Origin of the sequence: Parahaemophilus parainfluenzae, assembly GCF_001053575.1 — a bacterium.
Lineage (GTDB): Bacteria > Pseudomonadota > Gammaproteobacteria > Enterobacterales > Pasteurellaceae > Haemophilus_D > Haemophilus_D parainfluenzae_S.
Genome location: NZ_JVSL01000012.1, coordinates 1 through 45,904, shown reverse-complemented (window position 1 = coordinate 45,904; position 45,904 = coordinate 1). Strand labels below are relative to the sequence as shown.

59 protein-coding genes, 1 tRNA gene, 1 pseudogene and 1 CRISPR repeat array are annotated in these 45,904 nt (G+C 38.2%); of the genes and pseudogenes, 39 read left to right on the top strand and 22 right to left on the bottom strand.

Annotation, left to right across the window (positions count from 1 at the left end):
- A CRISPR array of direct repeats spans positions 1–828; the repeat unit is 36 nt; unit sequence GTTGTAGCTCCCTTTTTCATTTCGCAGTGCTATAAT.
- Positions 829–889: 61 nt separating this feature from the next.
- The 4 genes from cas2 to AC979_RS01740 form a co-directional block, all read right to left on the bottom strand.
- Complete coding sequence (cas2, locus tag AC979_RS01755; protein WP_049372628.1) at positions 890–1,216, bottom strand: CRISPR-associated endonuclease Cas2; 327 nt, start codon at positions 1,214–1,216, stop codon at positions 890–892.
- Positions 1,209–2,126 (bottom strand): type II CRISPR-associated endonuclease Cas1, encoded by a 918-nt coding sequence (gene cas1, locus AC979_RS01750; protein WP_049372627.1) that lies wholly within the window; start codon positions 2,124–2,126, stop codon positions 1,209–1,211. The genes cas2 and cas1 overlap by 8 nt, the downstream gene beginning before the upstream one ends.
- Positions 2,127–2,182: 56 nt before the next feature.
- Positions 2,183–5,332 (bottom strand): type II CRISPR RNA-guided endonuclease Cas9, encoded by a 3,150-nt coding sequence (cas9, locus tag AC979_RS01745; RefSeq protein ID WP_049372626.1) that lies wholly within the window; start codon positions 5,330–5,332, stop codon positions 2,183–2,185.
- Between the two features lie 328 nt (positions 5,333–5,660).
- Positions 5,661–6,266: a DedA family protein gene (locus AC979_RS01740; RefSeq protein WP_049372625.1), complete on the bottom strand. Its 606-nt coding sequence runs from the start codon at positions 6,264–6,266 to the stop codon at positions 5,661–5,663.
- A 226-nt stretch (positions 6,267–6,492) separates the two neighbouring features.
- On the opposite strand from AC979_RS01740, the gene rplY reads away from it, so the two are divergent.
- Positions 6,493–6,780 carry a 50S ribosomal protein L25 gene (gene rplY / locus AC979_RS01735; RefSeq protein ID WP_005698823.1) on the top strand — a complete coding sequence of 96 codons (288 nt, stop codon included), beginning with the start codon at positions 6,493–6,495 and terminating at the stop codon, positions 6,778–6,780.
- A gap of 148 nt (positions 6,781–6,928) precedes the next feature.
- Here the strand turns inward: rplY and AC979_RS01730 are convergent, their stop codons facing one another.
- The 11 genes from AC979_RS01730 to AC979_RS01680 form a co-directional block, all read right to left on the bottom strand.
- Positions 6,929–7,960, bottom strand: coding sequence for a tyrosine-type recombinase/integrase (locus tag AC979_RS01730; protein WP_049372624.1), 1,032 nt, complete (start codon positions 7,958–7,960; stop codon positions 6,929–6,931).
- Between the two features lie 13 nt (positions 7,961–7,973).
- Positions 7,974–8,216, bottom strand: coding sequence for a hypothetical protein (locus AC979_RS01725; protein WP_049372623.1), 243 nt, complete (start codon positions 8,214–8,216; stop codon positions 7,974–7,976).
- A 111-nt stretch (positions 8,217–8,327) separates the two neighbouring features.
- Positions 8,328–8,609 (bottom strand): hypothetical protein, encoded by a 282-nt coding sequence (locus AC979_RS01720; protein WP_049372622.1) that lies wholly within the window; start codon positions 8,607–8,609, stop codon positions 8,328–8,330.
- 350 nt (positions 8,610–8,959) lie between these two features.
- Entirely contained in the window at positions 8,960–9,127 is a 168-nt protein-coding gene (locus AC979_RS10430; RefSeq protein ID WP_161797280.1) for a hypothetical protein, read from the bottom strand.
- A gap of 28 nt (positions 9,128–9,155) precedes the next feature.
- Positions 9,156–9,374, bottom strand: coding sequence for a flagellar FlbD family protein (locus AC979_RS01710; RefSeq protein ID WP_049372620.1), 219 nt, complete (start codon positions 9,372–9,374; stop codon positions 9,156–9,158).
- Positions 9,375–9,383: 9 nt separating this feature from the next.
- Complete coding sequence (locus AC979_RS01705; protein WP_152670481.1) at positions 9,384–10,187, bottom strand: hypothetical protein; 804 nt, start codon at positions 10,185–10,187, stop codon at positions 9,384–9,386.
- Entirely contained in the window at positions 10,174–10,728 is a 555-nt protein-coding gene (locus tag AC979_RS01700) for a hypothetical protein (protein ID WP_049372618.1), read from the bottom strand. The genes AC979_RS01705 and AC979_RS01700 overlap by 14 nt, the downstream gene beginning before the upstream one ends.
- The gene (locus AC979_RS01695) at positions 10,715–10,927 is read right to left on the bottom strand and encodes an ANR family transcriptional regulator (RefSeq protein ID WP_049372617.1); all 213 of its coding nucleotides are present in this window, start codon (positions 10,925–10,927) and stop codon (positions 10,715–10,717) included. Before AC979_RS01695 ends, AC979_RS01700 begins: the two co-directional genes overlap by 14 nt.
- 2 nt (positions 10,928–10,929) lie before the next feature.
- Positions 10,930–11,184, bottom strand: a complete 255-nt coding sequence (locus AC979_RS01690; protein WP_049371101.1) for a hypothetical protein — start codon at positions 11,182–11,184, stop codon at positions 10,930–10,932.
- 95 nt (positions 11,185–11,279) lie between these two features.
- Entirely contained in the window at positions 11,280–11,912 is a 633-nt protein-coding gene (locus AC979_RS01685) for a P22AR C-terminal domain-containing protein (RefSeq protein WP_049371099.1), read from the bottom strand.
- Between the two features lie 279 nt (positions 11,913–12,191).
- Positions 12,192–12,689: a hypothetical protein gene (locus AC979_RS01680; RefSeq protein ID WP_049372616.1), complete on the bottom strand. Its 498-nt coding sequence runs from the start codon at positions 12,687–12,689 to the stop codon at positions 12,192–12,194.
- 652 nt (positions 12,690–13,341) lie between these two features.
- On the opposite strand from AC979_RS01680, the gene AC979_RS01670 reads away from it, so the two are divergent.
- Complete coding sequence (locus tag AC979_RS01670) at positions 13,342–13,548, top strand: hypothetical protein (protein WP_049372614.1); 207 nt, start codon at positions 13,342–13,344, stop codon at positions 13,546–13,548.
- On the opposite strand, the gene AC979_RS10475 is transcribed toward AC979_RS01670, so the two are convergent.
- From AC979_RS10475 to AC979_RS01640, 7 genes are all read right to left on the bottom strand, one after another.
- Positions 13,526–13,684 (bottom strand): hypothetical protein, encoded by a 159-nt coding sequence (locus AC979_RS10475; RefSeq protein WP_193387045.1) that lies wholly within the window; start codon positions 13,682–13,684, stop codon positions 13,526–13,528. The two genes, AC979_RS01670 and AC979_RS10475, sit on opposite strands and share 23 nt — an antisense overlap.
- Before the next feature lie 128 nt (positions 13,685–13,812).
- Positions 13,813–13,890 (bottom strand) — tRNA-Met (locus AC979_RS01660).
- 173 nt (positions 13,891–14,063) lie between these two features.
- Positions 14,064–14,195, bottom strand: coding sequence for a hypothetical protein (locus tag AC979_RS10605; protein WP_275042245.1), 132 nt, complete (start codon positions 14,193–14,195; stop codon positions 14,064–14,066).
- Between the two features lie 177 nt (positions 14,196–14,372).
- Positions 14,373–14,606: a hypothetical protein gene (locus AC979_RS01655; protein WP_049372612.1), complete on the bottom strand. Its 234-nt coding sequence runs from the start codon at positions 14,604–14,606 to the stop codon at positions 14,373–14,375.
- Between the two features lie 321 nt (positions 14,607–14,927).
- Positions 14,928–15,746, bottom strand: a complete 819-nt coding sequence (locus AC979_RS01650) for a DNA adenine methylase (RefSeq protein WP_049372611.1) — start codon at positions 15,744–15,746, stop codon at positions 14,928–14,930.
- Positions 15,747–15,808: 62 nt separating this feature from the next.
- The gene (locus AC979_RS01645; RefSeq protein ID WP_049372610.1) at positions 15,809–17,401 is read right to left on the bottom strand and encodes an ATP-dependent nuclease; all 1,593 of its coding nucleotides are present in this window, start codon (positions 17,399–17,401) and stop codon (positions 15,809–15,811) included.
- 66 nt (positions 17,402–17,467) lie between these two features.
- On the bottom strand, positions 17,468–18,169 hold the full coding sequence (locus AC979_RS01640) for a LexA family transcriptional regulator (protein WP_049372609.1): 702 nt from the start codon (positions 18,167–18,169) through the stop codon (positions 17,468–17,470).
- Positions 18,170–18,291: 122 nt separating this feature from the next.
- Here AC979_RS01640 and AC979_RS01635 point away from each other — a divergent pair, with 122 nt between their 5' ends.
- From AC979_RS01635 to AC979_RS01455, 37 genes and pseudogenes are all read left to right on the top strand, one after another.
- Entirely contained in the window at positions 18,292–18,507 is a 216-nt protein-coding gene (locus tag AC979_RS01635; protein WP_049372608.1) for a transcriptional regulator, read from the top strand.
- Positions 18,508–18,555: 48 nt separating this feature from the next.
- On the top strand, positions 18,556–18,999 hold the full coding sequence (locus AC979_RS01630) for a YmfL family putative regulatory protein (protein ID WP_049372607.1): 444 nt from the start codon (positions 18,556–18,558) through the stop codon (positions 18,997–18,999).
- A gap of 50 nt (positions 19,000–19,049) precedes the next feature.
- The gene (locus AC979_RS01625; protein WP_049371081.1) at positions 19,050–19,745 is read left to right on the top strand and encodes a phage antirepressor KilAC domain-containing protein; all 696 of its coding nucleotides are present in this window, start codon (positions 19,050–19,052) and stop codon (positions 19,743–19,745) included.
- Entirely contained in the window at positions 19,742–20,689 is a 948-nt protein-coding gene (locus tag AC979_RS10125; RefSeq protein ID WP_065420557.1) for a conserved phage C-terminal domain-containing protein, read from the top strand. Before AC979_RS01625 ends, AC979_RS10125 begins: the two co-directional genes overlap by 4 nt.
- A complete protein-coding gene (locus AC979_RS01615) occupies positions 20,686–21,315 on the top strand; it encodes a replication protein P (RefSeq protein ID WP_049372606.1) in 630 nt (209 codons plus the stop codon). The genes AC979_RS10125 and AC979_RS01615 overlap by 4 nt, the downstream gene beginning before the upstream one ends.
- Positions 21,315–22,307: a DUF968 domain-containing protein gene (locus AC979_RS01610; RefSeq protein WP_049372605.1), complete on the top strand. Its 993-nt coding sequence runs from the start codon at positions 21,315–21,317 to the stop codon at positions 22,305–22,307. Before AC979_RS01615 ends, AC979_RS01610 begins: the two co-directional genes overlap by 1 nt.
- 88 nt (positions 22,308–22,395) lie before the next feature.
- On the top strand, positions 22,396–22,752 hold the full coding sequence (locus tag AC979_RS01605) for a RusA family crossover junction endodeoxyribonuclease (RefSeq protein WP_049372604.1): 357 nt from the start codon (positions 22,396–22,398) through the stop codon (positions 22,750–22,752).
- Positions 22,746–23,120 carry an antiterminator Q family protein gene (locus AC979_RS01600; protein ID WP_049372603.1) on the top strand — a complete coding sequence of 125 codons (375 nt, stop codon included), beginning with the start codon at positions 22,746–22,748 and terminating at the stop codon, positions 23,118–23,120. Before AC979_RS01605 ends, AC979_RS01600 begins: the two co-directional genes overlap by 7 nt.
- Before the next feature lie 155 nt (positions 23,121–23,275).
- Positions 23,276–23,521 (top strand): HP1 family phage holin, encoded by a 246-nt coding sequence (locus tag AC979_RS01595; RefSeq protein ID WP_049372602.1) that lies wholly within the window; start codon positions 23,276–23,278, stop codon positions 23,519–23,521.
- Positions 23,499–24,080 (top strand): lysozyme, encoded by a 582-nt coding sequence (locus tag AC979_RS01590; protein WP_049372601.1) that lies wholly within the window; start codon positions 23,499–23,501, stop codon positions 24,078–24,080. Before AC979_RS01595 ends, AC979_RS01590 begins: the two co-directional genes overlap by 23 nt.
- A gap of 96 nt (positions 24,081–24,176) precedes the next feature.
- The gene (locus AC979_RS01585) at positions 24,177–24,554 is read left to right on the top strand and encodes a DUF2570 family protein (RefSeq protein WP_080971289.1); all 378 of its coding nucleotides are present in this window, start codon (positions 24,177–24,179) and stop codon (positions 24,552–24,554) included.
- Positions 24,529–24,741: an Rz1-like lysis system protein LysC gene (lysC, locus tag AC979_RS10225; RefSeq protein ID WP_239657827.1), complete on the top strand. Its 213-nt coding sequence runs from the start codon at positions 24,529–24,531 to the stop codon at positions 24,739–24,741. The genes AC979_RS01585 and lysC overlap by 26 nt, the downstream gene beginning before the upstream one ends.
- A gap of 42 nt (positions 24,742–24,783) precedes the next feature.
- Positions 24,784–25,134 (top strand): HNH endonuclease, encoded by a 351-nt coding sequence (locus AC979_RS10220; protein WP_080971287.1) that lies wholly within the window; start codon positions 24,784–24,786, stop codon positions 25,132–25,134.
- A gap of 127 nt (positions 25,135–25,261) precedes the next feature.
- On the top strand, positions 25,262–25,747 hold the full coding sequence (locus AC979_RS01570; protein WP_049372598.1) for a phage terminase small subunit P27 family: 486 nt from the start codon (positions 25,262–25,264) through the stop codon (positions 25,745–25,747).
- The gene (locus AC979_RS01565) at positions 25,744–27,450 is read left to right on the top strand and encodes a terminase large subunit (RefSeq protein ID WP_049372597.1); all 1,707 of its coding nucleotides are present in this window, start codon (positions 25,744–25,746) and stop codon (positions 27,448–27,450) included. The genes AC979_RS01570 and AC979_RS01565 overlap by 4 nt, the downstream gene beginning before the upstream one ends.
- Positions 27,447–27,599, top strand: a complete 153-nt coding sequence (locus AC979_RS10470) for a hypothetical protein (protein WP_049372596.1) — start codon at positions 27,447–27,449, stop codon at positions 27,597–27,599. The genes AC979_RS01565 and AC979_RS10470 overlap by 4 nt, the downstream gene beginning before the upstream one ends.
- The gene (locus AC979_RS01555; RefSeq protein WP_049372595.1) at positions 27,596–28,810 is read left to right on the top strand and encodes a phage portal protein; all 1,215 of its coding nucleotides are present in this window, start codon (positions 27,596–27,598) and stop codon (positions 28,808–28,810) included. Before AC979_RS10470 ends, AC979_RS01555 begins: the two co-directional genes overlap by 4 nt.
- The gene (locus AC979_RS01550; RefSeq protein ID WP_049372594.1) at positions 28,803–29,405 is read left to right on the top strand and encodes an HK97 family phage prohead protease; all 603 of its coding nucleotides are present in this window, start codon (positions 28,803–28,805) and stop codon (positions 29,403–29,405) included. The genes AC979_RS01555 and AC979_RS01550 overlap by 8 nt, the downstream gene beginning before the upstream one ends.
- A gap of 66 nt (positions 29,406–29,471) precedes the next feature.
- A complete protein-coding gene (locus tag AC979_RS01545) occupies positions 29,472–30,677 on the top strand; it encodes a phage major capsid protein (protein WP_049372593.1) in 1,206 nt (401 codons plus the stop codon).
- A 46-nt stretch (positions 30,678–30,723) separates the two neighbouring features.
- Positions 30,724–31,044 (top strand): head-tail connector protein, encoded by a 321-nt coding sequence (locus AC979_RS01540; protein WP_049372592.1) that lies wholly within the window; start codon positions 30,724–30,726, stop codon positions 31,042–31,044.
- 9 nt (positions 31,045–31,053) lie between these two features.
- Entirely contained in the window at positions 31,054–31,377 is a 324-nt protein-coding gene (locus AC979_RS01535) for a phage head closure protein (RefSeq protein ID WP_049372591.1), read from the top strand.
- Positions 31,370–31,852: an HK97-gp10 family putative phage morphogenesis protein gene (locus tag AC979_RS01530; RefSeq protein WP_049372590.1), complete on the top strand. Its 483-nt coding sequence runs from the start codon at positions 31,370–31,372 to the stop codon at positions 31,850–31,852. Before AC979_RS01535 ends, AC979_RS01530 begins: the two co-directional genes overlap by 8 nt.
- The gene (locus AC979_RS01525; RefSeq protein ID WP_049372589.1) at positions 31,849–32,193 is read left to right on the top strand and encodes a DUF3168 domain-containing protein; all 345 of its coding nucleotides are present in this window, start codon (positions 31,849–31,851) and stop codon (positions 32,191–32,193) included. The genes AC979_RS01530 and AC979_RS01525 overlap by 4 nt, the downstream gene beginning before the upstream one ends.
- Before the next feature lie 3 nt (positions 32,194–32,196).
- The gene (locus AC979_RS01520) at positions 32,197–32,850 is read left to right on the top strand and encodes a hypothetical protein (RefSeq protein WP_049372588.1); all 654 of its coding nucleotides are present in this window, start codon (positions 32,197–32,199) and stop codon (positions 32,848–32,850) included.
- Positions 32,851–32,963: 113 nt separating this feature from the next.
- A complete protein-coding gene (locus AC979_RS01515; RefSeq protein WP_049372587.1) occupies positions 32,964–33,371 on the top strand; it encodes a hypothetical protein in 408 nt (135 codons plus the stop codon).
- A 14-nt stretch (positions 33,372–33,385) separates the two neighbouring features.
- Positions 33,386–33,646 (top strand): phage tail assembly protein T, encoded by a 261-nt coding sequence (locus tag AC979_RS01510; protein WP_422652240.1) that lies wholly within the window; start codon positions 33,386–33,388, stop codon positions 33,644–33,646.
- Between the two features lie 92 nt (positions 33,647–33,738).
- Positions 33,739–34,002 carry a hypothetical protein gene (locus AC979_RS01505; RefSeq protein WP_049372585.1) on the top strand — a complete coding sequence of 88 codons (264 nt, stop codon included), beginning with the start codon at positions 33,739–33,741 and terminating at the stop codon, positions 34,000–34,002.
- A gap of 57 nt (positions 34,003–34,059) precedes the next feature.
- A complete protein-coding gene (locus AC979_RS01500) occupies positions 34,060–37,461 on the top strand; it encodes a tape measure protein (RefSeq protein ID WP_049372584.1) in 3,402 nt (1,133 codons plus the stop codon).
- A gap of 9 nt (positions 37,462–37,470) precedes the next feature.
- Complete coding sequence (locus AC979_RS01495; RefSeq protein ID WP_049372583.1) at positions 37,471–37,806, top strand: phage tail protein; 336 nt, start codon at positions 37,471–37,473, stop codon at positions 37,804–37,806.
- On the top strand, positions 37,807–38,544 hold the full coding sequence (locus AC979_RS01490) for a phage minor tail protein L (protein ID WP_049372582.1): 738 nt from the start codon (positions 37,807–37,809) through the stop codon (positions 38,542–38,544). It begins immediately after the preceding gene.
- A gap of 2 nt (positions 38,545–38,546) precedes the next feature.
- Entirely contained in the window at positions 38,547–39,317 is a 771-nt protein-coding gene (locus tag AC979_RS01485; protein WP_049372581.1) for a C40 family peptidase, read from the top strand.
- Positions 39,318–39,334: 17 nt separating this feature from the next.
- On the top strand, positions 39,335–39,835 hold the full coding sequence (locus AC979_RS01480; protein WP_049372580.1) for a tail assembly protein: 501 nt from the start codon (positions 39,335–39,337) through the stop codon (positions 39,833–39,835).
- Between the two features lie 66 nt (positions 39,836–39,901).
- Entirely contained in the window at positions 39,902–44,080 is a 4,179-nt protein-coding gene (locus AC979_RS01475) for a host specificity protein J (protein WP_080971286.1), read from the top strand.
- Between the two features lie 8 nt (positions 44,081–44,088).
- On the top strand, positions 44,089–44,415 hold the full coding sequence (locus AC979_RS01470) for a hypothetical protein (RefSeq protein WP_049372579.1): 327 nt from the start codon (positions 44,089–44,091) through the stop codon (positions 44,413–44,415).
- 63 nt (positions 44,416–44,478) lie between these two features.
- Positions 44,479–44,814, top strand: coding sequence for a hypothetical protein (locus AC979_RS10215; protein ID WP_049372578.1), 336 nt, complete (start codon positions 44,479–44,481; stop codon positions 44,812–44,814).
- 135 nt (positions 44,815–44,949) lie between these two features.
- Positions 44,950–45,438 (top strand): hypothetical protein, encoded by a 489-nt coding sequence (locus tag AC979_RS01460; protein ID WP_049372577.1) that lies wholly within the window; start codon positions 44,950–44,952, stop codon positions 45,436–45,438.
- A pseudogene (locus tag AC979_RS01455) lies at positions 45,438–45,904 on the top strand (hypothetical protein); the annotation flags it as partial. The gene AC979_RS01460 and the pseudogene AC979_RS01455, both read left to right, overlap by 1 nt.

The following is a 45,904-nucleotide window of genomic DNA, read 5'->3' as shown; positions in this document are numbered from 1 at the left end:
GTTGTAGCTCCCTTTTTCATTTCGCAGTGCTATAATTTCTAATACCCATTTTCCGTATCGGTGAGCGTTGTAGCTCCCTTTTTCATTTCGCAGTGCTATAATACGCCTAATTGTTGACGGTCGAAGATTTGAGTTGTAGCTCCCTTTTTCATTTCGCAGTGCTATAATTTAAAAGTATCAATGCTTGCATCTACTTCGGTTGTAGCTCCCTTTTTCATTTCGCAGTGCTATAATAACAAGGCTTGAGATTGTAAATTATGATAAGTTGTAGCTCCCTTTTTCATTTCGCAGTGCTATAATAAATGCTCGCCGGGATTTTCTGTTAAGTGAGTTGTAGCTCCCTTTTTCATTTCGCAGTGCTATAATTAGAATGTTCTCATTTTTTAGATAACTACCGTTGTAGCTCCCTTTTTCATTTCGCAGTGCTATAATATTGTGTCAGCACACTGCCTAGCACGTTAAGTTGTAGCTCCCTTTTTCATTTCGCAGTGCTATAATCATATCACGCTCAGCTATCACAGTGATTAGGTTGTAGCTCCCTTTTTCATTTCGCAGTGCTATAATATAAAAGCCGAATTTGTTTACTTTTAAAAAGTTGTAGCTCCCTTTTTCATTTCGCAGTGCTATAATCCAAATTGTTAAAGAGCAAGTCAATCTGGGGTTGTAGCTCCCTTTTTCATTTCGCAGTGCTATAATTCGCCAAAGTTTAAGAAGCTCAAACACTAAGTTGTAGCTCCCTTTTTCATTTCGCAGTGCTATAATAGCTAAAACCTGATTTTATAATAGAGTTAGGTTGTAGCTCCCTTTTTCATTTCGCAGTGCTATAATAGGGACACCCAAAAGCCCCGTGCCGTAAGGTTTAGGGGCTTTTGTTTTGTCTAAAAAATGGCTAAAAAAGCAATAACTGATTTGAATTGACCTTTTTTTCTTGCGGTTTTTTCTCTCCCACTAAAATTTCCATACTCGCAAATTGTTTTTCTGTAATAGATAAACATCGAATTGATCCCTCTTCAGGTAAGTGTGCGACGAGTCTTTTATGATGTTTTTCTAACGCATCTCGCCCTTTAATAATTCGAGTGTAAATAGAAAGTTGCAACATTTGATAACCATCTTTAAGTAAAAATTGACGAAATTGGTTTGCAGCCCGCATTTTTGCTTTAGTGGTAACCGGTAAATCGAATAAAACGATCATACGCATAAATACCTCCTCACTCATATTGATATTCCTGCAATGTATCGATCTCTGGTAACTGCAATAATGTGGCATTTTTTTGAATAAGTGCAATTTGTAAAGAGGTAATGGTTTTATCAATAGCAGTCAAAACACTCACTTTTTCCTGGTTAAAGCGCAGTTGATGATGCAAGATTTTGATTAATTGCTGTTTTGATATAGGAGTAAGATTTGTGGTGAGTAATCCTTTTTCGAGCAAGTTCCATACCAGCAAATCAACAAGAGGGCGAAAAGGTTCAATAAAATCATCCGCTAAATTAAAGGCATTAAGTTCGCTATGATGAAATAAGCCTAATTGAGGTAGCCAACCATAAAGCACAAGGCTTCTAGCCACTGCTGAACGAACAACGGTATAAGCATAGTTCAGATGTATATTAATCGCATTATCTTCTTCTTTTCGTCTGAAATGAGAACCGAATAATCCAGAGAAATAAATGACCGCACTTTGTGCCTCAAGATTATCTTTATCACCTGATTTCACTAAATTAGCGAGCTGAAGTAACCGCTCTGATTTTTCTTGATGCTGACAGAGTGATAAGACTTTTGCTTGATTACGAATTTTTTGTTGCACAATACGTTGCCAAAGTTGTTTTTTCAGTGGCAAGCTCGTTTCAAGTTGTAATTTAAGGGTTTTTAATTGTCGATAATATTGATTAAAAGGGAGCCATTGACCACAAGGTAAAAATTGTTCATCACAACTTAATAAAGTGATTCCGTATAAACCGAATGCAGAGAGTAAAGGAAGGGTAATCACCGTTTCTCGGCTTTCCACAACTACAATAGCAATATCTTCTAAAGGAACAGTAAATTCGTTTCCTTCTTGCTGAATAAGCATTTGCTGCTGATGCAAAGAGAGTTTTCCTCCTTTGCTAATGAGAAGACTTCTCCATGTCATAATGTATCCTTACAAAAAAATCCCCATACGTAATACGTATGAGGATTAAGTTGAGATTAACGAACAGCTTGGCGTTTACTTCGCTTACATAAGTTAATGTTTTTTCCAAGTTCATCAATGTGATATTTTTCAATAAATGATTGATTTTTAAAGCTGAATCTAAATGAATTCTTTTCTTTTTTACTAAATCCATCGGGAATTATTGCATTGTCTTGCAATTTTAATATCCATCTAGGTTCATCGTCAGGGCGAATGAAATATGCAAATAAATACTCCGATTTGTTGTTTGGATCAGGTATTTTAATTAAGTCATTTTTAAACAGGCTAAACTGAAATATGTAATTATCATCTAAAAATAAACCAGTAGATGTTTCTTTAGATAAAATCCCTTTTGCGACTTGCCAAGCATAGATATTTACAGCATGATATTTTTTCTCTTTTTTAAATACATCAACTCTAACAATATCTCCATTGTCAGCAATTGTTTTACCATTATTTAATTCAACATATTTATTTTGGGTTTTATACAGCCTGATAGATTTTACTTCTGTCCCACCTTTTTTAAAGAATTTTTCTTTTGAATAGTCTCCGTATTTTGAAAAATGTTCTTTTAATGATTGATAAAGTTCAGGTTCTTTTTCTTTATTAACCATTCTTTCTAAATCTGTTAATTTTAAATTACTTAATCGTTCTTTTTTTATACTTTTTCCTTCACTTAATTTTTTTGGAGAACGCAAAGTTTCCTCATGTGCTTTACCTGTCATTTTGCGTATTGGCATTCGAGATACAAAAAGAGGTTGGACAAATTCATGATTGGCTTGTGGACGATCCGGCAAACTATTTTCTAGATCCAGTTTAGGATTATCACTAAAAATTCGGATTTCAACTTCTTGTTTGAAAAATTGCCATGGTGTAGGGAAGTGTAATGGAATAATTTCACCTGTTTCACGATCTATTCGTTCACCAGTGAATACATCACCTTCTTCAAAACGAACAAAACGTGTGATTTTTTGCTGCATAGCGACGGTTGAGCAAGCGACCACAACGGCATCTAAAGCGTGATGGCGATCATTGTCTTCACGTGATTTTGCTAATCCCCAACGGCTACGAAGTAATGCAGTAATTTGTCCGTTGGAAGCAAATACTTTACGTTTTCCTTCGCCTGTTAAGAGCATATTATCTGCAATAAAGTTACATAAGAAACGAGCAACGTAGCGCGTATCATTTAAGTTACGTTCAATAAAGCCCTTTTCATCAAGCTTTTGGCTTAGGATGCGTTGTTTTTTCGCATAAGGGAATGCAGTTGTTTCAACTAATGCTTTGAAAGCTCTCCAGCGTTCGCTGTTATGTTTACCATCAAGCCATTCAAAAGGGGTTAAATTGCCTTTGTTTTGATTTTCATTAGCAAGCACCAGTACTTTATTGTTGAAGCTATCATCCCAAGTGCGGGAAAACGGTAGGGCGTGATCGACTTCTACATAGCCTTTTTCTAATAAACGGTGCAATTCGATAGGTTTGCCGGAATATAAACATTTTGCATTTTGTTGTTTATAAAGTCGCATTTTTAAAATGTCTTTGGCTTTAGGTTCACCTGCAAAATGAGGGAAGTACTCTTTAAATTCCTTGATTGCGTTTTCACGCTGTTTACGATTTTCTTCCTGACGTTTTTCTAGTTCACGACGATCTTTGTAAGATTTGCCAACTTCTCGTCCCGTTTCAATATGAATACGAGCTGGCGAACCATATAATCTCACTACGCCATTAATCACTTTACGAGCCTGCGTGAGTGTTCTTAAAACCACAGGATTACGGATTTCATCAGCTGGAATTTGTGGTAAGAAGTGATGGTTTTCTTCTGTTTTTTTACCATAATGATCGCCATAAATTTCACGACAAGCCTCGTCATAGCGTAGCCCTTGTTGCATTAATGGCAGAAGTTTATATAAAGCTTTAAGAGATAATTGGATAAATTTATCAAAACTAAGATTTTCCAATAAGGCATTTAATACAGGTTGAGAGAGTTTGCCCGCTAAGTAAGCACTGATATCTTCATCAGTTTTATATAATGAAAATGCCGTACCAATTTCATCTAATAATGTTGGATTTGCCTTTAATTCTGCCCATTCAGCTTTTAGGTTATTACCTTCTAATACCTTGCGAATTTGGTGATAGGCTTTCATTTCCATCAGAGTTGTTTTAGTTTCAATGGCTTTTTTATCTTCACCGGAATAACGGAGACCTTTAAAGATTGCATCATCAGATAAATTTAATATTGAACGCACTTGTGCATAAGTTAATTTGGCTTTTTCATAAGGTTGCTCGATTAACATTAAACGTTCATTATCACTTAAAGCACGCTCTAAGCCATTTTCTTGAATACGCAAATTATTTAATTTTGTTATCCAAACAAAGCGTTCTGCAGTATAGGTATTTTTAGCCGCCTTATATTCATCTTCAAAAGTACATTTACCGAGCATTTTTAAAATGTCTTCACCAGATAAGGTAGGCTTTTGCCACATTAAAAGTGCGGTTAAATTTTCTAATAATTTTTCTGAAGCGAATGGATTACCAAAGTGTTGTTGACGAGAGAAAAGAAGTTCCATTTCGGCGAGTAAGTCTAGTCGGCTAAATGTGTGAGTATAGGCGCCTTGCTGGTTACGGATATGACCTTCTTCGACCTCAAATTTTTTTACAGCAAGTTCCGCAGGCGTGCGATATGTAGCTTGTTGCAGTAATTCATGGTTACTGGCTACACCGCTTAATAACGCGCCTAGCTCTTTATTTTCGCTTTTACTTTCATTTTTACGCTGAGATAAATAACCACGGTGCTTAATTAAATGTAATAATACTGCAGCCCATTCTTGGCGTTCTAGTTTTCGATCTAGACCTTCTACACGTAGCTGCCAAACTTGATGAGGAAGACGTTCATCAGTGGATAATAGGATATTTTCTGATTTTAGAAGTCGTTTTGCTTTTTTCAGGCGAGTAACACGACGTTGAGTTAATCGACGAGCGGAGCGGGCTAAACGGCGAGAAAGTGCGAGGCTTTCACCTGTTTTGGGTACTTCTGCTCGTTCGAAAGTACGTACACCAACATCAATTAAACGTAGAGGATTCTCTTTTTTATCAATTTCAACTACAGCCCAGCCAACAGAGGCGATACCAAGGTCGAGGCCAAGGATATAATGTAAGTTTTTATTTTCCATAAGGTTGGTTCCTTTTTATTAGTTTTTTTGTTTAAATTTTAACAGATTTTTGTATAAAAAATATATTGACGATAAAAAAATAAATAGATAGAATTCACCTCGTTGTAATGGCACTGCGAAATGAAAAACGTTGTTACAATAAGAGAAAAGATTTCTCGCAAAGCTCTGTCCCTTGAAATGTAAGTTTCAAGGGACATCTTTTTTCTACTTATTTAGAAAATAAAGATGTGAGAGTAGGTTAACAAAAACAAAAAAACGCTTAATAAAATTATTAAGCGTTTTTTTATTGACGAAAATTTATAAAATTTTGACCGCACTTTATAGGAAATTATTTAGCTTGTTTCTTCGCTTTTTTCCATTTCCAAAATAGGAATAGGACTAAAATACCGATTAGGATATAAATAACAAGTTGGCCTTTTTTAATTTGCTCGTGTAACCAATCTAGGTTTTTCGCACCAAATTCACCAAGGTAAACCCAAATTGGTACAGAAATAATAGCCGCACAGAAATCAATTAATACAAAGCGTGTGTAACTGACGCGGCGGGTAATACCTGAAACCATATAAATTGGTGCGCGTAATCCTGGAAGAAAACGAGCCACAAATAAAACACGGTTGCCGTATTGGGCAAATTTTTCACGCACCATTTTGAGGCGTTCTAATGTGACGATTTTACGCATTGGGCGGAAACGTAAAATACGCGTTCCGTAAATGCGACCAAGCCAGTACATGGTTGAATCGCCAGCAAGTACGCCAATCATACTCACGACTAACATTAAGTGGGAATTGACGCTTTCAGGATAGAGGCCAGCGATTACACCGCCGGATACAAGTGTGATATCTTCTGGAATAGGTACACCAAAACCACAAATAATCAGAACAAATAGCACCGCCCAATAACCGTAATCGGTAAAAAAGCTGATAAGAAATTCCATTTGAAACCCACTTACAATCAGTTAGTTAAAATTAATTAAAAATTGGGATTTATTTTAATCGCTTTGCCTTGAAAAGCCTAGAAAAAATTTGCTGTGTAAATTTGCATTGTGGGGCTGAATATTTTATAATCCGTCGCTCTCAAAGTTTGTCTTTGAGCAAATTTAGGAAAATTGCTGGGTCGCCTGCAATTTTTTATTTTAAACTTTTAATCAAGAGAACATTAAAATGGCATTTAAATTTAACGCTGAAGTTCGTCAAGCGCAAGGTAAGGGTGCGAGCCGCCGCCTGCGTCACAACGGTCAAATCCCTGCAATCATTTATGGTGGCAGCGAAGCACCTGTTTCAATCATCTTAAATCACGATGAATTAAACAACGCACAAGCTCACGATTCTTTCTATAGCGATGTAATCACTTTAGTGGTTGAAGGTAAAGAAGTTGCAGTGAAAGTTCAAGCAATGCAACGTCACCCATTCAAACCAAAATTGGTTCACATTGACTTCAAAAGAGCATAATCCAGTATTTACGCTATCTAAAGTCAATTTTAATTCCGAAATATTTTCTCATTTTTAGGTTTTAAAGTTTAATAAAATCAATGAGTTTCAAAAACGTTTCGGAACGTGATTTGTGACAAAAAAAGGCCCTTCATTTGAAGAGCCTTTTTTATTTGGTTGGATTGAGTGGTTTTTCTTTTCTAATGTAATGTTGAGTGGTACGTGCAGAAGTATGGCCAAGTTGTTTTCTTGCTCGTTCATCATCAATCATTAATGAAAGGTCTGTTGCTGCTTTCGCGCGAAGATCTCTCAATTGTACTTGATTAATCTCTTCGGCTAGCTCTTTATATTTTCTTGATGCCGCATTACGTGTATCTTTGAAATAATCTGTAAGTGATCTCCGCTCGAGTTTTCGGCCCCATTTATTCGTAAACAGAAACTGATTTTCGTCAGTGATCCGCTTTTCGATAATCTCTTTTAGTTTACCTATAACTTTAATCGCAACACGTTTACCTGTTTTTTGCTGTGTAATATGCAGTAAATCATTGTAGATGTGTGAACTATGGATTTTCACCACGTCTATTGGACGTTGTCCGGTTAAATACATCACATCCATAATATCCTTCATATCCCCTGTTGCGCAGTCGTAGATTTTATCTAGAATATAATCTTCAATGTACACATCACGATAATTCACTTTGAATTTTTTAACTCCTGTAGATGGACTAACCTTTTCAGTGTACCCCCATTCTCTCGCCATGCTCCAAATGTGACCAAATAACCCAACTTCTATATTTGCGGTTGGTTTAACGTCTTTTCTCCAATCTAAATATTCACGAATGTGTATAGGCTCTATTTCATCAAGGGTAAATGGTGGATCTTGGAAGTATTGGCGCAATTTCTTTATAGCCTGAATGTTTGAGTTTCGAGTATTCTTCGCTTTTTTAAGCGGCACAACTTCTTTTTCGTATCGTTCAAGCACTTCAATAAACAGAATATTGTCTTTCTTCGTGAGATACTGCATATTCAGCTTTGCAGCTTCCAGAATAGCAATATGCTTATCTTTTCCTAAAGCAACTTCTTTTTTATAGGCCATCGTGTAGTAGTAATAAACTACGATTGAGCCGTCCGCTCTTTTGCGATTTCGACACACCAAACCTTGTGGCAATCCTTGATTAATTCTTTTTCTTGGACGCGCCATAATATTCCCCTTACTAACTTAATACTGCAGACCGCCTTCTTTCCTTTGTTTGGGTAATCTGCTGCACTTTTTCACCTTTCAAAACCTTGTCGCCATCAGATCGTAACACAAGCGGAAACTTTCTATTTCCTTTTGGATGAAGAAAAGGAATTCCAAACTCATTCAAGCTTTTCATCTGATATTTAGGACAAACATATCCAGTTATTAACGCTAATAATTCTGGACTGCAGTATTCATCAAAAAATTCTCTTCCCATATACTCTCCAATAAAAACCGCACATAAAAAGTGCGGTCAGATTTTTTTTGAATGCTACCCCACAAGATAAGGCATAGGGCATTACCAGCCATGTAACTCTTTTATTATCTGTCATCTTGCATATCTCCATTTATCTTTTGGCATTGTGTCTGTAATGTCAGCCTTAGCCCATTTTAAAAACTTGGTTATGCTGATTTTTGGATAATTGCGCCCGTTTCTCACTGATGGGCTATCATATTGCAAACCATCAACAAACCCCTCTTTATTGTCATAAATAAGCCCCATCCACAGTATTTGTCTATCCCCTAATAATGGTGGAAAACCATGTTCTTTAGGACTTTTCGCGGAGTAAACATGTCCAACCCGTAAGTCATTTTTTGTTAGTTCAGTCATATTTCTTACACCTCAACTACATTATCAATTTCCGTAATAGTGCGTGGAAATTTATTAACATCACACACATTTCTAACACTTGTTCATTGCTTTCAGCTTCAATAACCGCTCACTTATAACTCCTGTTAGATTGTTAAATATTAATTCACCACGGCTTGCAAATATCAGGCACTTCAATAACCATTATTTGCTCTGGTTTTATTCTTTTGTACTTAATCCAATATTTGACGATTTCCAATGCCTCTCCCTCGCTGACGGTTTCCCTGGTCTCTCTTACCATTCCCCACTCATGTCCGAATTGGCATTCAATGACAACGTATCTTTTGCCATTTGATACTTGTACGTCCTGTCTAAACATCTTTTACTCCACGAGAGATAAGCCAAATTTTAATTCTGAAGTAAAACTCACTTTCTTTCATTCTATCTTCATCTAGTTTCTGTAGTTTTCTCCCTATTAAAATAAAGTAAAAAGATATTAGAACGGTCATAATCAACCGATATAATGCATCATCTATCATTTTTACTCCCCAAAAGTGCGGTCGCTTTTTACTTAGCGGTCATAACATCAACAACTGGTAATACATTCACCGCACCGCCAGATTGGATTGAGTGAATAATTCGTTCAGGTGTTTCTTTCACAAAGATAGTGCCATCTTCAAATTGAATAGCTGTGTCATTTTCATCTTTAGTGATAGTTTGAATTTGTTCTACATTGATAAAAATATCTGATTCATCTGTATTAGTTAGTTTGATAAATTTAGCCATGTGGTTCTCCTACATTTGTGCAACTCGATTTAATCGGGCCATTGTTTGTTGGTGGATATAAATTTGAGTTTCAAATTCACGAAGTGCGGTCAATTTTGGAATTAATTTTTCGTCATTGATTAATGCGTGATAGCCATCAATCAGACTTTGAATTCGTTTTTTACCGATACCTTTGCAGTGTTGATATTTCTCTAATCCAACTAATCGCATATCGGCAAAATCATTACAGCCATTTTTACGAAGGATCGTCCAAGTTGCTTTATCTGTGTAAGCTGTTGGATCTATTTCGCGTAATGCGGCCATTCCTTCTTCACGCAATGCTTTAATCTCAAATGGGGTTTTAAGCGTTGTTTCCACTTTCTTCCAGGTTAAAAGTTTCTTGATGTAATCATCTGTAAACTCTTTTTTTTCTGGTGATGCAATAAGGAAAGGGGAGAGTACGTGCTCTTCGTTTACATCGTTTAAAATGGCATTGATATTGTCATTGACGTAATCAGTCATTTCAGGTGCGGTGAATGCAAATTGGTTAGCAAGAGATTGATATTCAAATTTTATATAACCTCTTCCAAGTTGATCACGGCAAATAACACCGAAAACAAACGACCATGGTCGAGATTTGTTATACATCAGTTCGAAATCTTGTTCAGTGGCCGTTGTTCTGTCTTGTGGAATATTATTTTTTATCCATTCTGTGCCGTCGTTTCCTAATCCAATAACTGAAAGCACAAGAGAGTTGCGACATATTCTGTCGCTCTGCCGTTTAATGTTGGCATTTTTATCGTGCTTTTTACGCGGTTTCTTACTTGTCGCCATAGTTTAAAATCTCAGTTAAGTGTTTAAATTGGGCAAGGTATGCTGATTCGGCTTCATGCGGTTGCCAAAAAACAATTGCGATATTTGCCGGATATACACCTTCCAATTGTGGCCACTCTACAGATGCTGGTGGAAGTAACTGTTCTTTTTCCGTTGCAAGCATCGATAAATCCATGGATTTAATTGCTGGCAATTTTTTATACTCAACATTAAAACGCTGGTGGATTGCTAAATTAAAGCGATCTTCAATATTGCGATAAGGCTCACTTAGCAAATGTTTGAGTGGAGTAGGAATATCTTTCAAGTAGGCTTCTGCCGCATCGTGCAGTAGGAAAAGAAATGCAAGCTCAGGCAATCCCATTTCTTCAAAAATGTAGCTACCAAGTACACAATGCTGAGCTACGCTATAAGGTTCAGCAGTTTGACCAATAAAGCGGTTTTCAAAGCTAAGGTTATGCGCAATATCACGAATATCAATTTCGTTAGGATCCGGTTTGATGTAGTCAATGGTATGGCCATAATAGGTATTAATGCGGTACATAGATTTTTCTCGTTTTAAGTTTCACTTCTTCTTGGTGCATTTTTTGACACCATTCCGCACGGCTTATGCACCAGTGCTTATTTATCTCTTTCCCGGTTAGCTTTGATGCTTTTTTCCAAAGCACATAAGCGGATTGATAATTTTTCTTACGCTCTTCCTTAGCGGCAAGTTCGCTGTTGGTTTTAAAAGGTAGTTTCATTTCTATTCCTTATTAATTTCAGCTTGTTTAATAGATACGTAAGCACGAGCCTGTTTTTCGCCTTCTTCGGTTAAATTCTTTTGATATTCTCCATGTTCAGCAATCCACTGCACTCTTGCTTGTTCACGCTCTAATGCGGTCGGCTTGCTTGCAAAACAATAGGAGATTCCGCCAACCAGGAAGGCGACAAACATCGCACAAGCAATCTTTGTTAAAGGGCGTGTAATTTCTGCGAATACATCAGTAAATTTTTCCATTTTTGTTTCCTTTTTAATCAATTTAGTGAATTTAGGGTGTAGCAATCCGCCACACGGATTTCTTGAGGAAAAGTGCGGTCGGATTTTGTTGTGTTTTAGAAGTCGATTTTGACTGCTTTTGGATTAAAGTCTCGCAAGTGTTTTAATACACGCCAGTTTGTCATTGGGTCGATGTTAAAATCACTTGTGATGCGGTTTAAGATTTGATTGGTAGAACGTAGCACGCTTAAATATTCGTAAGCCTGTCCGTAGATTTGCCCGCTCATGTTCGAGCCTAAAACATTAAAGGCTCTCTCAATATGTTGGAATGTGCCTACGCCACGTTTGAAAGCGAACCACAACCAAGCAAGCTCTTGAAGTTCATACTCGGTAAATTCAAAGGTGAATTTCTTTTCAGGTTCAGGAAGTGCAAGTTGTTGTGGTTGGTTGCGGTGCATTGCCAAGAATGCACGGAGCACCACTAAATGAAACTGTGGGCTGATCCACATGGCATAGGCAATGACAAGCTCCTCGCAAGCGTAGGTTCCACCGTTGGTGCCACGAATAATTTTTAAAGCGTGTTGGTTGTCTTTTTCGATTTCGGCGATCAGTGCTTTTGTGGTGTCAAGTCTGATAAATTGATTTGGTCTATGTTTATCTTTTCCGCCACTGGCAATATGTAGATCGTTTAATGCGTAAAGATTTTCAAAAGTGCGGATGGATTGGGTTAAGATTTGTAAGTTTGACATTTTTATGCCCCTAGAAGTTTTGTTTGTCATTCGATCACTTTTGTAGGGTGATCGGGCTTCAACAACCGCTTCTAGACGGCGGAACTTATTCCCTTTCGGTATTGTATTAGGTTCTCTCGACCCGATCATTGAAAGGTACAGAACTGTACCTTTTCTAAATGCGCAGATCTGCGCATTTAAATTTTAGGCATAAAAAAACCGCTATGCTATCGGGTGCGGAAACCGCTAGAAGAAATTGTTGTGCGGTTATCTTATCCGTTGATGGCGGTTTTTGTCAAATTAAATTGTAAAAGTTTTCATAATGGCTTGTTTGTAGCCTTCAACAGCATAAGCAAAGCGATCATTATCGTCTAGATTAACGGTAACCTTAAATAATCCATCATCAAAATCTATAAAGCGCAAGATGAGGATATTTTGTTTTAATGTAAATTCAATACGAATAAATACGCTTTGTTTGGGATAGGTATTCGGTGATCTTTCAAGGGTGAGGGAAATACCAGCTTCGGCTATTGGGTAGCCTTGTTCATCAAACGTTATTGGTAATTCCATTACATGAATGTGTTGATGTTCGTCACTGTCTAATTCCAGCAATTTGACATAAGGCACGGTAGTGGAAACTTCGTTAATCGTTGCGTTGTAATATTTATCACTTAGTCCTAAGTTTTGGCTTATTGCTTGGCAAAATTCGCTGATAAGTTGACGCAAATTATTACGGCGTTTATTGAGTTCGTCATTATACTTTTGTTGTTGGTCGCAGAGTTGTTGGTAGGTTATCATGGTGTTCTCCTGTGAATTTGGGGTACAAAAAAAGCCACTTAATTGTAGTTACCGACTTTCTGTTGAAAGTAAAATTTGTTTAAAAATCAAATGTTATATTAACTAATATAAACTGGATATACTATATAATTTGTCCCGAGCTTGGTATGTACATTACCTTTATTTACATAAATTTCATGAGCAACATCGTTTTCAGATAAAATTACATACCTATTAATTGTACGTTTTTCAATATATCGTTTTAGTGCTTCTTCATCCTTAAAAATTACATCCTCTGAAATTTCTATAAAATCTGTTAGTAAGTCGAAGCTATTAAAGCATACAAATAACCTGTTTCTTTTCATTTTAACTCCTTTTTTAATAAATTATATATTTTGTTTTTTGGCATATTGAACAAAGTGTAAAACTAGTGATGTTTCTACTTGAAAGCGGCTTTAGCTGGTGGCTCTATCGAATATTCCACCTATAAAACCATCTCAATCTTTCGATTTAAGGGCTCAATCTTTCGATTTAAGGGGCTTTTTCTTATTAAGAATTGACAAGAACCATTAAGTTGCCTTTCTTTATGCTTGTAAGGCTCAAGCCCTTATTGTCACCACAACACATAAGGAATATAATTTTCACAACCACAACACAAAATAAGGAGAAAATTGTGAAAAAAATTGAAGCTGACGCAGTAGCTATTGCAATAGCTAGAGATATATTAAGAACTAACTCTTCTCAATATTTGAGAGATATCAATGAGTACACAGCAGAGGATATTGCTAAGTTTATTTCTAGACTATCTACAGAGCTACAAACATCTATGGATGGAAATCTTACTAGCGACGATGTATTTATTGCCCATAAAGGTCAATAAATGTAAAAGCTCGACACAATGCTTTAGCAATGTTGTCTGGCGGCAGATTTGTATTTTTAGCCGCACTTTCTAATACAGCCTGTTTGATTAGTCTTTTATCTTTATCAGATAGGCTTTTTTCTTGTTTTTCTTCCATATTTGAACCTCTTTTGTTGATTAACATTTCAAAGCGAACTTACTAAATTCTGATCTAGCTATCCTTAAATTGATAATCTGCAGTTTACCCAGACCTTTGATGGAACATTTAATAAATTCGCTTTGAAGTGGTGCCTCGGGAGAGATTCGAACTCAACTATCCTCCGGTTATGAGCCGGTCGCTTTTACCTATTAAGCTACCGAGGCAGTTTACCGTCTCTCCGATATGTCACGTTTCTTACGTCACGTTGACGTGCATAGTTTGTTTCATGCCGCCTTGTTAGCCTCCCTCCTGGGAGCGCATTACTGTCAGTCTCACTACGAGTCATCGGCTTGTCTAACATTGCAATAAAAGACTCTGTTCGGTTACTTACGTTTAGCTATTCCCACCCATTGGCTTTGTTTGCATTTCCGTAAGCATTCACACCGCAATGTAAGGTTTTCTCCATCCATTCATCGCTATTTGCGATCCGTCGGGATTGGCGTGTTATCGCAACAAGACCATAAGTCACTTACTCCTAACTACTTATCGCTAATTAATCGGTGAGCTTTGTCATTCTCACTACCGTCTTAATTGCGCTTAAGTGTTGGTCGATGTGTTTTTAATCGTATTGTTAAAGAGCGTTGCCTTTCGGCTTGGTTGTAAAACCTTTATTCAAGCCCTCACCACAAGGGCTTAGTAAAGATTCTTATTGTTTTGTTAGTTGTTCCGCTTTTACTGGGAACCAGTAACAATCTTTGTTTAAGTAAACAAATCGTCCGCCTGAAATATCCTCTTTCTTTTCAAACCCAATAATTTCGAATGGACCAAACTTGATTCCAAAGTCGTTTTTATAAATAACTCGGTCGCCGACTTTTAAATCGCACTCAATCGGTGAGGTTGAGTTAATTTGTTTTTTCAGATCTTGAAGAGTTATTATCATTTAGGGTCCTTGGTTGTTTTTGTGTATCTCGTTTTGACGTGGATTATTCTACTTAAAGTAGATTTAATTGCAACTAAAAATTGCATTGATAGTAGCAAAATAATCTACTTTTAGTAGCATTTAATTGATTTTTAAAGAAAAGAATTTTGTTTGTTTGCTTGTTTTTTGAGCAAAAAGAGGGCGAAACAGGGCTGCACTTTGAAAAAGTGCGGTAGAAAAGTGCGGTGTTTTAGGTCTATTTAGATCTAAATCAGATCTATATAGATTTACATGAGGGGAGTTTGGTGGTAGATGAGTAAAAGAAAACCGCCTCGAGGGCGGTCATAAGATAAGATTATCACTGTAAATAACAATTTCAGTCGCTTTCATCTTTTTATTAGCTGAGTAATTCAGCGAGTATTCACTTTGGCGGTATTGGTGGTAAATTTCTCTAATGTTTGGGTGATTATCATAAGAGACAACCCAATGCATTTTTACCTTGGCCAACTTTTCTTGAATAGCAACGTGGTTCTTATGTTGGTAATAGTTACGATAAAGCCCTTGCCCTTTTTCATAGTATGGTGGATCGAGATAAATTAGTGAGTTAGCAGGAATGTTATCATCAAGCGTAGAAAGCCATTCCTCAGTATCAAAATTGGTAACATGAATATGCTTGGCCACACTACCAATTCTTTCTATTCGCTGAATTAAATCCGCTTTATTAAAACGGCAATCTAGTTTGTAATTGCCAGTTTGATTTAGTCCACCAATAACACCAGCTTTCAGAATACCCGAACGGTTGGTACGATTAAGAAAGAATGCTGCAAAACCATACTCTAAAGGAGAGATATTTTCTTTCTCTTTGAGTATGTTTTTTTGTTTGTGCCACTCTTCAATAGTTACTTTCGTATCATTAGTTAAGCGAATGAAATCTTCCGTTTGTTCAGTGATGGATTTCCAGAAATGATAGATGGCCAAATCTAAATCATTGATATGAATATCGCTGCAGTAACCACTAAAAAGCAAATCAAGAGCGACACCAGCCCCACCTGCATAGGGTTCTATGTAGTGCCCATGAAGATTATTTTTTTCAATAATCTGTTTAATTACTGGGGCAAATTTAGCTTTGCCACCAGGATAACGTAGGGGAGTATTTTTCATTCGTTTTCCTCGGTTTGGAGGTATTATAGCGAATTTTTTAGATGCTGGTCATAATTCTTTTATTATTTGAACCAGCAGTTAGGATCAATTTTATGTGCTAATGCAACGTTTTTAAAAGCTCCATATAATGCATGATAAAAACCATGTAACATTGTTAAGTTTTCTTTTTGGTTTAACCAATCCTTTAAAATTATACGAAATAAAAATCTATGTTTGTTAAATAAATTTTTTGCTTTTTCTCGATCTCTTTTATTGAGTAATTTATCTATTTCAGGGAGAAGCTCCTTTCTAGCAAGAGATATGTTATATCCATTGGAAATTAAAATAGACTGGCGCCAGAACGTTTTATTATCCAATAATTTTTTAAAATGAGTAAATGCAATGATTTCAGGATTATCTTTGCCTGGCAATGTAAGGATATTTTTCTTATAGTTATGAGAGTCATCGCCATCTAAAATGCATATTGCTTGAAGTGTTCTGCTTAAGCTCTCATTCGTAAAAATATCTTTCAGGTTATTCTTGCCGAGATTTATATCAATAAGGTCAAATATGCTTATTATTTCAGAAAAATTGTCTCTTGTTGAATAAAAATCAAAAATTAGTCTAAGAAATTCTCTTGCCTCTTTATCTTCAGTCATTAGAGGTATTTTGTTATTTTCGTATAAGCTCGCTTGGGTTTTCTTTTCTAGAAATAATTTAATTTTCCGAATATCTGGTTTTTCCATCGGATATACAGAATCTATCTCATCAATTAAATATGTAATGTTGCTATTATTCTTTATAGCTAGTTCCAACAAAGATAAACTATGTGTAGTAAAAAAAACCTGAACATCATATTCTTGTGATATTTCTTTTAAAAGGTAAAAAATTTCATATTGTAATGAAGGGTGAAGTGTTGCATCTAATTCATCAATAAGAAGAATGCTATGCATTCCTTCTGTAGTTTTATAGTAATGTTTTAATGAGTAAATAGCAGTCAGCAAGATAAGAAGATTATCTTCTCCAGCAGATACAGTATTCGAGTCTATACCTTCTCTATTTGTTTCAAAAGAATATCTAGATTTGAGATTTTTAATCTCGTTAGAAGTAATGCTTTTAATTAATATGCCGGTTAATTCGTAGTATTTATTAATAATGTCTTGCTCATATTCTTCAGAGATAATAACTGTGTTTGACAGTTCTTCAGTATCAGAAATTTCTCCAACTGGAACCAATCTAGATAGGCCTAGATAGATAATCATAAGCTCTGGCAGTGATTCTCCACCACCCTCAGGATAATATGGCTTTAATGAGTATCTTGGTGGTGGGTATTTGTGCTTTCTGAATTCTAATGTTTGATCTTCATCAAAGTATTTGACTGTTAAAAGCCCTCCAGTAAATCCAGGAGGGACTGGGGAGTTTTCTTTTTTGTCCCCTTTAGTTAAAGAATAAACTTTAGGATTTACTTTATGGTTTAGTTGGTTAATAGCATTCAATAAATCATCTTTAATAAATGGGTGATTTGAGTCCACTTTTTGAAAGGAATTACTTACAATATGAAGAATAGAGCTTTTGCAAGTTCCATTTTCTCCGGAGATAACATTAATTTTTTTTGAAAAATTTAAGGTAAAATTTTGTAGTTTTCTATAATGTTTAAATGTAATTTCTTTAATCATATGAATTTACTTATTTCTATTAAAGCTAGAATTTATTGTCTTACAAATAACTCCTATGCTCCACCACTACAACAACACCGAGTACCAAAACACCTTGCCAATCACGGAAACATCATCAAGACCGGCTATTTCGTCGTCGTACTCGTCTGTGTTATAGCTACGGATTTTTATTTGATTGTTTGGCATATTGTAGAGCAGTTTGATCCGCAATAGCCCGCCGTGATTAATGGCGTAAATGCTGCCATCGCGAATAGTCTTATTGCCGGTATCAATGCCAACGGTCGCGCCGTTTGGAATCACCGGTTCCATTGAATTACCGTCTGCTACCACGCATACCGCATTTTCATACTGCACGCCTTGCCGTCTTAATGTGGCGCGAGAAAAGCGCAGTTTGAAGTTGTTGTAATCCATAATGTCATCAGCAAAACCATTTCCGGCGGCTAAACGGATTTCTTGGAAAAGCGGAACTTCTACTTCGTCATCGTTTAATGGCGTATTGCGATCCCACAGATCAAATGAGCCTGTTTCGGCTACGTTTGATTCAATCTGTTTAGTTTCTTCCTGCTGACCCTCGCCAAATTGTAGCCAGCTAGGCTTGACATTAAAGTATTCGGCTATTTTTTCTAACTTTTCTTTTCTTGGTTCGGCAGTTCCGAGTATATATCTGCGAGCCATTTCATAGCTAACCCCTGCAACTCTACTTAATTCTGTTATTGTCGCTTTTGGATTTTCGCTCATCAATTTACTTAGTCGATCAGACAAGTTCATAAGCAGCCCTCCAATATTATTCCTACTAACGGTAGATCATACCTAATAAAAAATAGTTGCCTCAAGTCTATTTTAAGTAGTAATATATCTACTTAAAGTAGTTTTAAATAGGATAATCAGTTATGACCCCACTACAAAAAGTATTTTCTATTGTTGGCGGAAAGTCAGCATTAGCTAAACATTTCGGGATATTACCTTGGGCGGTTGCTAAATGGGAGAAAACACAAGTCCCTGCGGAGCGTTGCCCTGACATTGAAAATTTAACTAATAAACAGGTTACTTGCGAGGAATTAAGACCTGATGTGAATTGGTCAGTCCTACGCAACCAGCAAGATTAATTTACTCATATTGGCGCAAAAGAAAACCATAAAAACGAGGGAAAAATTATGGCGATGAAGAAAGTCATTATGGAAATGATTGAGAAAGTACCAGGTGGCAAAAGTGCGGTAGCTGGATTCTTAGGATTTACTGAAAGTGAATTAAATAATCGTCTATATCAAACAAAGGGCCAACGGTTCAAAAATGAAGAGTTAATCGCTATTCAGCTTGAATATGGTTGCACACAATTTATTGAAGAATTATGCCGTGCCGCTGGTGGACGTTTTGTACCAGATACCTGTGCAGATGATTTAGATGCAGTAGAAATGGCAAATATTCAATTACATGAGTTATCAGCTCGTGGATTGCTATTTGAAGCATTAGAAAGAGCACTTGCTGATGGTGAGATTACCAGTTGTGAAGAAGATTTGATCCGCAAGTTATTAAATAAACATTTAGCTGCAACACAACATTCTATTGAGTGTGTGATTTCACTTAATAAACGGCAATAAAAAACCACGGCGGCCACCGTGGTTAATTACACTCACAAGGAGTTCACAAGATGAATGAATTATTACCGATTAATGATAAAAATGCAAGTGCATTAACAATGAGCAGTCGAGAAATAACAAAACTTGTTAATTCTAGACATAGTGACGTGTGTAAAAGCATTGAAACGCTTATTTCAAAAGGTGTGATTGGGGGGTATCAGCCGAAACCGTACACCCACCCACAGAATGGTCAAATCTACTATGAGTACTTTTTGAATAAGCGCGACACTTATATTTTAGTAGCTCAGTTTTCACCGGAATTTACAGCGGCAGTTATTGACCGTTGGCAAGAGTTAGAAAACCAACAAAATCCGACCGCACTTTTACCGCAGAATTATCTTCAAGCCCTAGAGCAGTTGGTGGCATCAGAGAAAGAGAAACAAGCTTTAGCGTTAGAGAATAAAGCGATGAAACCTAAAGCGGACTTTGTGGATCTTTACGTTGATATTGGCACAACAAAATCATTACGCGAAACGGCAAAAATCTTAAATATGCCAGAGAAAGCGATGATAGCTGCACTAGAGAGAGATAAAGCGTTATATCGTCAATCAGGCAATCTTATTCCATATTCAGATAAACAAAGCCGTGGCTTATTTACAGTAAAAACTGGTACAGCAGAGCACGGTCACAACTTTACACAAACTCGCGTGACATCGAAAGGTATTCAATGGATCGCACAACGTTACGCTTCGGAGTTAATGCTATGAGCAAATTTATCCCTAATTCTTTTCAGATCCCTAATGCTTTTGTAGATGAAGTGATGTTTGCCCTTTCTGGTAACGCTGTGAAAGCCTATTTGTTGGTGGCTCGTAAAACGACTGGCTGGCAGAAAGAAAGTGATTTTATTTCTATTGAACAATTCAAACAATTCACTGGCATTAACCGAGATAAGACTATCTATGAAATTCTTAAAGAGCTTGAAGAAGTTGGTTTGATTCGTACTGTTAAAACAGCTGGAAGAACGACTGAATTCTATTTAGTGAAAGACCTTCCTAACGTTGAAAATAAACCAGTGGCGAAAAGTGCTACCAGTGGCGAAAAACGCCACCAGTTACAAAAAGTGCCACCAGTGGCGAAAAGTGCCACGACACCAGTGGCGGAAAACGCCACCGCTACCAGTGGCGAAAAACGCCACCCTACAAAAACAAATAATAAAACAAATATAAATAACCCCCCTATAGTCCCCCCAACTGAGCAAGTTGTGTTGGATTATTTGAACATGGCATTGGCGAATCTCGCTGAAGAACAAGGCGAACGTAAACCAACAGGCTACAAGCTCACTGACAAAACAAAACAAGCGATTGGTGCTCGATTAGCTGAATTTGATTTGGGTGTGTGTAAACGTGTGGTGGATTATCTCGTGTCGAAATGGGGCCGTGATCCGAAAATGGTTGAGTATCTCCGACCAAGTACGATTTTCCGTCCAACAAACTTCGGTGAGTATGTTGTCGGCTCAGAACGTTGGGATAACAAGGGCAGACCAGAAATGCGAGACGGTGCATGGGTGATGGCTGATGGCACGATGTTAAAACCGAAAGGCAGTGCACCAAACCCGGCAAGCAAAAGCACCGATTGGGCAAAGGGCAGACAAATTCAAATTCGTAATCCGCAAGTAGCGGAAAAACTACGCAAAATGGGAATGTTGAAATGAACGTGGCAATCAGACAAGAAAATGGCATTTCAGGGGTTGATTTAAATGCTCATGTTTCAGATTTAGTGAATCAGTTATTCAATCGCTTGTGTGCTTACTGCAACCGTTGGCGCTATAACTACCCAACAGACGAAGCATTGGAAGAAGCGAAGTTTATTTGGATTGAAGAGTTAGTGAACCATGATGTTTTATCTGTGGATATGTTAGAGCGTGGATTAGCAAGAGTTCGTGCAGCAAGAAATGATTATTTCCCAAACCTGTTTGATTTTATTGAATGGTGCAAAATTCCGATAGATTTACCGTCAGAAGAAGAATTAGCACAGCGTTTAGCAAGTTTTCAACGTTACGGTATGGCTGATGTGGATAAATTTAAATTTAATTCTACCGTGGAATATTGGTTGATCACTGATTTGTATTGTCGTTGTCGTCGATACACTTGGTCAGTAGAGCAGTTGCGCAAAGAAATTAAACAAGCATTACGCAATATGGCTGATCGTTTAAAAAATGGTGAAGTATTACCGGAGCCAACAAAACAGTTACCATCGCAAGCAACATCAATGCCAGTTTCAAAAACACGTCAAGCAGAGATCATTGCAAGCATTAAAGGATCGTTGCGGGGGCATTAATGCAAGTATTGTTGTTGACACCATATAAACAATCAGACCTTGGTTTAATGATGTTTAGAATTCCGCGCAATGCTGCACAAGTAATGACGAAGAGAATGGTGTTAATGCCAGAGCCTACTGAATTACAACATAAGGAATCTGGTGTAGTTAATTGGCAAGGAGCTATTAGTGAAGAATTTCCACCGTTGGTGGTGGATTTCTTAAAAAATAAGGAAGTGCGGTCAAAATTACTTACAAAAAAAGCGTTGATGAATTTTGTGGCCAGTATTAAGCATTGTCAGTTGAGTGATGGTGAATACTGCCATAAAGAATTAACAATTACTCCGCACTTAGACGGTTTTATTAGAACTTGTTGGCACCATGACACAGAAATGCGCAAGAGAAACTACGATGCAGAAAAAGCATCGTTGGTTGTGGAACAAAATGTAGAGCAAGCAATCATTGCAAAAATCCAAGTGGATTTAAAACATGCTCGCCCTTTAACAGAATCAGATTTAGTGCTGTATTGTTTTAAGAATGGACTTCAACGTTTATTAAGTGATGCGTTATTAAGAAAGGTTTTTAGTGTTAAAAATTACGAACGAGACAATAAAGAAAGTTCTACTCGTTTTGAAGATCCTCTTATTTATCACATGGACCGTTTAGATAAAGCCATTTTAAATTTAAAAGCTGATGATGACCCGCCACTTCAATATATGGCAAGACCAAAGCCACAATATATCCGTTCTGAAAAATGGTTACGTTGGGTAAAAACTCAGCCTTGTGTGTGCTGTGGTAAACAAGCAGATGATCCACATCATTTAATTGGTCATGGTAATGGTGTGATGGGAAGTAAAGCAGATGATTTGGATTGTATTCCGCTTTGCCGAATTCATCACAATGAATTACATCAAAACGTAAAAGCATTTGAAGAAAAATATGGTTCACAAATAGAGCTTTGGCATAAGTTCTTTTTATATGCCATCAAGATTGGCGCCTTGGTGGTAGATTGATTCAGTATTTAAGTATTCCTTAATAACTGAACTATCAACTAAAAGATGACAGTTCAAAAAGTGCGGTCTTTTTTAAAGTGAGATTTCTATGACAACGATAACACTTGAATTACCATTTCCACCTTCTGTTAATACCTATTGGCGCAGAGTAAATGGGAAAACATTAATTAGCGCGAAAGGACGCGCTTATGCAGCACAGGTCGCCTGGATGACAAGACGCTCAGCAAGATTTCCAGCGGGTATTCGTGCTGCAGTGGTGGTGGAAGCATTTATGCCGGATAGAAGAATGCGTGATTTGGATAATCTTTTCAAATCATTGTTAGATGCGTTAGTGAAAGCTGGCGTGTTGGTGGACGATAGTGTTATTGATGATTTGCGAATCGTACGTAAATGTGTAGTCAATGGTGGAAAAGTTTTAGTATCGATTAAGGAGCTAGCATGTTAGATATTGATATAATTGTGGTTGAATTTGGCTATTGGGCCACACCAAGATACGAAACAGAATTTCCACGTGTTTCAGCTGGATTTGCAGAAATGAAATGCGATGAACGTTACGCTCATAAATATCGTATTAATCCTATCTCTGATGACCTTGGTTTAAGAATTGATGGTTATCTTGGTATTATACGTAAGCTAACACCTGAGCTTTATGATGTGTTTGTGTTGACCTACATTAAGCGTTGGGAAAAACAAGAAATATTGACTTATCTACGAATTTCAAAAGCGGAATATTTCAACCGGATAAAAACCGTAAAAACATCTTTAATGCTAATGATTGTGAGTGGTGGGAGTGAATGTCTTTTTATTTGTTAAATATTTTTAATAAAAACTGCTTGACAGTCTAGACTAAAAGTGTATCATATTAGCTATAGTGCGATTTTTGCACGTTACAAACGAAGAATTGATTTTTAAACCCCTGATGGTTCTCCATCGGGGGTTTTTTATTGCCAAAAATATGGTGGGTATAAATGCAAATTCTCAAAGACATGCCTGTAGAGTCTCAGGCTTATGGTTGGCTAACTGCTTTATTCGGAGCTATGACTCTGTCCGAATGGTCTATTTTAATTGGTGTTCTTGTCACTATATGCGGTTATATACGTGAATCTCGTTATAAAAAACGAATGTTAGAACTCGAAGAAATTCGAGCGGGCGTTCGTGACAAAAACGGTGAAATGATACAGGGTGATAAAGATGTCAAAACTCAAAAAAGCTAGCGCTTTTGGTGTTTGTTTAGTTAGTGTAATTGTTGGATTGGTATATGACTCTGAAGATCGTTCATCTGGAATTATAATTTCCGAGAATGGTGCACGCGAAACTGGTGATGAAGAAGGTTGTAGAACTAATCCGTATCAATGTGCAGCAAAAGAGTGGACATTTGGTATCGGAGCGGCTACTACTGGTGGTGCTAATGTAATTATTGGTAAAACTTATACCAATGAAGAAATAGCAGATCAGTATGCAAAAGATTTGCGCAAGGTTAGTAAGTGCATTATTGATTACTATCCATACAATGAAATGAATCAAAATCAAATAGATGCTTTGGGTTCATTAATTTTTAACATTGGGTGTCAAGGTTCTCGGTTCTACCTAGATAGAGAGAGTGGTCGTTTTAAAAAGACTCAGCTTTATAAAGCTGCAATTGATAAAGATTTTATTCGCATGTGTAATACTTTCCCTAATTATTCCAGGGTGAATGGTAAAGTGCATAAATCTATATTAAAGCGAAGATTAAGGGAACGTGATTTATGTTTATCTCCAGTCAATAAAGTATAGTTGTTATGTGCATGGTTAGTCGGTGCGGTTATGGGAGCTATTAAATCAGATGGCGAAAGCGTAAACAAAAGAGCCTAAACCGCACCGCTATTTATTATGGAGTTTAACATGATTGGTATCGGGCAATATATCAGTAACGGATTCACAAAGGTTTTATTGGTGTGCTCCGTTGTTTCTGCGGTTGTAATTCTTGCATTGTGTGGATGGATTCATCATCAGTCAGCAACTATTGATGGGTTGAATGGAAAGATTAAAACACACCAAGAAACAATTGCTGCACAAAGTCAAACGATCACTCGATTAGAAGAAGATGCTGAGCGAAATAGACAGCTCACATTTGAGCTAAGTCAGGTAGAGTCAGATGCAAGGAGTAAATCAGATGCAGTTATCAAATCTATACCGAAACAAGTTAAAGCTAGCAGTGCTTTTAATACTAGTGCTCCTAGCAATGTTATTGAGTTCTTGCGCCAGTAAACCAGTTGTAGTGAGTTGTTCTCAATTACCTGCAGCGTTGACCGCTCATTTAGATAAGACGGTATTTGCTGGTGATACTTATGGTGATGTGACAAATTACGCGGTAATCCTAAAACGTGAACGTGATATGTGCTTAAACCGAATTGATAAAATTCGGGAGTGGCAAACAGAGAAGTTAAGTAAATAAAAGGTGAGTGACAATACTCGCCTTTTTCTTTTGGTGGGAACTATGCCAGCAAGAATACCTAAAGCATGTAGAAAACAAGGTTGTAAGAATACAACAGTCAACAGCAATGGTTATTGTGATGAACATCAAGGTTGTAGTTGGCAAAGACATCAGAAAGGAAAGACATCGTCTCAGCGTGGTTATGGAGCTCAATGGCGAAAAATAAGATCTATCGTGTTAGTTCGCGATAACTATTTGTGCCAAGAATGTTTAAAGCAAGGTCGGTTTGTAACAGCTACAACTGTTGACCATATAACTCCTAAGGCTCACGGTGGTAGTGATGACTTAACTAATCTGCAAAGTTTATGTAATTCATGCCATAAATTCAAAACAGCGCGAGAACGCTTGAAATAGTGTTTAAAGTGCGGTTGTTTTTGTAAGGGGAGGGGGTGGTAAAATCTCTATAGGTTTTGCCTATCGAAACCGCCCACCTAACTCTATTTTTACAACCGCGAAATTAAAAATTTAGGGTAAACGCCAAATGACAGGAATAGCAACAACGCCGGGGCGAGGAAGAAAGCCCACTCCGACGAAAGTGAAAGAGCGTCGCGGCAACCCCGGTAAAAGAAAATTAAATAAAGACGAGCCTGAGTTCAGTCCGTTTAACGAAAACACCCCACCGCCATCTCAGCTTAATACTGACGGTAAAAAAATGTGGGCCTTTATTCTAAAAGAATTACTATCCCAAGGAGTTCTGCTCCAAACCGATCTTGAAGTGGTGACAAACTATTGCATTGCATATCAGAATCGTAATCGTGCTTGTAAAGATGTTGAAAAATACGGCACGTTTGTTGAGAACGGGAATGGTGGATTATCAAAAAATCCTGCTTTTACTGTTTTGAATGAAGCGTTGAAACAGATGACTACATTCGGAGCGTTGCTCGGACTTGACCCAAGCAGTCGACAACGATTGATAGGTAAGGTAGATGAGCAAAATCACAATCCATTCGCGGAGTTAATGCAATGACAGATAATGTAAAAAAGGCAATTAAGTATGCCAAAGATGTTATTGCTGGCAAAATTCCCGCGTGCCGATTTATTGTAAAAACCTGTCAGCAGTTCATTGATGATTTAGAAAATCAAAGTGCGGTTAAATTTCCTTATTATTTTGATGAAGTTAAGGCCGAAAAAGCGTGCAAATTCATTCAATATCTGCCACACACAAAAGGCGAGTGGGCGTCGAAACGCCAAAATATCACGCTTGAACCGTGGCAACTCTTCATTATGGCAAATACTTTCGGGTGGTTGCGTAAAAGCGACAATCTGCGTCGTTACCGTGAAGTTTATGTTGAAGTACCCCGCAAAAACGGTAAATCAGCTATTTCTGCAGGTGTCGGCTTGTATATGTTCTGCATGGATAATGAGTTTGGTGCGGAAGTCTATTCAGGTGCAACCACGGAAAAACAAGCGTGGGAAGTATTCCGTCCTGCTCGATTGATGTGTAAGAAAACCGATCTGCTTTGCTCGACTTTCGGTATCGAAGTAAATGCGTCAAACTTAAATAGACCCGCTGACGGCTCTCGGTTTGAGCCGCTTATCGGTTCGCCTGGTGATGGTGCATCGCCTAGTTGTGCGATAGTGGATGAATACCATGAGCATAAGAATGATGAGCTATATACCACAATGTTGACTGGTATGGGGGCGCGTAAACAACCGCTCATGTTTATCATTACGACTGCAGGGTACAACATCGAAGGTCCTTGTTATGACAAGCGCAGAGAAGTGATCGAAAAGCTATCTGGCGCAATTCCGAATGATGAACTATTTGGGATCATTTATACAATTGATGAAGATGATGATTGGACGGATGAAAGCGTATTACGCAAAGCAAATCCAAACTTTGATGTGTCAGTGTATGGCGATTACCTAATTAGTCAGCAAAACAAGGCAATTAATAATGCACGTCTGACCAATACTTTCAAAACTAAACACTTGAATGTATGGGTATCGGCTAAAGAAAGCTATTTCAACATGGTGAGCTGGGAAAACTGCAAGGATGAAACATTATCACTTGAAGATTTCCAAGGTGATGATGTTGTGCTTGGCCTTGATATGGCGCGTAAGCTTGATATGAACTCGCTTGTTAAAGTGTTTGCTCGGGTTATTGATGGTAAGCGGCATTATTATTGTATTGCTCCAGAATTCTTCGTTCCGGAAGATACTATCTATAACACTGATACCGCTCTAAAACGAGTGGTGGATAAATATCAAAAATGGGTAAACAGTGGGCATTTAACTGCAACAGATGGTGCGGAAGTTGATTATCGAGAAATCGAAGAAGTCATCAAAGATACCAATCAAGAACATAGAGTTTCCTGTGTTGCAATTGACCCGCATGGAGCGATAGCAATCAGCCATAACTTAGCTGATGAAGGGCTTAACCCTATAACCATTACACAAAATTACACTAATTTATCCGACCCAATGAAAGAATTGGAAGCGGCAATTGAATCAGGTCGTTTCCATCATGACGGGAATCCAATTATGACCTGGTGTATCGGTAATGTGGTTGGTAAGACAGTTCCAGGGAATGATGATGTCGTGCGTCCAATTAAAGAAATTCCTGAAAACAAAATAGACGGAGCGGTGGCTCTAATGATGGCAATAGGTCGCATTATGTTGAGCACTGATGATGAAAACTTTTTCCCGAATGAGGTATTAGAACTATGAGAACTGTCATTTTAGATCTTTTAGGTCTAACAGGCTTTGGCTTGATGTCTTATGGAGTGTATCTCAAATATGGGGCAGATATTGCATTAATTGGTAGTGGGGCATTATTACTGCTTTTAACTATTTTGGCATCGAGAGGTAAACAATGATTTTTGATAAATTATTTAGCACTCGTTCACTGGAGAATCCAGCGGTGCCATTAAGTGCTGAATCAGCTTACGAAGAAATATTCGGAATGCAGCCGACTAAATCGGTTAGTCCTGATTTGGCAATGAAGTTATCTGCTGTTTATGCTTGCGTTTATGTGTTATCGAGTTCTGTCGCACAATTACCACTGCACGTTAAGTGTAAGAGCGGTGATAAAGTAGAAACAGTAAAAGATCATCCAGCATATTACCTTTTACATGATAGCCCTAACGCTTGGCAGACATCGTACAAATTACGCGAATATGCACAAAGTTCGGTTTTGTTGTACGGAAATGCTTATATCCATATTGTTCGTGATAAAAACGGTGGAGTTGTCTCGCTTGAATCATTAGAGCCATGGAAAGTGCAGTTGCTTAAAAACGGAAGTCGCTATGTTTATGCTTACTACGGTGACGATAAGACAATGAGCCTATCTCCGGATGATGTTTTACACATCAAGTCACTTGGACCGTCAATAAAAACAGGGAAATCAGTTATTCAAACTCATGCTGAGACGATTGGTTTGGGTTTGGATGCTCGCAAATTTGCTAGCGGTTTCTTTGGTGGAAATGCTCGTCCTGCAGGTATTCTGTCTGTTAAGACACCACTGAATAGCAATGCGTGGGAAAACTTTAAAAAGATGTGGCAAACCGCACAAGAAAAGCTGAGAAGTGAAGAAAATAAAACAATATTACTTCCTGCTGAGCTTGATTATAAGGCTTTGACCGTATCACCAGTCGATACTGAACTGCTTTCAATGATGAAACTGAATCGTTCCGAGATTGCAGGTATTTTTAATGTTCCAGCCCACATGATCAACGATTTGGAGAAGGCGACATTTTCCAACATATCAGAACAGACAATCCAGTTTATTAGATTCAGCGTTATGCCATGGGTGGTCAATTGGGAGCAGGAACTAAACCGAAAAATCTTTACTGAAGCAGAGCGTAAAGCGGGTTACTTCGTGAAGTTTAATCTTGCTGGAATTATGCGTGGTACTGCAGGAGAGCGTGCAACATTTTACCATGCCGCTATCACTGATGGTTGGATGTCGCGAAATGAAGCTCGTCAGCTTGAAGATATGAATCCGGTTGAAGGACTGGATGAAATGTTGGTTAGCGTGAATGCGGCAAAACAAGCAAATAATAAACAAACGGAGAACACAAATGAGTGATGTAGAAAAGCGCTCCTACGCAGGCGAAGTGCGAGCGGAAAGTCGAGATGATGAGCCTACGCACATTATCGGTTATGGTTCCGTGTTCAATACTATGTCTGAAGTAATGTGGGGTTTTCGCGAAATCATTATGCCAGGTGCATTTGATGATGTGCTTGAAGATGATGTGCGCGGGTTGTTTAATCACGACCCGAATTTCATTCTAGGACGCAGTAAAGCTGGTACGTTGAGTCTATCAGTTGATGAAACGGGCCTTAAATACGACATTATCGCACCAGATAATCCAACTATTCGTGATTTAGTTATTGCACCGCTAAAACGTGGTGATATTACTCAATCATCTTTTGCGTTTAAGATCGCACGTAATGGAGATGAATGGTATGAAAATGATGATGGTGTAATCATCCGTGAAATTCATAAAATATCACGCCTTTATGATGTCAGTCCTGTGACTTATCCCGCTTACCAAGAAGCAAGCAGTACAGCTCGCTCACTTGAAGCGTGGAAAGAAGCTCGAGACTCAGGAACAATTGCTAAAGCGGTATCACAAAAAGCCGCACGTGAGCGATTCTTAAGCTTAATTAACGCTAAATAAAAGTAAATTTTATCAATACGAGCCGCAATAATGCGGCTTTTTTCATTTAAAGAAAGAGGAAAAATCATGGCTAAATTACATGAACTTCAAGAAAAACGTCGTAATATCGCAGCTCAAATGCGTCAATTGAATGATGAAATTGGCGAAAAAACATGGACTGAAGAACAGCGTACTAAGTGGGATGCAATGAAATCCGAATTAGGCGGTGTTGAATCACAAATTGAGCGCGAAGAATCATTACGATCAACCGATGCTTTATTTGTTGAAGAACAACGTCAAATTGAAACTGAATCAAAACCAGTTATTGATGTAGAAGTTAAACGTTCCCAAGCATTTAATTCGTTCTTACGTCGCGGCTTAGGCGAATTAAGTCAAGAAGAGCGTCAAGTGATGGCGGAACTTCGCGCGCAAGCGGCAGGCACGGACAATAAAGGTGGTTACACCGTACCTAAAGAAATGCAGGCTCGTATTGTCGAACAAATGAAAGCCTTTGGTGGTATTGCGAACGTTGCTAAAATCATTAACACTGCAGACGGCCGTGTTATTGCTTGGGCAACTGCAAATGGCACTGCTGAAGAAGGTGAGTTAGTTGGTGAAAATGCTGCAGCAACTGAATTAGATACTGATTTTGGTACAGCTGAACTTGGTGCGAAAAAACTCTCATCAAAAATTATCCGCGTATCAAACGAATTGCTACAAGATTCAGGTGTGAATATCGAAGAGTATTTATCTGGTCGAATTGCAGAGCGTATTGGTCGTGCAGAAGCTAAATATCTTATTCAAGGTACTGGCGTTGGCTCACCTGCTCAACCTAAAGGCTTGCAAACCGCAGTTACTGGTGTAACACAAGCGGCAGCCGCTGCAGTGGCATGGCAAGATTTTAACGCATTGATCCACTCAGTAGATCCTGCCTATCGCAATGTTGGCAATACTCGCCTTGCTTTCAACGACAATACGTTAAAAACGTTGAAAGAAATGGTGGATGGACAAAAACGTCCATTATGGTTGCCTGATGTGGCTGGCGTTGCTCCTGCAACCATCTTAGGGCATCAATATGTGATTGACCAAGGCATCGAAGATATTGGTTCAGGTAAGAAATTCGCTTACTTTGGTGATTTCAGCCGTTTCATCATTCGTCGTGTGTCAGGTATGACATTACGTCGCTTAGTGGAACGTTACGCAGAGTTCGACCAAGTAGGTTTCTTAGCGTTCCATCGCTTTGACTGCGTACTCGAAGATGTGTCAGCAATTAAAGCATTAACAGGTAAATAGTTAAAAGTGCGGTCAGAAATGGCCGCATTTTTTATTTGGGGGATGAATGGAAATCACACTAGACGAAATTAAGTTGCAATGTCGCATTGATAATGATGATGAAGATGATTTGTTGTCTGCCTATCTAGTTGCAGCAAAGGCGATGGTTGAGAACCACACAAATAGAGTGCTTTTTAATACATTGCCCGAAGAAAAACCGATTAATGCACAAGAAATCACTGGCGATTTGAAAATAGCTATATTAATGCTGATTGCTTACCTATATGAAAACCGTGGTGGATGGAATGAAGGGCAAGGTGTAACAAACTTTGATTTACCTCCAACTGTTAAAGCCATCATTGAGCGTTATCGCTTTATAGATGTGTAGGTGATTAAGATGAACATAGGAAAGCTACGTCACAGAATTACTTTGTTACGGCAAGTTAATGAAGTGAATGATTACGGTGCAAGTACTCAAACCTGGAAAAGAGTAGCTACTGTTTGGGCTGATGTTAGACCATTATCAGGTCGAGAGTATTTTTCAGCGCAGCAAGTACAGTCTGAAGTTACCACTCAAATCTGGCTACGTCATATAGAAGGCATTAAACCCACAATGAAGGTTAAGTTTGGAAAAAGAGAATTTGAAATTCTTTCCGTGCTTAATACTCAAGAGCGTGACGTGTCGTTACAGCTTATGTGTAAGGAGACAGGTAATGTCTAATCTGACTGTGAAAGTTACTGGTCTTAAAGAGTTAGGGAAAAAAATGAATGACCTTGGAAAGAAAACAAAAGGTCGTATTTCTGTTGACTCAATGCGAAAAGGTGCTGTGATTATTAGGGATAAGGCAAGAGCCAATGCACCAACTTTACAAGAGAAAGTACCCCATCGGAAACGTGGCACTTTAAAAAGAGCCATACTTGAAAGTACAAAGGTTGATAAGTTCGGAAATGTCCGCTCTAAAATCTATGTTCGAAAACTTCGAAGTAAAACTATTGAAAACTTTAAAGTTAAAACAGGTAAAGGTGGCGCTAAAAACCCTAACGATCCTTATTACTGGCGATTTATAGAGTTTGGAACATCAAAAATGCAAGCCAGACCGTTTTTGCGTCCAGCATTCTCAACTAAAAAAAATCAAGTATCGCGAGAAATTATTAATAATTTGCGCAATAACATTTTTAGAGAGGCTGGTAAATGATTCAAAAGAAACTCTTTAATGCTCTAAATCCACTGGTGTCAGGTCGTTGTTTTTATGGGTTGATCCCTGAAACAAATAGTGCCTATCCAGTCATCGTATATCAATTCCCAACAATATCACCAAATTCAGCGTTGGAAGATGGAGATTTGGATGATTTTACGGTGCAGATTGATGTTTATAGCAAAAATCCTGATGACATTTTCGCTCTACGAAAGGCTATTTTTACTGCACTTGAAACGGCATTTGATTATGCCGAGAGAGAAAGTGATTTCAGTGACTACGAACCCGATACAAAATTACATCGTCGGGTAATAACTTATCAAATTGCTTATGGAGAATAAAACATGGCAGCAAAAACCACACCGTTCCAAAAAACACGGTTTTATATTGGCACATCTGAAGATGCCGGCAAGAAAATTACAGCTTGTGCTGTAACACCAAATGCAACAATTACTATTCCATCAAGTGGATTCAAAACTGGTGATTGCGTCTTAGTTACCGGCTTAGGTGCGCTAGATGGATATTATCCAGTTAAATCTGTAGCGGCAGATGTAATCACATTAGCTGATGAAGTTGATTGGTCAGCGTATGATCAACCAACAGTATTTACTGATGCTAAAGCGGCATTAGTGAAATGGTCAAATAATTTCTGCGAGCTCCGAAATTTAGAACGTAGCGAAGATACATTGACCGAAGAAGATGTGACTACCATGTGTGATGATGGCAAAGCCACTGAAGCTGGTGAGTTCGAGTACGGTGAGACTCAGATGAAGTTCTTTACCGCGCCGACATCTGAAATGCAAAAATTATGTCGTAAAAAATTCTTTTCAAAATCTAAGTTCCCTTTCCGTTTAGTTTTCCCAAATGGTCAAGGTACGATGTATGGCACTGGTTATTTCAAATCTGGCAATGGTTACTCTGGTGAAACTATGGGTAAATTTGAAAGTGGTGCAACTATTAAGCATACAAAACAGGAATATCACTTACCTGTAGCTTAAAAATAAAAAAAAGCCAAGAGTGATCGGCTCTTGGCTTTAATTATTAGATTAACCTTTATTGCAGGAGAAGTTTACCTGCGAGTAAATTTTAACCATAAAAGAGGGTAAACACAATGGATTTGAGAAACAAATTGTTGCAGCATAAACCTAAAGTAACCGAAATTGAAATTCTTGGCGAAAAGTACTATGTAAGAGCATTAAGTGTCGGTGATGTGAACCGTGGATTGTTTGGCCAGCACAAACTATTGTGTGATATTGCAAAAGCACAAGGTATTGAGCTTGATTATGATGATCCTGATGAATTAGGCAAGCAATTAGGAAAAGTTTACGATCCATATCGTTTAGCCCGAAATCTAGCCCTCCGCTTATGTGATAAAGATGGAAATTTATTGTTTGATTTTGAAAATGAAGATGACTTGAAAGCCTTATCAAGTCTAGATAATGAAGTATCTGAAGAATTAAGTCGAGCATTGATGGGTGATGAACCAAAAAACTTAATGACCGACGCAAGTTCCAAATAACTTTATCGCTTGCGTTGGGCAAAACGTTAGAAGAAATCGAACAAATGCCTGAAAAACATCTTCAGGAATATATGCTGTTTTATCAAGAACAGCCATTTGGTTTATGGAGAGATGATTATCGCACAGCGCAGATTGCTCATTTGTTAGCGTTAATTCATAAAGATCCAAAACAGAAAGCCACGACATTGAACGATTTAATGCCATTTTTCAATGAGAATAAGGCATCAGAAGATAAAGAAGATGATGGCGTAGAGTCTTATTTGTTAAATCGTTGATTGTTTAGTAAAAAAGTTAAAAAATTAGCTACTCCTTATTGATTAAAATGAATGTATTTTGTACAGTATAGGTAAGTAAATAAGGAGGGGTTATGTTTAAAGATGAAGTTAAACTTATCCATTGGTTGGGCAAAGAGGTTATTGCGTTTTTCGCTTTATTCTTTGTGTTACCTATTATTTTTATCTTGGCTGTAACAGGCATAACCACAAAAATTTTACTTGGTGTTTCTCTGGCTTACATTACCTTTTTTGTTTTTGCAAAAGTTGCTATGTTTTTCTTTATGAAGAAAACTGAAAATGAAGTGCTGCAGCAAATTGAAAAAGAAAACGAAGTTAAGTACGTCATCATTAAATAGTTAGTGTTTGTATAGAAAGCTCGCAATATGCGGGCTTTTTTTATTTCTGGAGAAAATATGTCATCACTCGGTAGTTTGTATATTGGGTTAAGTCTCGATACAGTCCAATTTCAGAATGGATTGAGTAAGTCGGAGTATCAGACCCGAAAATTTACTAGACAATTTGAAGCTAATTTTTCTCGCGCTCAAGAAAAAGCACGTCAGTTCTCAGAACGCACTACACAATATTTAAATAATATTGAGAAAGCCGCCAATAACATCAATTCGACAACAAAATGGAGTTTTCGCCTTGATAATTTAGGTAGAGCGCAAGATTTGTCAAAGCAAGCTATTGCAATGATGGATAGCTACACTGAGCTACAGAACCGTATTAGACTGGTGACTCATAGTCAGACAGAAATGGCTCAGGCTACAGAAAGCGTGTTTGATATATCATCTCGAACCAATCAAGCTGTTGGCGCAACCGCTCAAATCTATCAACGTTTTGCAAAAAATGCTGATACTTTAAATATTAGTCAGCAAAAAGTCGTAGAACTAACAGAAACCGTATCAAAAGCAGTCGCTTTATCAGGTGCCGCACAAGCGTCATCAGAAGCGGCATTAATGCAGTTCGGTCAAGCTTTGGCTAGTGGTGAGTTGCGCGGTGCTGAACTTAATTCTGTGATGGAACAAACACCGGCTTTAGCACAAGCTATTGCAGATGGTTTAGGTGTTAGCGTTGGCGCACTTAAAGATATGGGTAAGAATGGTGAGTTATCTATCAACAAAGTGATAACTGCACTTGAAAAAGCAAAATCATCTGTGGATAGCGATTTCGAGAAACGTGTAAAAACACTCTCGATGTCATACACCAATCTCGAAACATCATTTATTAAATATGCCGGTGAAGCTGACCGCACTTATGGCATCACGCAGAAACTTGGCGAGAGTGTAGATTTTGTTTCGAAAAATCTTGATCAATTAATTACTGCAGCGGTTGTTTTAACTGGTGCCTTAGCAGTTGGTAGAATTAGCCAATACAGTGCAGAGTTAGCAAAATCAGGCATTATCAGCGCAAAAAATGCTTTAGCCCATACAGCGGAAGCAAAAAGCATTTATGAAAGAGCAACAGCAATGCGAGTTGCCGCACAACTTGAAATGTCTAGCTTGACTGCACAATTACAGCTTGCTCAATCTGAACAAACTCGATTTGCATTGCGTGAAAGAATGAAAGTGCAATCTGCTCAAATTATTGCACTTGCAGAAGCGGAAGCTACAGCAAAACGAAACCTTGCTACAGCAACTAATCTTGCAACGATGGCGGCAAAAGGTTTGCAAAGTGTAATGGCTTTACTTGGTGGCCCAGCTGGTGTTATTGGTATTGCGGCTACATCATTGTTATTTTTCAGTTCACAAGCGGCAGAAGCTAGACAATGGGCATTAGATACATCTGTTGCTAACCAAGCTTTAGCCGAATCTTATGATCAAATCACCGAAGCGGCATTATCTCTTAAAATTACAAAACAGCTTGAGGATATAGAAAAATATTACGCTGAGATTGAAAAATTAAAAGCGGGAATAGCAACAAAACAGGTCGGTGCAGATTTTGACGGTATTAGCGTTGGTGGAAATGCAAATGATGCCGAAATCGAAAGTTTAAAAAACAAAATCCAAGTAATTAAAGAAAATGCCGATATTGCAAGACAGTCACTTGAAAAAATGCTTTCTCCACTTGGCGAGAAGATGCTTCGAGCAGGTAAAAATGTTGATGAAGTGCGGCAGAAATTCAAGTTGCTTGGTGTATCAGCTGAAACTGCAGATAACATTATAGCTAACTTACCGAAAAGCTTTAATGATACGGCTAATAGTGCAAATAAAGCGGCAGATAAGACGTTAGATTTAAAAGATGCGATGGAAAAGCTGAAAGAGAAATCTACGTCTCTAGCTCAAAAGCTTGAAGTTGCAAAACTTAAACAACAAGGTCAGGCAAAATCTGCTTATGTATTGGCCGGTCTTTATGAATTGCTTGGAAATGAAGGCGCTGAATACAACGAAGTATTGATTGGTATTGCTACAGGTACAATCACCGCAGCTAATGCGGCAGATAAAGCTGTCGGGTTATCGCTTGAAACACTAAACAAGATTTTAGCCGGTAAAGCAACATTGGAAAAAATGTTTTCCGATGAAACCAAAGTGACAACAATTGAAACTCAAATCAAAGAAAGCAACAAAAAATCAGGTGGTCGAAAATCATCAGGTGAAAATGCTCGAGATAGTTGGTTAAGTTTCTATGATGAAATTCGTAAGAAAAGTAGTTCTAGTCTTGCTGAGATTGACTTGGAACAAACAAGAATGTTACAACGCTTGGAAGAGCACAACAAAAAAGGTGTTGTATCTCATCAAGAATATGAAACAGCAAAAACAGCTATCACTGAGCGGTTTGCTCGTCAACGGTTAGAGCTTGCAGGGAAGTATGCGCCTGAGAAATTATTGCGTGCGAACTTAAATGATGAGTTAGCGATAGTTGAAGAGCTTAAAAAAGCAGGACAGCTTACAGGTGGTGAAGCTAATACTGCTGAATTGCAATTGAAGTTTGATTATGCTCAAAACAGATCTCAAAGTGCGGTCAATCCATTAGACCAATTACGCGCACTTTATGATCCGCAACAAGAGCTAATTAATCAACAAACGCAAGAGCTTGCTCAGCTCCAAGCATTTAACGATCAAAAGTTAATCACAGAAGAAGAATTCCAACAACGCAAACAACAAATCATTGAAAAATACAGAAATAGCCAGTTCCAAGAACAAATGGGGCTTTATGCTACTGGATTAAATGACCTTGGTAGTGCGTTTGGAACTTTAACATCAGTAGTTGAACAATCAGCCGGTAAGCAATCTGCAGCTTATAAAGCAATGTTTGCAGTGTCAAAAGCGTTCGCTATTGCAGAAGCTACGGTGAAATTATCTCAAGCGGTCGTACAAGCGATGGCAGATACAACCGCACTTACTCCTGCTCAAAAATTTGCAAATATGGCAGCGGTTGCAGCGGCTGGTGCTAATGTTATCTCTCAAATCACTAGCGTAGGATTTGCTAAAGGCGGTCATGTTGTTGGCGAGGGTACAGGAACGAGCGATTCCATATTGGCTCGATTATCTAACAATGAATTTGTTATGACATCCCGTACTGTTAATCATTATGGTGTTGGATTTATGAATGCCTTAAACCAACGCAGATTTCCTAAATTTGCAAATGGCGGTCATGTTGGTGGCAAATCTGATAGTTATGACGGATTGTTTAGCGGTGGTGGAGCATCAACCAATAACGAAGTATCAATAACAATAAATATTGATAAAAACGGAAATGAAAGTGTGACTGCTGAGCAAAAAGCCGCACAAGGTAAAGAGCTTGCACTAGCAATCCAAGCAAATGTACTTGAAGTGTTAAGAAAACAACGTCGTCCAGGTGGAATGCTTGGATAAGGAGATGAGATGGCTTTAAAAACATTGCCTTGGTGTCCGCAGCCTGGTTATACAGTTGATGAAGAACCAAAGCGGAAAGTGCTTAATTTTGGAAATGGCTATCAGCAACGAATGGAAGATGGAATTAATGCTCTTTTGAGAAAATATTCCGTTACCTATAAGGTTAAAAATAGCCAATCAGCAGAATTTCGTCAATTTATGAAAGAGCACGGTGGAGTCCGTGCTTTTTATTTTAAAGACGTCGCACTAAATGGGGAGTTAGTTAAAGTTGTTTGTGTTAAGTTCCCTCGCCAAATTGGATTAACTTACACAACCTTTAATTGTGAATTCGAAGAGGTAGTGTAAATGCCTAAAAATTTACCTAAAAAAATGACCGCACTTTTACCTGAATTAGAGCAGGGTGCGCTTATTGAATTGTGGGATATTGATTTACGCCATATTACTCCGACTAACGGTTCTAATACTGCAGGTGAATTATATCGATTTCACAATGGTTTAAACCAAGGGCGAACCAATATTTGGTGGCAGGGAAATGAGTATCAAGCCTATCCAATTAAAGCAGATGGATTTGAAATTAGTGGGCAAGGCCCAAGTTCGCGTCCGACATTAACAGTATCTAACCTATATGGAATCATTACCGGTATTGCGGTTAATCTAGGGCAAGGCGTTGGTGGTAAAGTTACTCGTAGATTGGTTTATGCACAGTTTCTTGATGCTCGTAACTTTGATGGTGGCAAAAACGCTCAAGCAGATCCTACACAAGAAGCGGTGAGTTATTACATCATTGAGCAATTAAAAAGCCTTGATGATAAACAAGCTACTTTTGAACTGGCATCACCTGCAGAAACGGATAACGCAAAAATACCGCTATTAATGATTACATCGGATGTTTGTATTTGGCAATATCGTTCACCACAATGCGGTTATACAGGTGGGCCTGTTGCCGATGAATTTGATAAACCAACGAACGACCGTAAAAAAGATAAATGCTCGCATTGTATCCGTGGTTGTAAATTGAGATTTGGCGAGAATGCTGTGTTGCCGTTTGGCGGTTTTCCGAGTACAACCCAGTATGGGAATTGATCATGATTATTCCGGATAAATTAAAAAAAGAGATACTGTCTCACGCTAAAAGTACAGAGCCACAAGAATGTTGTGGCTTTGTTGTATTTAAAGACGGTTTTTCTTATATCCCTTGCGAAAACATCTCACACGATCCTGTTAATTTTTTTGAAATATCGCCAGATGATTTTATTCTTGCTGAAGAACGTGGTGTCATTGTAGCGTTGGTGCATTCTCACCCTGATTCTGCTTTTGAAAAAGGATTGCCATATTTATCCATTGCTGACAGAGAATGTCAGGTTAGAACACTGCTAGATTTTTGGCTGGTGGTGGATGACGATATTAAACAGTTCCGTGCTATTTCACCGCTGATTGGTCGCCAATTTGAAAACAATAAACAAGATTGCCGAAATATCATTCTTGATTGTTATATGTTGGCTGGTATTGAATTGCCCGATCAATCCACTTACGAATTTGAATGGTTTGAGCATTCCAATTTATATGAAGAAGGCTTGGCTCGTTGTGGATTTGAAAAAATTCCTTTTGATGAAGAACCGCAGCTTGGCGATGTGATTTTAATTAAAGTAGGTGCAAGTTTCGCTAATCACGCAGGAGTGTATCTAGGTGATCAGATGATGGTTCATCATAGTGAAAGTCGTCTCTCTGCACGTGTACCTTATGATGGTTTTTGGCTTAATTCAACGCATTCAATTTGGAGACATTCAGAATGGCAAAAATTACATTTCATGGCAATCTTAAACGATTTAGCGATGAACCATTCGAGCTTGATGTAAGTAACTTTAGAGAGTTAATGAGTGGATTAATCACTCAAGTTCAAGGACTAAGATCGCATCTTAGCAAAGGGTATTACAAGGTTAGAATTGGTAGAAAGTATATAAGCAATGAACAATTAAAAAATAACCCAATAATTGATCTTGATGATAAATCCTCCGTACATTTTACGCCAGTTATTACTGGTGCTGGTAAAGCAGCAGGTATAATTCAAGTAGTTGTTGGGGTTGTATTAATTGCTGTTGCGTGGTGGAGCCCGGCAGGTTGGTCAGCTGGTGGGATAATGATAGCTGGAGCAATGGGAGCATCACTTGCCATATCTGGCGCTATATCTCTTTTAACGAGACCGCCAGATATGGGGAGTGGTGCTAATGAAAGTGAAAAGAAACAAAGCACATCATTTAGCAATCTTCGTAACTTAACTCCACAAGGGAGACCTATTCCGTTATTGTACGGAAAAATGATGACCAGCCTTATACTTGTTTCCCAAGGGATAGAAACTTTTGACGATCATCAATAACATCACAAATAAATTTAACCGCTTATAGGCACTGCTTATAGGCGGTTTTCTTTTAAAGAGGTATTTATGGGCGGTAAAAAACAAGGCTCAGCGCGCACACCACATGAGGCACCTGATAGCCTTCGTTCTTCACAACGATTACGTGCTATTGGTTTAATCTCTCTTGGTCCAATCAAAGGTCCAGCCAATAAATGGAAATCGACTTACTTTGACAATACGCCAATCCAAAATGCAAACGGTGTTGATGATAATGATGAGTCAAGTTTCAATTTCAAAAACACAGAGATAGCATATACACTCGGCACGCAGGATCAAATGCCGCTACAAGGCTTTGAAATGTCAGAGCGTGAAGTATCAGTTGGCGCTGAAATTAAAAATGTTACCCCTGTAACAAGAACTGTCATTGATCCTGATGTGACACGTCTCAGAATCACATGTGGTGTAAGTGCGTTATTTTCTCAAAATGATAATGGTGATACAGAGGGAACATCTGTATCACTTGAAATCTTAATCAATGGACTCCCCAGAGCAGTAAAAAATATTAGTGGTAAATCATCATCTCGTTTTTATCGCAGTTATATCATTGATAATTTACCGCCTAAACCATTTACCATTACAGTCAAAAGATTAACGGCCGATAGTAAATCACAGCGGTTACAGAATGGCACTCACTGGGTCAGCTATACAGAAATCATTGATACCAAACTGTCATACCCAAACATGGCACTAATTGGTATTAAAACGGATTCGCGCTATAACCCAAATTTCCCTAATGTGAATCTATTGCTTTATGGCCGATTGGTGAAAGTGCCAAGTACATATAATCCTGAAACAAGAACGTATGCACCTGGTATTTGGCGCGGTGACTGGAAAGAAGAGTGGACGGATAACCCCGCATGGATTTTTTACGACTTAGTCACTAATTCTTTAGCTGGATTAGGTAAACGAATTGGTGAATATGGATTAGATAAGTTTCAGCTGTATCAAATTGCAAAATACTGTGATGAATTAGTCGATGATGGATATGGTGGCAAAGAACCACGAATGGTATCTAATCTATGGATTACAGAACAGCGTGATGCCTATAACGTGCTATCAGACATGGCATCTGTTTTCCGCTCTATTGCAGTGTGGAATGGAACGCAGTTTTCAGCTATCCAAGACAGAACATCAGATCCAGTTTGTTTATATACGCAATCAAATGTAGTTGATGGTAAATTCTCTCGCCAATTCGCAGCAGGAAAGACAATTTTCACTGCAGTGGAAGTTGAATATGCCGATGAACGTAACTTCTATCAAAAGGCGATTGAGTACGTTGCAGATGATTTAATGATTGCTCGCTATGGCTACAATGTTAAGAAAATTACAGCTTATGGCTGTACAAGTCGTGGGCAAGCTCACCGATACGGCAAATGGGTATTAGAAACATCTCGTCTTGAACAATGTACTATTACCTTTGTAGTAGGCCGCCAAGGATTATTGCATTTGCCAGGTGACATCATTGAAATTGCTGATAATGATTTTGCGGGTAAAACACTTGGTGGACGCGTTGTAGCTATAAACGGAAAGACAGTAACGCTTGATCAACCTGTAGAAATTACTGGTAATAGCTATTTAAGTTATCTCAATGATGAAATGCAGTTGGTGAAAATCAAAATCATCAATGTAGATAATACAAATAAATCAGTTGTTACATTAGAAACCAATCCTGTTGGTTTAAACGTAATGGATGATTGGGTATTAAAAACACCGCAAGTATCTACTCAGCTTTACCGCGCACTCGGTATTACTGAAAACGATGACGGAAGTTATACCATAACCGCACTACAACACGAACCGCAAAAAGAAGCGATTGTTGATGGTAGTGCAAGTTTTGTGCCTGTTGTATCAACAATGCACAATGGACTAACAAAAGTAACTAATGCTGATGTAGTTTATAGTGCTGATGGTATAAAACTAACTTGGTCAGTACCCACAACAGATACGTTATTAACCTATGAAGTGCGGTTATATCGCAACGGAAAGGTTTTTAAAACATATCTAAACTTAAAAAATCCAGAAATATCATTTGAAGGATTGCCTGACGGAAGTTATACCGCAGAAATCAGAGCTAAAAACCAAAGTGGCCAATTGTCAGATCCTGTAACACGCTCATTTGAGATTAATCTCAATATTCCTAGATTTGTTACTAAATCCTTGTTGTTTGCTATTGAGCTTGATTGGGATTTACCTAAGACATTTACACCTGGGTTTAGTACTGAGATTTGGCGTAGCAATACAAATGACATAAGCTCTGCAGTGAAAGTGGCAACACTGCCATATCCTCAAAGTAACTATGTTATCAATGGTGTGCCTTTATCAACAGGCTATTACTTTTATTTACGAGGAGTAGATAAACAAGGTAACAAAGGCGAATTTACCGAGGCGGTATTTGGCGAAGCAGACCATAACCCAGATAACTTGTTAAATGCGCTAGAAGGGAAAATCACCAAGTCACAACTTGGCCAAGAGCTCATCAACTCCATTAAAGCCGATATTAATAATGCAGTTGGAGAAGAAGCTAAAACAAGACAAACTGCTGTTGCAGGTGCATTGGCTCAAATAGCCGCACAAGCTCAATCATCAGGAACCGCAATTAAAAATCTTGAAAAAGCAGACCAAGCACAAGCAGAAACCATCAAAACTGTGACAGCGAAGGCTGAATCAGCTTTATCGGGTATTACTGCAGTAAGAGAGGCTCAAGCGCAAAGTGATAAAGCAAATGCACAACAAATTAACGCATTAACCGCTAAAGTTGGCAATGCTGAATCAACAGTATCGCAGGCGAGTAGTGTTGTTGCCGAACTTAATGGCAAAGTTAGCTCAATGCACACAATCAAAACACAAGCTATTGCTGGTGGACGGACTGCTGTTGCTGGGATCGCTCTCGGTGCAAACCATGAAGAAAGTTCAGTCATTGTTATGGCTGATAAATTTGGAATTGTTGCTAATGCTAATGATGGCAATGTCAAACCTGTATTTAGTGTAGCTGATGGTCAAGTCGGTATTCGTGGTGATTTGGTTGTAGCTGGGTCTGTGACGAGGGATAAGTTATCATCTGGTTCAGGTGCGAACCTATTTTACAATCCTATTTTTGCAAATCCAACAAACGGTGTTCCAGACGGTTGGACTGCTTCAGAGGCTAACATACCTGGAGATAAACGTGGTGAGCGAATCTGCAGACAGGATGAGGATTATGGATTAGGTAAAGGTGGATATCTTAAAAACGAGAATGTTTTAAGGTGGCACAATAAGATAACCGGTAATCCAAATACAAGGTGCGGAATCTATCAGAATGTACCTGTGTCTGCAGATAAATGGTATATGGTCTCTGCCTACATGGGTAATCATAGTTGCTCAAAGGTTGAGATTTATATTGATGTCCGCGGCAAGAATGGTGAATGGCTATTACATAAAACTGATGAGGTTAGTTCGGGTTATGGCTTCAGAGGGATTAATAACGCCAAAAGAGCGTTTATAAAATTTAAAATCCCACCAAATGGAGTTAGTGTTGACGTATTTTTCTTCTTCTATGATGGTAACGGAGCTAATCCTAATGGAGCGTGGATGTTTGTAGCTCGGCCAATGCTTGAAGAGTGTACTGAATATGCTACACAGCCTAGTCCATGGAATAATGCTGGCCTAACCGAAGTGCATGGGGGAAGTATTATTGCCAATACAATCCGTGGCGACCATATCCAAGCTAATCAGGAGATTAGAGCACCAAGAATAATTGGTGGTGTCATTACTGGTAACACCGTTAATGGTGCAACAATCAATGGTGGAACAGTTAATGGTACAACTGTTAGTGGTGGTACTGTAAAAGGCTCAACCATAGAAGGTGGCGTAATCAAAGCTGCAAGGCTCGAAGGGGTAACTGGTAAATTCACAGGAACGCTTGAAGTTAATCAGTTGGTTGGCGGAAATCTATGTGAGGTGTTTGTGGCGAATGTTTATCAGGTCGGGAGTTCTTATCAATCAAGAATAAGAATAGCACCATCACCAGTTAAGCGGATATTCTTTATCGTTAATTCCCATAACACATTCACGGTAGAGGCTAACCAATCTCATGAATATTACTACTTTTATACAGATAGTAAAATTCCTCCAGAGCTTTTTAATATTGGTTACGGCAATAAAAATCCAGCAAAACTCTGCATCACTGCATACGCAGTATCAAACACAACTACAATGACTCAATTATAGGAGTAAAAATGAAATACATCACAAAACAAATCGAAGATGTTCGCACTGGTTCAGTGGCAGAGCATCATGTGGTTACAGGACTACAAGTTGACTATGTCAATAATAGTACTTTTGTCACTATTGCATCTTATGTATCAAAAGCTAAAAAGGATGAAGGCAAAGAATCCTTATCTGTAAATACTTTTACCATCCAAGCTGTACCTGATTGGGACAGAATTCCGTATGAATGGGCATTAAATGAATTAGTTAAGGCCCAACCAGAAGATTTTACACCTGAAACATATATTGGTTACGTCAACCCTTATATGTTCGCTGGTGGTAAAGTAAAAGAGTAGAAATCCAAAACAATCACGACCGCACTTTGAGTAATCTTAGTGCGGTTTTTTATGGGAGAGAATATGGAAAACATTGATCTAGATATAGTTCGTGGCGATGATGATGGATGGTCTTTCGAACTGCTAGAAGATGATGAATCTCAATCAGATTTAACTGGATCTCGTTTTGATATGTGGATCAAACCAAAGAAAGGTGAATTGATTAAATTATCAACTGAAACAGGTGAGATAACTGTTAATCAAAATATTGTGACCGTGACTATCTCACATGATAAGACACAACAAGCAAAATGGGAATTTGCTACTTGGGATTTACAATGCACAAGTCAGCAAGGCTTGGTTCAAACGCTTGCTGGTGGTGGATTTACACTTATTCACGACGTAACGGAGGCTGAGTGATCATTAAGCTAATTAAGCGGACAAAGCCAAAAATCAAAGTAAAAGTCCGGCTAATAAAAGAAATTGGCGAGAGAAAGGAAAAAATCCCAACCCTCGAAGAATTGAAAGCATTTTATAGAATAGGAGCTTTATAGCATGGCAAGCCAAGAAATTACAACAGTTTTAACTGAGTTCGCAGAATTCTTAGGTCAGGAAGATAAGAAGCATAAAACTGCAATCGGAAACCTTGATGATTTAACAACAGAACAAAAAACATCACTAGTAGTAGCAATCAATGAGTTAAAACAATCCATTACAGCTTTATCTGGCAGTAGCGCTGGTATCAATGATAGCGCAACAGGCGATAGTTCAACCCTGTCAGCTAAAAAAATCCTTGAGTTACTCAATCAAGCAAAAACAGAGGCTAAAAGCGAAATCTTAGGTGGTAATGTTGCGGCAGAGTTGGACACTATCAAAGAGCTTGCTGATGCGTTAAATGGAATGAAAACAGGCGAAGATGGACTGAATAAACTCATTCAAAAAATCTCACAAGTCAATGAAGCATTAACTACACTTAATCAAAAATTCACCGCTCTAGATGGTGTGAATTTAAAAGAAGCTTACACTAGAGGTTACAACAAATAATGACATTCCAAGCGAATATATCAGAATTCGCTGAATTCATGGGAACTGAAATTAAGCGAATAGAAAAGAAAATTCCAGATGGTAGTGGCGGTGGCCAATCTAGTGATTCAACAATAATCACTGGAAATGGTCGGCCTGATAAGCCAGAAACCACAGGCGGCAAGATTACAGGTAATGAGCCAAACGGAACTTTCTACAATTCAACAAACGGTGCAGGCGTTGGAGCATACCTATGGCAAAAGCAAAATGGACAGTGGACTGTTATATCGGGTGATACAGGTATTAGAAGACTATCTAACATTTCTGTAAATATTAAAGAAGGGGCTATTCATTTAAGACGAGTGAATAACAGAGTTGAGTGTTCTTTCTATGCGGGGCGTTGGGACACTATTTCTTTTTACGGGAGCAGTAATCCTAAATTCACGAGGAAAAATCACGCCAAGCGAATGGATATTTTACCCCCTCC

What these genes read in the sequence shown, in the direction of transcription:
- cas2 (WP_049372628.1), bottom strand. Translation starts at nt 1,216, where the DNA reads ATGAGTGAGGAGGTATTTATGCGTATGATCGTTTTATTCGATTTACCG.
- cas1 (WP_049372627.1), bottom strand. Translation starts at nt 2,126, where the DNA reads ATGACATGGAGAAGTCTTCTCATTAGCAAAGGAGGAAAACTCTCTTTG.
- cas9 (WP_049372626.1), bottom strand. Translation starts at nt 5,332, where the DNA reads ATGGAAAATAAAAACTTACATTATATCCTTGGCCTCGACCTTGGTATC.
- AC979_RS01740 (WP_049372625.1), bottom strand. Translation starts at nt 6,266, where the DNA reads ATGGAATTTCTTATCAGCTTTTTTACCGATTACGGTTATTGGGCGGTG.
- rplY (WP_005698823.1), top strand. Translation starts at nt 6,493, where the DNA reads ATGGCATTTAAATTTAACGCTGAAGTTCGTCAAGCGCAAGGTAAGGGT.
- AC979_RS01730 (WP_049372624.1), bottom strand. Translation starts at nt 7,960, where the DNA reads ATGGCGCGTCCAAGAAAAAGAATTAATCAAGGATTGCCACAAGGTTTG.
- AC979_RS01725 (WP_049372623.1), bottom strand. Translation starts at nt 8,216, where the DNA reads ATGGGAAGAGAATTTTTTGATGAATACTGCAGTCCAGAATTATTAGCG.
- AC979_RS01720 (WP_049372622.1), bottom strand. Translation starts at nt 8,609, where the DNA reads ATGACTGAACTAACAAAAAATGACTTACGGGTTGGACATGTTTACTCC.
- AC979_RS10430 (WP_161797280.1), bottom strand. Translation starts at nt 9,127, where the DNA reads ATGATAGATGATGCATTATATCGGTTGATTATGACCGTTCTAATATCT.
- AC979_RS01710 (WP_049372620.1), bottom strand. Translation starts at nt 9,374, where the DNA reads ATGGCTAAATTTATCAAACTAACTAATACAGATGAATCAGATATTTTT.
- AC979_RS01705 (WP_152670481.1), bottom strand. Translation starts at nt 10,187, where the DNA reads ATGGCGACAAGTAAGAAACCGCGTAAAAAGCACGATAAAAATGCCAAC.
- AC979_RS01700 (WP_049372618.1), bottom strand. Translation starts at nt 10,728, where the DNA reads ATGTACCGCATTAATACCTATTATGGCCATACCATTGACTACATCAAA.
- AC979_RS01695 (WP_049372617.1), bottom strand. Translation starts at nt 10,927, where the DNA reads ATGAAACTACCTTTTAAAACCAACAGCGAACTTGCCGCTAAGGAAGAG.
- AC979_RS01690 (WP_049371101.1), bottom strand. Translation starts at nt 11,184, where the DNA reads ATGGAAAAATTTACTGATGTATTCGCAGAAATTACACGCCCTTTAACA.
- AC979_RS01685 (WP_049371099.1), bottom strand. Translation starts at nt 11,912, where the DNA reads ATGTCAAACTTACAAATCTTAACCCAATCCATCCGCACTTTTGAAAAT.
- AC979_RS01680 (WP_049372616.1), bottom strand. Translation starts at nt 12,689, where the DNA reads ATGATAACCTACCAACAACTCTGCGACCAACAACAAAAGTATAATGAC.
- AC979_RS10475 (WP_193387045.1), bottom strand. Translation starts at nt 13,684, where the DNA reads ATGGAAGAAAAACAAGAAAAAAGCCTATCTGATAAAGATAAAAGACTA.
- AC979_RS01655 (WP_049372612.1), bottom strand. Translation starts at nt 14,606, where the DNA reads ATGATAATAACTCTTCAAGATCTGAAAAAACAAATTAACTCAACCTCA.
- AC979_RS01650 (WP_049372611.1), bottom strand. Translation starts at nt 15,746, where the DNA reads ATGAAAAATACTCCCCTACGTTATCCTGGTGGCAAAGCTAAATTTGCC.
- AC979_RS01645 (WP_049372610.1), bottom strand. Translation starts at nt 17,401, where the DNA reads ATGATTAAAGAAATTACATTTAAACATTATAGAAAACTACAAAATTTT.
- AC979_RS01640 (WP_049372609.1), bottom strand. Translation starts at nt 18,169, where the DNA reads ATGAACTTGTCTGATCGACTAAGTAAATTGATGAGCGAAAATCCAAAA.
- AC979_RS01635 (WP_049372608.1), top strand. Translation starts at nt 18,292, where the DNA reads ATGACCCCACTACAAAAAGTATTTTCTATTGTTGGCGGAAAGTCAGCA.
- AC979_RS01630 (WP_049372607.1), top strand. Translation starts at nt 18,556, where the DNA reads ATGGCGATGAAGAAAGTCATTATGGAAATGATTGAGAAAGTACCAGGT.
- AC979_RS01625 (WP_049371081.1), top strand. Translation starts at nt 19,050, where the DNA reads ATGAATGAATTATTACCGATTAATGATAAAAATGCAAGTGCATTAACA.
- AC979_RS10125 (WP_065420557.1), top strand. Translation starts at nt 19,742, where the DNA reads ATGAGCAAATTTATCCCTAATTCTTTTCAGATCCCTAATGCTTTTGTA.
- AC979_RS01615 (WP_049372606.1), top strand. Translation starts at nt 20,686, where the DNA reads ATGAACGTGGCAATCAGACAAGAAAATGGCATTTCAGGGGTTGATTTA.
- AC979_RS01610 (WP_049372605.1), top strand. Translation starts at nt 21,315, where the DNA reads ATGCAAGTATTGTTGTTGACACCATATAAACAATCAGACCTTGGTTTA.
- AC979_RS01605 (WP_049372604.1), top strand. Translation starts at nt 22,396, where the DNA reads ATGACAACGATAACACTTGAATTACCATTTCCACCTTCTGTTAATACC.
- AC979_RS01600 (WP_049372603.1), top strand. Translation starts at nt 22,746, where the DNA reads ATGTTAGATATTGATATAATTGTGGTTGAATTTGGCTATTGGGCCACA.
- AC979_RS01595 (WP_049372602.1), top strand. Translation starts at nt 23,276, where the DNA reads ATGCAAATTCTCAAAGACATGCCTGTAGAGTCTCAGGCTTATGGTTGG.
- AC979_RS01590 (WP_049372601.1), top strand. Translation starts at nt 23,499, where the DNA reads ATGTCAAAACTCAAAAAAGCTAGCGCTTTTGGTGTTTGTTTAGTTAGT.
- AC979_RS01585 (WP_080971289.1), top strand. Translation starts at nt 24,177, where the DNA reads ATGGAGTTTAACATGATTGGTATCGGGCAATATATCAGTAACGGATTC.
- lysC (WP_239657827.1), top strand. Translation starts at nt 24,529, where the DNA reads ATGTTATTGAGTTCTTGCGCCAGTAAACCAGTTGTAGTGAGTTGTTCT.
- AC979_RS10220 (WP_080971287.1), top strand. Translation starts at nt 24,784, where the DNA reads ATGCCAGCAAGAATACCTAAAGCATGTAGAAAACAAGGTTGTAAGAAT.
- AC979_RS01570 (WP_049372598.1), top strand. Translation starts at nt 25,262, where the DNA reads ATGACAGGAATAGCAACAACGCCGGGGCGAGGAAGAAAGCCCACTCCG.
- AC979_RS01565 (WP_049372597.1), top strand. Translation starts at nt 25,744, where the DNA reads ATGACAGATAATGTAAAAAAGGCAATTAAGTATGCCAAAGATGTTATT.
- AC979_RS10470 (WP_049372596.1), top strand. Translation starts at nt 27,447, where the DNA reads ATGAGAACTGTCATTTTAGATCTTTTAGGTCTAACAGGCTTTGGCTTG.
- AC979_RS01555 (WP_049372595.1), top strand. Translation starts at nt 27,596, where the DNA reads ATGATTTTTGATAAATTATTTAGCACTCGTTCACTGGAGAATCCAGCG.
- AC979_RS01550 (WP_049372594.1), top strand. Translation starts at nt 28,803, where the DNA reads ATGAGTGATGTAGAAAAGCGCTCCTACGCAGGCGAAGTGCGAGCGGAA.
- AC979_RS01545 (WP_049372593.1), top strand. Translation starts at nt 29,472, where the DNA reads ATGGCTAAATTACATGAACTTCAAGAAAAACGTCGTAATATCGCAGCT.
- AC979_RS01540 (WP_049372592.1), top strand. Translation starts at nt 30,724, where the DNA reads ATGGAAATCACACTAGACGAAATTAAGTTGCAATGTCGCATTGATAAT.
- AC979_RS01535 (WP_049372591.1), top strand. Translation starts at nt 31,054, where the DNA reads ATGAACATAGGAAAGCTACGTCACAGAATTACTTTGTTACGGCAAGTT.
- AC979_RS01530 (WP_049372590.1), top strand. Translation starts at nt 31,370, where the DNA reads ATGTCTAATCTGACTGTGAAAGTTACTGGTCTTAAAGAGTTAGGGAAA.
- AC979_RS01525 (WP_049372589.1), top strand. Translation starts at nt 31,849, where the DNA reads ATGATTCAAAAGAAACTCTTTAATGCTCTAAATCCACTGGTGTCAGGT.
- AC979_RS01520 (WP_049372588.1), top strand. Translation starts at nt 32,197, where the DNA reads ATGGCAGCAAAAACCACACCGTTCCAAAAAACACGGTTTTATATTGGC.
- AC979_RS01515 (WP_049372587.1), top strand. Translation starts at nt 32,964, where the DNA reads ATGGATTTGAGAAACAAATTGTTGCAGCATAAACCTAAAGTAACCGAA.
- AC979_RS01505 (WP_049372585.1), top strand. Translation starts at nt 33,739, where the DNA reads ATGTTTAAAGATGAAGTTAAACTTATCCATTGGTTGGGCAAAGAGGTT.
- AC979_RS01500 (WP_049372584.1), top strand. Translation starts at nt 34,060, where the DNA reads ATGTCATCACTCGGTAGTTTGTATATTGGGTTAAGTCTCGATACAGTC.
- AC979_RS01495 (WP_049372583.1), top strand. Translation starts at nt 37,471, where the DNA reads ATGGCTTTAAAAACATTGCCTTGGTGTCCGCAGCCTGGTTATACAGTT.
- AC979_RS01490 (WP_049372582.1), top strand. Translation starts at nt 37,807, where the DNA reads ATGCCTAAAAATTTACCTAAAAAAATGACCGCACTTTTACCTGAATTA.
- AC979_RS01485 (WP_049372581.1), top strand. Translation starts at nt 38,547, where the DNA reads ATGATTATTCCGGATAAATTAAAAAAAGAGATACTGTCTCACGCTAAA.
- AC979_RS01480 (WP_049372580.1), top strand. Translation starts at nt 39,335, where the DNA reads ATGAGTGGATTAATCACTCAAGTTCAAGGACTAAGATCGCATCTTAGC.
- AC979_RS01475 (WP_080971286.1), top strand. Translation starts at nt 39,902, where the DNA reads ATGGGCGGTAAAAAACAAGGCTCAGCGCGCACACCACATGAGGCACCT.
- AC979_RS01470 (WP_049372579.1), top strand. Translation starts at nt 44,089, where the DNA reads ATGAAATACATCACAAAACAAATCGAAGATGTTCGCACTGGTTCAGTG.
- AC979_RS10215 (WP_049372578.1), top strand. Translation starts at nt 44,479, where the DNA reads ATGGAAAACATTGATCTAGATATAGTTCGTGGCGATGATGATGGATGG.
- AC979_RS01460 (WP_049372577.1), top strand. Translation starts at nt 44,950, where the DNA reads ATGGCAAGCCAAGAAATTACAACAGTTTTAACTGAGTTCGCAGAATTC.